Consider the following 46195-nt stretch of genomic DNA (forward strand, 5'->3'; position numbering starts at 1 on the left):
CCGGCACGGCCGAACCGTTGGTGCGGTACCTCGACTCGATGCGGTTCTGGTCACAGGTCGAGGTAGAAGACGTCACGGCCGACTTCGCCATCGTGTGGGAGCCGGTCAGCGAGCCGGCGGAGCACCTGAGCCGGATCACCAGCCGGGGCCGCGACGTGTTCGTGCCGCGAACCGAGGTAGCCGGCTACGTGAACCACGACACGTTGGCAGGTACGTGGGCCCACGAGGCGCTTCGGATCGAAGCTCACGAGGCGCGGTTGGGGTTCGATACCGATGAGCGCACCATCCCGCACGAGGTTGGCTGGATCGGGTCGGCCGTTCACCTCGACAAGGGCTGCTATCGCGGTCAGGAGACCGTGGCCCGGGTGCACACCCTGGGCCGCCCTCCACGCCGGTTGGTGTTGCTGCATCTCGATGGGTCGGTCGATCACCTGCCGGAGCATGGCGACGACGTACGAGCCGGTGAGCGGACCGTTGGCTACGTGGGTTCGGCGGCCCGCCATCACGAGCTGGGTCCGATCGCGCTGGCGGTAGTGAAGCGGAACGTGCCGGTCGACGCCGCGCTGGAAGCGGGTGGTGTCGCCGCAGCGCAGGAGACGGTTGTGGATCCTGAGATCGGGCTGCACGTGCGCCCACAGCTGCGCTGACCACACACTGTTGCCACGTCAGTTGTCAGGCCGGACAGGTTGGTGACCTGGGGGCGGAACCCGGTTGGCCAGCGGCGGGTCACATGTCGATGATCAGCGTGACCGGGCCGTCGTTGACCAGGCTCACCTTCATGTCGGCACCGAACACACCCGTCTCGACGCGGGCTCCGACGTCCCGCAACGCCGCCGCGAACGCCTCGAGCAAGGGCTCCGAGACCGGTCCAGGTGCGGCCGCGCCCCACGACGGGCGGCGGCCTTTGCGGGTATCGGCGTAGAGGGTGAACTGGCTGACCACCAGGATCGGCGCACCGATGTCGGACGCGGACTTCTCGTCGGCGAGAATCCGCAGCCCCCAGATCTTGCTGGCCAGTTTGCGCGCCGTACTGTCGTCGTCGTCGTGAGCGACACCGACCAGAACAAGAAGACCTTGCCGGCGTGCTGGATCGTCGACGTCGGCCGGGAGGCTGCTGGCCGGATCGATGGAACCGACCACCTGTCCGTTGACCTGAACCGATGCTGACGTCACACGTTGGATTACCGCTCGCACGCGGTCGATCCTGCCATCCCGTGGACCGCTCGCGTCACGGTGGGCTCGGTGCGTTTCACGGTGCGACGAGCCATGGGGACGCGACGTCCGTAATCCGCCGGATCGACCGCCCCGGTGTTGTCAGGATCGAGGTATGGAAACTGTTATCGCTGGAAAGCTCACGGATCTCACAGCCTTCGTCACTGGTGGAGGCCGGGGCATCGGCGCGGCCATCGCACGACGTCTCGCCACCGAGGGGGCCAACGTCGCGTTCACCTATCACCAGGACGACGCTAGCGCTGCCCGAACGGTGCAGGAAATCGAAGCCCACGGCACCAAGGCCCTGGCTATTCGGGTTGACAGCGCTGACGCCGCGGCCCTTGTAGCGGCGATCAAGCGAACGGCCGCCGCCTTCGGCCGGTTGGATGTCCTCGTCAACAACGCGGCTGTGTACCCGGTCATGCCGGCCGCCGACGCTGAGCTGGCCGATGTTGACCGTACCCTTGCGGTCAACGTGCGTGCTCCGTATATGGCGGCGGCCGCCGCGGCCGAACTCATGGGCGACGGCGGGCGGATCGTGAACATCGGCAGCCTTGTCGCCGAGTTCACGCCGTTCCCCGGCCATGGACTCTACTCGATGAGCAAGACCGCACTGGTCGGGTTGACCAAGGGGTTGGCCCGGGAGTTGGGTCCGCGCGGGATCACCGTCAACATCGTGCATCCCGGTCCGACCGACACCGAACTCAATCCCGCCGACGGGCCGCACGCCGAGACGATCCGGGGTTTCAGTGCACTTGGCCGGTACGGCGAGCCTGCGGAGGTGGCGTCGATGGTGGCGCATCTCGCAAGCGACGAGGCGGCTTATGTGACCGGGGCGTCGATCGTCGTCGACGGCGGGTTCACCGCGTAGCTGAAACCGGGTGGGCGCTGCCCGGATGGGGGCGCCCGCCGGCTCACGTCACGCCGGGCAGTGTGCGACCATCGTCGGCGTGACAGCGGACCCAGTGGTGTTGGCCGAGGTAGTCAGGTCGGGCATGGTCGAGTCGCGGCATCGTGGCTCGGTGGTGGCTCTCGACGTCGATGGATCGATCGCCTACGAACTAGGCGACCCAGCAGCCCCCATGTTTCCCCGTTCGGCCAGCAAACCGGTTCAGGCCGCCGCCATGGTCGGGTGCGGACTGGTGGTGGACGAGGATTTGCTGGCCTTGGCCGCGGCGAGCCACTCGGGGGAGGAGTTCCACCTGACTGGCGTCCGCCGGATCCTGGGCGAGGCCGGACTCGACGAGTCCGCGTTGCGGAACACACCCGACTGGCCCTTGGGTGTCGCCGCCCGGGAGGCCGCCATTCTCCGTGGTGAACGGCCATCGTCTCTCGCGCAGAACTGCTCCGGAAAGCACGGCGCCATGGTGGCTACCTGTGTGGCCCGAGGATGGCCTATCGAGAGCTACCTCGACCCCGAACACCCACTGCAGCGGGCCATCGCGGATACGCTGGCCGGCTTCGCTGGCGAGTCCCCGGCCGGCATGGCGGTCGACGGCTGTGGAGCACCGCTGATCGCCTTCACCCTGACGGGCGTCGCCCGGATGTTCAGGGCGCTGGTGCTCGCGGCTCCCGGCACACCGGGACGGCAGGTGGTCGACGCCATGCAGGCTCACCCGGAGACGGTCAGCGGTACCGACCGCGACGAAGCACGGCTCCTGCGTGGGATACCTGGCCTGGTCGCGAAGTCCGGGGCGGAGGCAGTATTTGCGACGGCACTCGACGACGGCCGCGCGATCGCGGTGAAGATCGATGACGGCGGATCGCGGGCCAGCGTAGTGGTGGCGGCGACGGCGCTGCGCCGACTGGGGCTGCGGGCGCCGGTTCTGGACGAGCTGGCCACCATTCCCGTGCTCGGCGGTGGCCGCCCGGTTGGTGAGATCCGCGCGTCGGCAGGGTGGAGCACGTCGTGATCATCAGCGTCGCACGTTGAGCACCACCGAACGCAGCAGCAGCATCATTCCCAGGGCGAGTGCCCCGAGCGCCACCAGCCGTGGTGGTAGCGACAACGCCAGGCCCACACACATGACCAGGCCGAGTCCGGACAGCCAGCGCGGCCAACGCCGTTCGTTCGGTGCCAGCCGCCACGCGGCGAGGTTGGCGACGGCGTAGTACACAAGGATCGCGAACGCGCTGATGGACAGCGTTTGGACGAGATCGCCCGACAGTACGGCGATCGCCGTCACGATCCCGGCGCCCAACTCTGCCACGTATGGGACCTTGCGGACCGGATGCACCGCCGCCAGCGGCCGCGGCAGGTCGCCTTCGGCCGCCATGGCGAACGACGTGCGGCCGACCCCGGCGAGTAACGACAACAACGCGCCCAGGGCGGCTACGCCGGCCGCCGCGGTGACCACCGGCACCAGCCAGCCGGCGTCGACGGTGTCAGCGACGGCCCGCAGCGGCTGCTCCGTAGCGGCCGTTCCCTCGGCCCCGAGGACGGCGAGGACGACGGCTCCGATGGCGAAGTACAGGACGAGGACGAGGGCCAGGCCGATCGTTACGGCCCGGGGGATGGATCGGGCGGGGTCCCGGACTTCTTCGCCGAGGACGGTGATGCGCGCATATCCGGCGAAGGCGTAGAAGAGCACGGCTGCCGAGCCGAGGACGCCGAGCGGGGTGACGGCGTCGAGTGGGGTGGTGGTGACCAACGGCTCGTTCTCCGCGCCGGCTAAGCCCGTAACAGCCACGACCACCAGGACCGCGACGACGCCGATCAGGATGACCCGGGCGGTGCGGACGGTCTTTTGTACCCCGGCGAGGTTGATGGCGGTGAGCAGAGTTACCGCCGCCAGGGCGACGACGACGGCGTGCCGCGGCCACAAGTAGGTCCCGACCGCCAGAGCCGCCGTGGCGCACGAGGCGATCTTGCCGACGACGAAGGCGTAGCCCGCCAACGCACCCCAACGCGGGCCGAGGCGTTCGCGGCCATAGTGGTAGGCGCCGCCGGCCCTGGGGTGAACGGCGGCCAACTGGGCCGTCGACGTGGCATTGCAGAAGGCGGCGACGGCAGCGATGCCGAGCCCGAGCAGCAGCCAGGAACCCGCCTTCTCGGCCGCGGGCTGCCAGACGACGAACACGCCGGTACCGATCATGGCGCCGAGGCCGATGACGACCGCGTCGGCCGTGCCGAGTTGTCGCGAGAGCCTGGACTCCGGTGGGGTCACGTACCCATTCTTTCCCACGTCCTGATCGCCTCCGAGGTGGCACGGTGTATTCGTCGTCATGTCGCCGGACAGTCACCGGGGTGTTTCTTCTACCCTGGTCGGATGGTGTTGCCGAGCCGCTTCCGTGTGGGAGTCCTAGTGCTCACTTTCGCCGCCGCATTCGTGTCGCTCGCGGCCGCACCATTTCATGGAACGGTGCTGCCGCTGCGGGCCGACGGACTGGCCCTGAATTCGGCGGGCGAGGTCGTCGTGGTCGAAGCCGGCACCGAAGCGACCTACCATCCGGGTACAAGTGTGTTGTCCTCCGTGGGGGACGACTCGCCGGCGTGGGCTGCCGCGGCGGCCAAACGCGTCTGGTTCGGGTCCGGAGACCCACCTCTGGGTGCTTATCCGGAGATGGCCGAGCGGGCGCTCCGGGATATTCGCCTGCTGACCAATAGTGCTACCGGAGCGTCGATGGCTGCGCCGGTCACCGCGTGGCGGTATGTGTGGCCGCGTGACGCCGCTTTCGTCGCCGCCGCGTTGGCCACGAGTGGCTACCATGCCGAGGCTGCCTTGGTCCTGGAATTCCTGGCCGGAGTGGCGCCGGAGGACGGACTGTGGGAAGCCCGGTATCGCGTGGACGGTTCGGGTCCGGTGGCGGATGGCCGGGCGCCGCAGATGGATGGGGCCGGTTGGGTGGCGTGGGCTACCTGGCTCGCGGTGGAAACCGCGCCCGGTCCGGCCCACGCGGAGTTGGTGGTCGAGATGATGGGCCCCGCCGTGGTGGCCTCGGCGGACGCGATGGTGGCATCCGTGGGGGACGACGGGCTACCTGCGCCGTCGTCCGATTACTGGGAGCGACCCGAGAGCGAGGTGACCATTGGCACGGTCGGGCCGATGTCATTGGGGTTGAGATCAGCGATTGCGCTGGCACCGAGTCTTGACGTGGATCCGGAGCCGTGGCGTGATGCGGCTACGCGCCTTGATGCGGCCATCGACCGGGAGTTTCGCCCGCATGGATATCCGCGGACGGTGCCCCGTGGTGGGCTCGACGCCGCGGTGAGCTTCCTCGCACCACCGTTCGCACCGCCGTCGCCGTCCGTGCGAGCGGCGGTGCTGGAGACCGAGCGAGCCCTGCTAGTCCCCAACGGTGGGCATCGGCCGGGAGAAAAATGGCGGAACGATGCGAACGTCGCTTGGACACCCGAGACGGCGATGTTGGCGTTGGCGCTGGCTGGCCAGGGCGATGTAGCCGAGGCCCAGCGGCTATTGGACTTCCTGGACGCACATCGCACGCCCCTGGGATCGTTGCCGGAGAAGGTGGACGCGAGCGGGCGGCCGGCGTCGGTCGCTCCGTTGGGCCTGACCGGGGCCATCGTCGTGCTGGCGGTCGCTGAGCTGGAGCGTGGACTCCCAGTGGTGCCGGCGGTCACGTGACGTGCTCCTGGGGTGGGCCGGCGCGGTGACGGCGCCACCGACACCTAAGTTTGCATTTCGCTTGCAATTGTTAGCTAGAGTGGAGGTATGGCCCCACCCAACATCGGCGACTTCCTTCGCGAGCAGCGGCGAACAGCCCAGCTCTCGTTGAGGCAGCTCGCCGATCTCACGGGGGTGAGTAACCCGTATCTGAGCCAGATCGAGCGCGGGCTGCGCAAGCCTTCGGCCGAGGTGTTGCAGCAGATCGCCAAAGCGCTGCGGATCTCCTCGGAGGCGCTGTATGTTCGGGCGGGTCTCCTCGATGAGCCAGGTCACGATCGCTCGGTGGAAGCGGCGATCCTCGCCGACCCGGCCATCAGCCAGGCACAGAAACGGGCCATGCTCGAGGTCTACATGTCGTTCCGGTCGGCCAATGGTGCTGGCGGCGACGCCGGTTCCGAGCCGGACGGCTCGGCTCCTGAAGAAGACGATGATCACGAGAGGTGATGATGATGACCAACGATCCCAAGGCCGTCCGGGCGTTGGCCGGTGCCGCTGACCTGGCCGCGACGTCGCTGCGCGAGTTGTCCGAGCGGGTCGCCGACGCCGTTGCCGACGAACGATTCCGCACCGAGGTGCGCCAGCGGTTCAGCCAGCTTTCCGGCCGAGTTAATGCCGTGGTGACCGATGACCAAACACGCGAGGACGTGCGCCGGCGAATGTCCGAACTCCGGGCCGACGCCAAGGCGTTCGGAGACGAGCTGCCGGGTCGAGTCAAAGAACTGCCGGCGAAGGTTGCCGGTTGGCAGGCCCGGGCCCGGGACGCGTTCACGTGGGAGCGCCGGCACGAGCTGATGACCGAGATCCCGGCCAAGATGCGCGACGCCGCGAGCCAAGCCGCGGAACAGGCCGCCCATACCTACGACGAACTCGCCGAGCGTGGCGAGAGCGCGGTGGCCCGTTGGCGGGGTGACTACGACCGCACCCTGGGGCAACACGTCGTCTCCATCCGCGAGCGGGTGGCCGACGCCGCCGATGACGTCGCGGACGCCGCCGACAAGATCGCCGACGACCTCGAGCAGCGAGCCGACGACCTCGAGCAGCGAGCCGATGGCCTTGAGCAGCAAGCGGAGGGGCTTGAGCAGCAAGCGGAGGGGCTTGAGCAGCAAGCGGAGGGGCTTGAGCAGCAAGCGGAGGGGCTTGAGCAGCGAGCCGAGGCGTTCGAGCAGCCGGCCGACGTTGATGGTGGCGGGCCGGAGTCTGCGTCGGACGACGTTCCGGGGCCACGTGATCCTGCCTGAGTCCGTCGTTCGACCCCGAGCATGGCGATCACCGGGGGATGAAGTCAGGTAGCTAATTGGGCCGCTAACTCTGCCGCGGTGGCGAGATCGTTGGCGATCATGTCCCGGTGGACGTCCGGCACGTCCATCGCGCGCACCTCGGCGAGAAGAGCGGCTGCGCTGTCTTGATGGCCGATCCGCATCCGTAGTTCGGCCAGGTAGACGAGGGCGGGGATCCGTTGATGCGGCGGAGCGTCGGCGTGCCGGGCCAGGGCGTTCTCGAGCATCTGTATTCCGGTCGCCTCGTCGCCGTGGGAGTCGGCCTGGCGAGCGGCTGCGGCCACGGAACGGGCCAGGCGGCCCTCCGCGGGTGTGGGTTGGTCCTGTGGTCCGCCGTCGGGGTCGGCATCACCCTCGGTGACCTGGCGACTGATGCGTAGCCAATTCCCGCCCGGATCGACGACCATGAATCCGCCGCGGGTCCCTTGCATGCGGCGTGGGCGGGTCATCCGGGGGATCCCCGCGATAGGAACCTTTCCAAAGCTCTCGCGTAGGCCGGCGCTGAAGGCGGCGTGTAGTGCCCCGGTGTCGGGGACGAGCACCATCACGTTCCCCATCGATTCGTTCGGGTCGAACTCGGGGATGGCGAAGAAGTGCAGCTCGATCCCACCCCGGCGGACAGCGGCATACGGGTTGGGGCGTTCCTGGCGGTAGGTCACATCGAATCCGAGGGCTTCGTAGAACGGCAAAACATCGTTGAGGTCGCGACAGGGCAGGCCGGGGATGACCGTCTCGGCAGACATGCAAAACACTGTACACTGTTCGGACTATTTTCCGTGAGAGAGTTCGCAGGTGGAGTACGCGGGACGGGGCGACCCAGTACGGACGCTGGCCTTGTTGTGGGACGGTCTGCCTCCGCCTAAGCGCGGGCCACGGCATCGGCTGCACCTGTCGCAGATCGTCGACGCGGCGATCGCGGAGGCGGATATGGCGGGGCAGGCGGCACTGTCGATGCGGGCGTTGGCGCAGAGGCTCGGCATCGCCACCGCCACGCTGTACACCTATGTGCCGAGTAAGGCGGAACTGCTGGAACTGATGGTCGAACGGGTAGCGGAGGGGCAGCCCCTACCTCCTCCCGAGACCGGGTGGCGGCGCGGCCTACGCGATCTGGCCGAGTCTGATCTAGTGGCATACCGTAGCCATCCCTGGTTGTTGCAGGTCGCCACCGCGCGAACCGTCTTCGGTCCGCACGTCCTGGCCCGCTACGAGGCGGCGCTCGCCCTGCTGGACGACGCCGGCCTGCCCGCCCGTGATGTCACGGCCTTCGTAGCGGCGGTCGATTCATATACCCGAGGTGCGGCTGCTGCCGTCGTCGAGGCCGAGCAGGCTCCCGGCCAGACCGGAACCACCGACGATGAATGGTGGGAGAGCCTGGCGCCTCTCCTGGAGGAGCGGATGGGGGGCCGTTTTCCGCGGATCGCTGCTCTGGAGACGGCGGGAGCCTTCGTGGTATCGGACTCCACGTTGCCTTACACCCTGCGGCGAGCTTTGGATCGGTTCGAGATAGGGCTCGACCTCGTACTCGACGGCATCGGCGCCCGCGTCGACGGCTGAGACATTCGGGCAGTCCCTCGGAGATCGTTCGCTAGCGGTGACCGATGACGGTGGACGCGTAGAGTGGGGACGTGGACATGTTCGGTGAAATCCGCGAGTTGCTGGTCATCGGATTGGCGATCGGGGCGCTCGGGCTCAAAGGTTATGCGCTGATCGACGCGCTCCGGGTGCCTACGGGCGCGTTCCCGGCTGCCGAGAAATTGACCAAACCGATCTGGCTGTCGTTCCTGGCCGTAGCGGTGGTGACCGAGCTGGCGTTCTTCCCGTTGCGAGTCCCCATTCTGACCATCATCGGCACCGTGGCGGCCGCGGTTTACGTCATCGACGTGCGCCCCGCCGTACGTTCCTACGGTGGTGGACGGCGGGGATCAAGTAGTGACGGCCCCTACGGACCCTGGTGATCCAGACTTCGCCGGCAGCGAACGCGGGGGTCAAACCGGGCCTGGAGTGGAACATCCGAGGCAAGACGTGGTGTTCTTGCTATCAGAGCCGGTGATCTGGTCGGTCGTCGCATTGGTAGGACGGCCCGCTGGGCAGCACACTGGTAGAAGGAGAGTTCGGAACCAGCGTCGGCTTCGCACCTAGCCACATCAGGTGCGGGGTTCGCGGGTAGACGGAGATAACATCGAGGGGTTAGCTGGGGGCCCGCCCTCCACCGCCGACCACTCGGCAAGGGAGCGCCACTGATGTTCGAGAGGTTCACAGACCGCGCACGGCGCGTCGTCGTCCTGGCTCAAGAAGAGGCCAGGATGCTCAACCACAACTACATCGGCACCGAGCACATCCTCTTGGGCCTCATCCATGAGGGCGAGGGTGTGGCGGCCAAGGCGCTCGAGAGCCTCGGTATCTCGCTCGAGGCAGTGCGTCAGCAGGTCGAGGAGATCATCGGCCAGGGACAGCAGGCGCCGAGCGGGCACATCCCGTTCACGCCACGCGCCAAGAAGGTGTTGGAGCTCAGCCTGCGCGAAGCATTGCAGCTGGGCCACAGTTACATCGGCACCGAGCACATCTTGCTCGGACTCATCCGCGAGGGTGAGGGCGTCGCAGCTCAGGTCCTGGTCAAACTCGGAGCGGATCTCAGCCGGGTGCGGCAGCAGGTCATTCAGCTGCTGTCCGGCTACCAGGGCGGCAAGGAAGCCGCGACGGCCGGCGCCGGTCCGCAGGGCGAGGCGCCGTCGAGTTCGCTCGTACTTGACCAGTTCGGCCGTAACCTCACCCAGGCAGCCCGAGAGGGCAAGCTCGATCCGGTGATCATGCGGGAGAAAGAGATCGAGCGCGTCATGCAGGTGTTGTCGCGCCGCACCAAGAACAACCCCGTTCTGATCGGTGAGCCCGGTGTTGGCAAAACCGCGGTGGTCGAAGGGCTGGCCCAGGCTATCGTCAAGGGTGAGGTGCCGGAGACACTTAAGGACCGGCACGTCTACACCTTGGATCTCGGTGCGCTGGTAGCCGGTTCGCGTTACCGCGGTGATTTCGAAGAGCGGCTGAAGAAGGTGCTCAAGGAGATCCGCACCCGCGGCGACATCATCCTGTTCATCGACGAGATCCACACCCTGGTTGGCGCGGGCGCGGCTGAAGGCGCCATCGACGCGGCGAGCATCCTCAAGCCGATGCTGGCCCGCGGTGAGTTGCAGACCATCGGCGCCACCACGCTGGACGAGTACCGCAAGTACGTCGAGAAGGATGCCGCTCTCGAGCGCCGGTTCCAGCCCATCCAGGTGCAGGAGCCCACGCTGGCCCACACCATCGAGATCCTCAAGGGCCTCCGGGACCGCTACGAGGCACACCACCGGGTGTCCATCACCGATGGCGCGCTGGTGGCCGCTGCCCAACTCGCCGATCGTTACATCTCCGACCGTTATCTGCCGGACAAGGCGATCGACCTCATCGACGAGGCCGGTGCCCGGTTGCGGATCCGCCGGATGACCGCGCCGCCGGACCTGCGGGAGTTCGACGACCGCATCGCCGATGTACGGCGAGAGAAGGAAACCGCGATCGACTCGCAGGACTTCGAGAAGGCTGCGTCCTTGCGCGACAAGGAGAAGCAGCTGATCGCGCAGAAGATCGAACGTGAGAAGCAGTGGAAAGCCGGCGATCTCGACGTCGTGGCCGAGGTCGATGACGAGCTGATCGCGGAGGTGTTGGCGTTCGCTACCGGCATCCCGGTCTTCAAGCTGACCGAGGAGGAGACCTCGCGGCTGCTGCACATGGAGGACGAGCTACACAAGCGGATCATCGGCCAGGAGGATGCCATTTCGGCGTTGTCCAAGTCGATCCGTCGTACTCGGGCCGGGCTGAAAGATCCGAAGCGACCCGGTGGTTCGTTCATCTTCGCCGGCCCGTCCGGCGTCGGGAAGACCGAGTTGTCCAAGACGCTGGCGGAGTTCCTCTTCGGCGACGAGGAAGCACTCATCCAGCTGGACATGAGTGAGTTCTCCGAGAAGCACACCGTGTCTCGCCTCTTCGGCTCGCCACCCGGCTATGTCGGGTACGAGGAAGGCGGCCAGCTGACCGAGAAGGTGCGCCGGCGTCCGTTCTCCGTGGTGTTGTTCGACGAAGTCGAGAAGGCGCACCCGGAGATCTTCAACTCCCTGTTGCAGGTGTTGGAGGACGGCCGGCTCACCGATGCCCAAGGCCGGGTGGTGGATTTCAAGAACACCATCATCATCATGACCACCAACTTGGGTACACGGGACATCGCCAAGGGCGTCAACCTCGGGTTCTCCGCGGCCGACGATGAAGAGCACAACTACGAGCGGATGAAGGCCAAGGTCACAGAGGAACTCAAGCAGCACTTCCGGCCAGAGTTCCTCAACCGGGTCGACGACATCATCGTCTTCCACCAGCTCACGCAGAACGAAATCCTCAAGATCGTCGATCTGCGAGTGGACGAGGTGGACGAGCGGCTCAAGGACAAGGACATGGGCCTCGAGTTGACCCAGGCCGCCAAGGAGCTGCTCGCCAAACACGGCTTCGACCCCGTGCTGGGGGCCCGGCCGCTGCGCCGTACCATTCAGCGCGATATCGAGGACACGCTGTCGGAGAAGATCCTCTTCGGTGAGCTCAGGGCTGGGCAGATCGTTGTCGTGGACGTCGAAGGTGACGACCAAGCGGCCCGGTTTACCTTCACTGGTACCACCAAGTCCGATCTCCCCGACCTCGCCCCGGTCGAGGCAGGTGCCGCGACCCCCACGTCGGGTACCGGCAGTCCGACTGAAGGCGACCAAGCCAGCAAGTAGTCCCACCACAGACGACGACGGCTCCCTTTCTGGTGGAAAGGGAGCCGTCTTCGTGTGTAGTGCGCTCGACATGCCAGATAGAGGCACCCGAGCGACAGGCTTAGAGGCGGCCTCTTAGTCGAGTTCGAGGTCGCATTCGTCGCGGACGTTGGCGCGGATATTGTCGAAGGCCGTCTCAGCTTCGGCGAACTGCTGGATGACATCGTTATCGGGGTTCTCGATGTCGTCGACGGAGGCAAGGGCACGCAACGCCTCGACGGCAGTGTTCCAGTCGCCTTCGACGTCGTCTGGTGCCGCGTCGGCGATATCGGCGAACGCGTCGGCGATCGAGTTGACCATGTCATTGTCCGTCGGATCGACGACGCTGAGGCTGGAATAACGATCTTGCACGTCTTGGACGGACTCGCAATAGTCGGAGTCGCTACCACAGGCGGTCAGGGGGACTGCCAGCGCTGTCACCGAAACAAGGGCGGTGAAACGCGTCATGCGGGCCATGGACCATCCTTCACAGATCATCGGTGGGATTAGACCGATGAACTGTACCGGACTCGTCCAGGCCCGCATGAACCCAGGTCATGGAGCGTATCGGAGGCTCAGGTCAAGCCTCCCGACCGGTATCGGTCAGGCGCACTCGCTCTCGATGTGCTGGGTGATCCGCTCCAGGGCACCTTCGAGGTCGTCGAGGTCTTCGAGAGCGGACAGGGAGTCCGGGTCCTCGTAGTCGACGTTCCCCAGGGCCTCCATCACATCGGCGTAGGACTCCCAGTCGGCCTTGATGTCGCCAGGCGCGACCTCCGCGATGCTGCGGAACTCGCCCGCCAGGTCAGGCGCGCTGTCCGGGTCGGGGGCGGCCATGAACGACGTGCCCATCTCCTCGAGACGCTCGCAGTAGGCGCCAGCGTCGCCGCCGTCGCCGCCGTCGTCGGAGGAGTTGTCGCCGTTGCTGCTGGCGGTGGTGTCATCGTCGTCGCCACCACAGGCGGTGAGCGACACCGCGAGTGCGGCGGCGCCGAGCAGCGAGAGTGCGGTCTTGGAAAGAGTCATGTTCGTTGCTCCTGAAAGATGTCGTGAAACAAACCGCGCCGACTTTACCTGACCGCGGAGACAGCCAGGTATACGGGCGGTACATGCGGTGGACAGCTGGCCTGGTGAGCAACCCCGCACCAACTTGTGGTAGCGACTCGAAGCAACTGGTCAGAGTGAGGAATCGGACAATCCGCCACGGCCTAGGCCGGAAGGCTGTCGTGAGGTCCGTCACTCGTCGCCGTGGAGAATCGCGACAAGGTCGGGACCGACGGAGACTGGCGTCGTAGAGTAGGCAGGTGAGCGACCGAGAGATCGAGTGTTGGCTGACCGACATGGACGGCGTGCTCGTCCATGAAGAGAAAGCCATCCCCGGTGCCGCCGAGTTCCTGCAGCGGCTGGCCGACCGAGAGCGGCGCTTCCTGGTGCTCACCAACAACTCGATCTTCACCCCACGTGATCTGGCGGCCCGGCTGGCCGGGTCCGGGCTGGAGATTCCGGAGGAGTCGATCTGGACCTCTGCGCTCGCCACCGGCCAGTTTCTCGCCAACCAGCACCCCGGGGGCAGCGCCTACGTGATCGGAGAGGCGGGGTTGACCACAGCCCTGCATGAGGTCGGCTACGTGCTGACCGACACCAACCCCGACTATGTGGTGTTGGGCGAGACCAGGACGTACTCGTTCGAGGCGATCACCAAGGCGATTCGGTTGGTGGAGGCCGGAGCGCGGTTCATCGCCACCAACCCCGACGCGACCGGCCCGTCGCAGAGCGGTCCGCTGCCCGCCACAGGCGCGGTAGCAGCGCTCATTAGCCGGGCAGCCGGTCGCGATCCGTACTACGTAGGTAAACCCAACCCGATGATGTTCCGGAGCGCGCTGAACCGGATCGAGGCTCACTCGGAGAACACCGCCATGGTCGGCGACCGGATGGATACCGACGTGGTCGCCGGAATGGAGGCTGGGCTGACGACGTGGCTGGTGTTGACCGGTTCCACCCGGCGGGAGGAGATCGAGCGCTACCCCTACCGCCCGAACCATGTGGTGGACTCGGTTGCTGATCTCATCGACGTGATCTGATCCGCACTCTGCTGACGCTGTGCCGTGCAGGTCAGGGATTGCAGCGTGCCAGGACCGTCGCGAAGTAGCCCACGTCGGGCCGCCACAGTTCGAGGTTCCAACTCGGCTTGTCCGGTTCGGAGATACGCGCGAACTCGACGTGGCAGCGGAACTGGTCGCGCATGTGCGGACGGTCGGCATCCGGCTCTAGTTCGATCACCTCGGCCCACGCGTCGGGCCAACGAGACGCGGGTGCGTCGTACCGGGCGTAGCTCGTCGGATAGATGGCCAGCCGGCGGCCCTGTGGGTCGGGTATCCACTCGGTGCGCTCGATGTACTCGCTTCCCGTGGAAGTGTCCGGGTGCCCGGAGGACAGGCCAGCATGGGGCACGACGCTGACGTGGGCCGCGTGGTCGGGCCCAGTCGAACCGGGCCGGGCCGCTGGCCCCTGGGCGGCTTGAGCTACGACCGAGGAGGTCAGGACCACACTAATGAGGACGAGAACCGGCCCGGCCAGAATGGCTGCCACTCGGCGGGCGGTTCGTCGGTGCTTCGGCATGCTGGGCATTAGACCCCCGGAAGGCGGTAGAGCTCGTCGTCGAGTGGCTCCACGAGTCCGTCGGACACTAGCCCATCCAAGGCACGTTCCCGCTGCACGGCGGCGGGCCAGACGGCATCGAGTTGGTGTTTGGGGACGGGATGATCCGTGCCGCGCAACACCGCCATGAGCCGGCCTCGAACCTGGCGATCGGTTCCCTCCCACGCCTGCCCGCGTCTTGGTGGGCCGTCGTGGGGAGGAGCACCGGCCAGCCGCCAGGCGCATGATCCGGCGATTGGACACTCGTCACATCGCGGGTTGCGGGCCGTGCAGACCAGCGCCCCCAATTCCATGACCGCCACCGACCACGTCGGCGCCGAATCGTCGGTCGGGAGTAGACCGTCGGTGAGCCGGTATTCGGCGGCAGTGGTGGTCCGTGCGGGGAACTGCTGCCCACTCGCTGCTCGGGCGAGCACCCGCCGGACGTTGGTGTCGAGAACGACGTGTCGCTGGCCGAAGGCGAACGTCGCTACGGCGGCCGCGGTGTAAGAACCAACCCCGGGGAGAGCGAGGAGGTCGGCATGCGCCGATGGCACCCGACCCCCATGACGGTCGACGATTGCGCCGGCCGCCGCGTGCAACCGCAGCGCCCGGCGCGGATATCCCAGCCGTCCCCACGCGCGGATGGCTGTGCCCGGCTCCTCCCCGGCCAGGTCGGCGGGCTCCGGCCAGCGCTGCATCCAGGAATACCAGACTGGTTCGACGCGGCTTACCGGAGTCTGTTGCAGCATGACCTCACTGACGAGTACTCCCCACGGGGTCCGTTCGGGAGTTCGCCAGGGCAGGTCACGTGCGTGTGTCGCGTACCAGGCCATGACCTCGTCACGCATCGACAACACCGTAGCCGACATCGGTGTCCGAGCCGCGGTCAGGAGGTGGGCCGCTCACCGTTGATCTCTTTGACGAGCTTCTTGACGGTGTCTTTGAGCGCCTTGGCCACGTCTGGGAGGTCGTCGAGGGAGAGCCGCGAGGCCGGTGCGGACACGCTGATGGCCGCGGGCATGCCGGCGTCGGCCAGTGACACCGCGATGCAGCGTCCGTCGGACTCGTTCTCACAGTTGTCGATCGCGTAGCCGCGTTCCCGGGTGGCCTCGAGATCCTGAAGATACTCCGGGAGTTCGGTGATCGTGGCCGGCGTGTGTTGGGGCATACCCTCGGTCTCGAGGATCATGGTGACTCGATCATCGTCGAGTGTGGCGGCGATCGCCTTGCCGAGTGCGGTGCAGTGGAGGTGGTCGCGGTCGCCCTCTCGGGCGGCCAGGCGGACGCTGTGCGGGCTTTCGACGATCTCCACGTAAGACACGCGGTACCCGTTGAGGATGCCGAGGTTGACGGATTCCTCGAACTGGTCGCGTAGCCGGATCAGGTGCGGGCGGACCCGATCTGCGAGGACCGTGACCTGGCGTGACTGCAACGGAAGGAACGCCGGCCCGATGCGGAACAGGCCGGTGATCGGGTCGCGCATGACGTAACGCCGGGACTCCAGCGTGGCGAGGTAGCGGTACGCCGAACTCTTCGGGAACTGGGTCACCTCGGCCACCTGGGTCAACGAGAACCCGTGGGGGTTCTCCTGGATCAGGTCCAGGATGTTGCATACACGCTGCACAGCGCGGATCGAGTACACCGTACCCGGCTGCTCTGGTTGCTCCATCTCACGAGCTCCTCTTCTGGTCGGGCGTGCGCCCGTTGACGGGCGCGGCCGGTGCCCGCGCCGGCCTGTGTCGCCATGATAGGTATCTTTGGCTGGCCTGTTGCACTTGATGAAACCATACAGAGTAGCGCCACAACAGTCCCAGCACACCGAAATTTGTGCTGTTTGTGCAGAATTCTCGCGTACCCGGCCGGCCAGGTGATGCGACACACGCCACGACCCGTGCGGGTTTTCCACAGGCGGCGGCCGGGGTGGAGGTAGGTTATCCACATTCCAGTTGTGGTGGGTGTTCCGGGACGGCCCGCGGTGCCAGTGTCGTCGGTTATGACACCTAATTCGGAGCCCGCCGTCGTGCGGTTGAAATCCCCGGCCGACGTCGTCGGCGCTGTCCCGTTCCTCATTGGTTTCCACCCGGCTGACAGCTTGGTGGTGGTAGGCCTTAGCGGCCCGGGCGGCCGCACCGGGATGAGCTCGCGAGCTGACCTCCCGCCACCGGATGATCACCACAACTACGCTTCCCAATACGCGGCGCAGGTGGCGCAGGCCGAACCTGACTCAGTGATCCTTGTCTGCTACACGGAGCAGCCGGACGATGACGGACGGCTGCCCGCCGCGGACGTGATCGAGTTCATGATCGATGAACTGTCGCTACGCGAGATCGGCTGCACCGAGGCCCTTCTGGTGCGCCATGGCCGCTGGTGGTCGTACACGTGCACCAAGCCGTGCTGCCCCCGGGACGGCACCCCGTTGCCCGCGACCCCCAGTGCCGAGGTGGCCGCCTTGGAGGCCCGACGGGCGCTGGAAGGTGCTGCCGTCCTACCCGACCGCGAGGCGTTGGCCAAGAGCGTCCAGGGGCCGGTGGCGTTGCGCCGGATCGCTTTGGAGCAGCGTTTCGATGAGATCGAAGAGCGTCTCATGGAGGAAGTTATCGAGCGCGGCATCGAGGCGGTGAGCGCCGAGACGCTATCGCTGGCGCAGCGCCTACGCGAGCGGTTCTCCGACGACCCCAACCAGCTCGACGACGCCGACGCCGTGCGGCTGATTCTGGGCTTGGAGGACAAACTCACCCGCGACGTGCTGATCACTTGGGGATTGGACGACCACCGCGAGGAGTTGCTGGCGTTCCTGACTGTGCTGGTGCAGTGTGCCGTGGATCATCACGCACCACCGATCTGCACCGTTCTGGGGGCCGTGGCCTATCAACACGGCAACGGTGCCTTGGCCGGCGTCGCGCTGGCGCGAGCGCTGCGCCTGAACCCGGACTACGAGATGGCGCAGATACTCGACGCGATGCTGGCCAACCACGTTCATCCCCGTGAGATACGGACGATGACCAGGCGGGTCAGACGGCAGCTCGCGGTCCCGCCGGCCCGGGAGGACGGGATGGCCGCCTGAACGCGGGGAGCGGTCGGCCGGGACGCCCGGAGGTGCGAGTATCCCGGCACACCGCGCTGTCGGCGCCGCGATATCGTGAGCGTCACCGGCCGTGCCCACCCAGCACGAGGTCTGAGGAGAGCTGATACATGGCGGTAAATCGACCAGCGGTGCCGGGTGTGGCGGGCACCGAGCCGGCGCCGGCCAGCGTCGCCGAGATCGCGGAGACCGGAGCGGCCGTCCTCAAGGAGGTCGGCGGAGTCGTCGTCGGGATGGAACGTAGCCTCCGACTTGCTCTGGCGGCCATTCTGGCTGGAGGCCACGTCCTCTTCGAGGATGTGCCTGGGCTGGGCAAGACGTTGGCCGCGCGGAGCCTGGCCGGTGCGTTGGGCCTGGAATTCCGGCGCTTGCAGTGCACGCCCGATCTGCTGCCCGGCGACGTCACTGGTTCCTATGTCTGGGACCCGGGGCCGCGCGAGTTCGCTTTCCGGCCCGGTCCGCTTTTCACCGGCCTGCTCCTGGCCGACGAGATCAATCGGACGCCGCCGAAAACACAGTCCGCGTTGTTGGAGGCGATGGCCGAAAAGCAGACCACCGTCGAAGGCACCACCTTCCCGTTGCCGGCACCCTTCCATGTCTTGGCGACGTCCAACCCAGTCGAGTACGAGGGCACCTACCCGCTGCCGGAGGCTCAGCTCGATCGGTTCATGCTGCGGCTGTCGGCGGGATATCTCGAGGCAGAACGGGAGGCCGAGGTGTTGTCCCGGCGGATCGCCCGTCGGCGCGAGGAGACCCGAGTGTCAGCGGTCGTCGATGCGCAAGCACTACGGTCGTTGCAGGCGGGTGTAGAAACCGTCGACGTCGACGAGTCGATCATCACCTACTGCGTCGATCTCGCGGTAGGTACCCGTCGGCACCGTGCTATCGAGGTCGGGGCGTCGCCGCGGGGTTCACAGGCGTTGCTGCTGTCTGCGCGGTCGCTGGCGGTACTGGATGGTCGCGACTACGTGGTGCCAGAGGACGTCAAAGAGGTGGCGATGGCTGCCCTTGCTCATCGTTTGACTCTGACGCCGGAGGCGTGGACCACCCAGGTGCGTACGTCTGCCGTGGTGGCCGAGGTGCTGGATCAGATACCCGGCCCGGCTGTGCACCGATGACGTCCTACGTCGTTACCGGTGGTGGCCGGGGTGTGGGCCGGGCAGTGGTCGAAAGGCTGACCGCGGACCAGCATCACGTGGTAGCCATCGATCTTGATCCCGGCGCATTCCAGTGGACGATGGAACACCCAGCCCGGGACCGGATCTCCACCCTGGTCGGGGATGCTTCCGACGAAGCCGTCGCGGCCCGTGCGGCGGCTTTGGCTCAGCATGCGGATCCATTGGGCGGCTGGGTCAACAACGCCGCTGCCTTTCGCGATGCCTCCCTCCATGCCGCGGGTGCGGCGCAGGTGATCGATTTGATCGGGGTCAATCTCAACGTCGCTGTTGCCGGCTGCGCAGCCGCCGTGCGGGCGTTCCTCGGGGCCGGAACCGGAGGGGCGATCGTTAATGTGTCGTCACATCAGGCCCAGCGGCCGGTTTCCCGGGTGTCTGCCATACGCCACGGCCAAGGCCGCCATCGAAGGCCTGACCCGAGCCGTCGCTGGCGACTATGGCCAGCACGGCATCCGGGCCAATGCGGTGGCGCTCGGCAGCATCGCCGTGGAACGGTTCGAGCAGGATGCGGCCGAACGTGGTGCTGGATGGGTGCACGAGACCGGCATGCTCCATGCCTTGGAGCGAGTCGGGCGTCCGGGTGAAGTCGCCGACACCATCGTGTATCTCCTGTCCGACCAGGCGAGCTTCATCAGCGGAGCGGTGATCCCGGTGGACGGTGGGCGGGCGGCACTGGCCCGGGAGCCAGACGTCTAGTGCCGCGCGACACCCTGTGGTCCGGCGTTCATTCGCTGGGCGTCCGTACTGGTCATGGCTGGGGTTCAGGTGGTGGGCCGCGTCCCGCCGCGGTGCGGCGGTGTGTAGTGCGCCAAGATTAAGTCTAGGGGGGCTTGAACCTATCGTTTCGTTTTTCGCCCTGCCACGCTGTTCTGCGTGAGCACACGTGGAGTGAACCCGACACCGGGTACCGCGGGCCCGGACCGGGCACAGGGTCGGCTGTCCTTGGCCGCCGTAGTCGAGCCGGCACCGGCGCTACTGCCGTGGCCCGAGGTCACTGACATAAGTCGGCGCCGCAACATGTTCAAGCCAGGCGAACTGGTGGTCGCAACCGAGAAGATCCTGGGTGAGACGTGCCTGTATACCCGTTCCGGCACCAGCGACCTCGTCTCCTCGAAGCAGCATGGCCGGTTCGGCCGTGCTATCCGTATGGATGAGCGGGAACTGCACTGGCGGGCAGTGCTGGCGTATCACCTTCCGTGGGTGGCCAATGTGATCGCCAACATGATGAAGGCACACACGGTGGGGATCTTCGGCGAGATCTATGGTGCGGGTTTGCCGGAGCGGGTGGGTGCGTCGCGGGGCGATGTCAGCCGGACCTACAGCTACGGGGCGGACGCCACCGCGGACCGGCCAGGGTTCGCCGTGTTCGACGTCAGGGTCGAGACCGGGCCGCTGGCGTGGTGGCTTGAGCCCGACGAACTGGACGACGTTATGGGGGAGATCGAAGGTGCCCCGCCATTGGCTCCGCGGCTCTACTCGGGGCCCTATGACGAACAGATGTTGATGGTGCTCAGTTGCGGGGCCGAAACCGTTAGCGGGACCGCCCGCCACCCCCGGGCAGGCCTGGTAGTCCGGCCGATCCGGGATAGGCGATGTCCGGGCACCGAGGAGCGAGCTCTGGCTGCGTTCCCGTCGGCACGGTGAGGTTGCTGTCTGGCGATGTCAGCGGACCTCCTATGCTTTCAAGGGATGAACACCCTATTTCCGGCACGCTGATGGCATCGCATTCACGTGCTGGAAGTGCCCAGGGTTGCCGGAGCCACCGACTCCCGGGCAAGAGGAGTGACCACCAGCCTCCTCTTGTCCGGGGCTTGAACGCTCTAGTGAGTGATCCGCGGCCGAATCTGGGGAATGACCCCATGATAGAAACGCTCAGCCGACAGATTCGTTGAGGGAGAATCCAAACACATGATGACGATGTGCGTGGCGCCTTCGTCAACGAACTCCTGGACTCTGGGCGCCACCTGATCGGGTGAACCGATGAAGTGGTCTTGGCTGAGCCCCGGGATTGCCTCCGGCGGGACGCCGATCTTCCCGAGGGTCTGTTCCACGGATTTCGGGTCACCGCTGAGCTCGGCCAGCCGGAACACCGAGGTATCGATCGACGACGGGTTCCGGCCGACCTCGCGGCAAGCTCTGGCCAGCTCCGCTGACAGCCGCCGGAAGTCGCTCAGCCCGACATTCCAGTTGGCGACGTCGGCGTGTTGGGCCGCGATTCGTAGGCCACGTCGGCCGTGGGTTCCCGTCCACACCGGAGGACGGCGGAGCGGCCGTGGATTGCAGCTCGCACCCCGGAGCTGGACGTGGGATCCGTTGAACGTCACTACATCCTCACTCCACAGGAGGGCGACCGCCGCAAGGGTCTCGGCGAACGTGTCCACTCGTTCACCCGGGGTGGGGAAGGGATAACCGTAGGCGAGTGACTCGGTTTCGTCCCAGCCGCCGCCCAGGGCGAAGATCAGCCGCCCATCCGACATGACGTCCACACTCGCCGCTTGTTTCGCCAGCATGCCGGCGTTGCGGTAGTACGCGCAGGTAACGAGTGCGCCCAATCGGGCATGTGTGGTCACTTGGGTAAGCGCGGCCAGCGTCGAATAGCCCTCGAAGAAGGGGCCGGTCCGATCGGTGCCGGAGGCCATGAGGTGATCGCTGACCCATAAATGGTCGAATCCCAGAGCATCGAAGTCCGCGGCGCTTTCCCGCATGCGGGTCCAAGCAGCCGGCCCAGGCCATCCGGTGAACTCTCCGGCGCCTCCATGGGGGACGAAGATCCCCCAGCTGAGTTCGCCTGCTTCGGTGTTGTTGGCCATGGGGGCAGCCTCCCTGTGTCGTGCTTAGTGTGATCCAGCCTGGCCCGGCCCCGGCCGGTTGTCTTGGGAGCATCGGCCAGGTCTTGGCCGGTGATTTCATCGCCCTCTATGACGGTGAGACGCCGTGCGCCGTCGCAGAGGTCAAAGCCTCGACCGTGGCGTTTGCCGGTCAGGGTGGTCGCGACGATTCCGCTCAGCGACGGGGCGGTTGCAGGCGACGATGGTGCAGCACTGGGCGGGTATTCGTGATCAGATGCCCGCGGATACGTAGGCTAACCAGGGTGTGGCCACCGTGAGTGTCGGCACCATGATCAACGCCATTGAAGCCACGTAGACCGCGGCGGCAAAACCCCGGTGGGTGGTGGGAGCCGGCTCGGCCAGCCGCTGGATGCGGACCAGCGGGCTCGTGCCGCTTGAGCCGAGGGTCCCGGCGGGTACCGTCGCATCGGCGAGCCGGACGAGCGCACGTCCGAGCGGAAGGGCGCCCGTGCGGCGGCGGGCCGCGTCGTCGGCGAGCATCTCGACGAGGCCGGAGGCGGCATCGAGCGCGGCTCGGCTCCGCCCGAACCACGGAAACGCGCTGTGTAGCGCCGCGAAACCCTCGACGACGAGGTCGTGCCGGGCGCGGGCATGGGCACGCTCGTGTTCCAGAACGGCACGCAATTCGTCGTCGGCCAGGACATCAACCGCCGATGACGAGATCACCAGCCGAGACGACAGGCCGGGCAGGCAGTAGGCGAACGTTTCACGGGCGTCGAGAATACGTGCGCCTGGTGCACGTTGGTCGATGTGGCTCAGGAGGTCGACCAGCTGTCGGTGGCGACGGCGCCGGGCGCGGAGGCTGGTGCCGAGGGTATGCGCCGCCCACAGCAGGCGGGCCAGCACGGTTAAGGTGAAGACGAAGGCGGCTGCGTGCAGGAGCACCATGCCGAGATTGAGCTGGTCGCCATGGACGGCGAGGGTGGCGACCGATGCGCCGGCGCCGAGCGCTGATAACACGGCGGCCAACGTCAAAGCCTGCCAGAGCACTAGGGCCGCTCGGGGGACCCGGCGCGGCCACTTCGCCCGGGCAAGCCACGCGGGCGCTGGGCCAGCCAGCGCCAGTGCCATGGTGGTGAGAATCAATGGCGTGGCCGTGACGGGCAGGGGTCCGGACAGCATCAGTATTCCCGACGTTCCAGCTTCGCTAGCGCGGCGCGCAATGCGGCGGCGTCGTCGGCGGACGCGGTGTCGACGAAGCGCACCAGGGCGGATGCTCGGCTTTCGGCGTCGACGGTGCCAAGGGCATCATGCATGAGCTCGGCGGTGAGTGCGTCGAGTGTCACCGCGGGCCGGTAGAGGTACGCCCGGCCGTCGCGGATCTGCTCGACCGCACCTTTCTTGGCCAGCCGATCGAGGACCGTCATGACGGTGGTGTAAGCGATGTCTCGGGCCTGTGCCAGCGCGTCGTGCACCTCGCGGACGGTGGCGGCCCGTTGAGGGGGTGTGGGGGCCGGTTCGCCTGGTGGTGCACCGCTGTTGGTTGGTGCCGTCGGGTGGTTGGTGTTGGTGGGCGCGAGTGACCAGAGGTAGTCCATCACGGCCCGTTCCAGCTCGCCGAGGTGCGCGCGTCGTCCTTGTGCCACACCCACAGCATACCTACCTCACGTAGTACGACCTAGCGTCGTAGATAACTACGACGCGATGTAGTATCTACGACGTACTGTAGTAATTGGCCAGGTGCGGATGCACGGTCACCGTCGTCGTGGGAGCGGAGAAGAGCGGGAGATGGACGTTGTCGACCTCGCCAGATGGCAGTTCGGTATCACCACGGTGGTGCACTACTTCTTCGTCCCTTTCACCATCTCGATGGCGTTTCTCGTCGCGATCATGCAGACGATGTGGATGCGGACCCAGGACGAGCGTTGGCTGCGGCTGACGAAGTTCTTCGGGAAGCTGCTACTGATCAACCTCGCCGTCGGAGTGGTCACCGGTCTGGTCCAGGAGTTCCAGTTCGGCCTCAACTGGAGCGACTTCAGCCGCTTCGTTGGAGACATCTTCGGTGCTCCGCTAGCCATGGAGGCGTTGCTGGCCTTCTATCTGGAGTCGGTCTTCGTCGGGGTCTGGATCTTTGGCTGGGGGCGCATCCCGCCGAAGATCCACCTGGCGACGATCTGGGTCACCGCGTTCGCCACCCTGCTATCGGCCTACTTCATCTTGGCCGCCAACTCGTTCATGCAGAATCCCGTCGGCTATGAGATCAACGAGGAAGCCGGCCGGGCCGAACTCACCGACTTCGGGGCGGTGCTCACCAACAAGGTCACCCTCGTCACCTTCCCGCACACCATCTTCGCAGCATTCATGGTGGGCGGCGCGGTGGTAGCCGGAGTGGCGATGTGGCACCTCGTCAAAGGACGCCGGGAACCCACCGCGGCTGAGCCCGGCGCGCCAAGCGATGCCATCACGTTCCGTCATGCCCTGCGGATCGGAGCGGTGGCGGTGCTGATCGGGGGAGTCGGCGCAGCGGTGAGCGGTGACCTGCAAGGAAAGGTCATGACCGAGGTGCAGCCGATGAAGATGGCGGCCGCGGAAGCCCTCTACGACACTCAGCAACCCGCACCGTTCTCGCTGTTCACGGTCGGGAGCCTGGACGGTAGCCAAGCCCTGTACTCGATCGAGATCCCGTATCTGTTGTCGTTCTTGTCCACCGGATCGTTCCAGGGTGAGGTTCAAGGCATCAACGACATCCAACAGGAATACGAACAGCTCTACGGCCCAGGCGACTACACCCCCAACATCCCGGCCACGTATTGGACGTTCCGGCTGATGGTCGGTTTCGGCGGGCTGGCCGCGGCGATCGCGGCATGGCAGTTGTGGTCGACCCGTCGAGGCCGGGTGCCCACCTCGGTGTGGGCATTGAGAGCTACCGTGGTGCTGCCGTTCTTGCCGTTGGCCGCCAACACGTTCGGGTGGGTCTTCACCGAGATGGGCCGGCAACCGTGGCTTGTGTTCGGGCTCATGCCCACCGCGTCCGGGGTGACACCGGGGTCCACCGCCGGCGGTGTGTTCGCCACCCTCGCCTCGTTCACCGTGCTCTATGCCGGTCTGACGGTGCTCTGGGTGTGGTTGCTGGCCAAACACGCCAGACCGGGCCTACCGGACGTGAGTGCTGAGGCTCGCTGGGGCCGCAGCTCAGCCGGCGAGGACGGCTCCAGTGCGGGCGACGCCGCCGCGGGGTCCGGCGATGACGACGCCGCCGACCGGCCCCTCACCTTCGCCTACTGATGAGACACCCGATGGTCACCGCCGTCGTGCCGACAGTCGCCGAACCGACGTGCCCACCCAGCAGGCGCGACCACAACCGACGAGAAGGACGTTGACGATGGACCTGGCAACCGTGTGGTTCGTGCTCGTGGCCGTGTTGTGGGTCGGGTACCTCGCTCTGGAGGGGTTCGACTTCGGGGTCGGCATGTTGACTCGCGGCTTCGCCCGGGGAGATCGCGAGCGGCGGGTGCTCATCAACACCATCGGACCCGTCTGGGATGGCAACGAGGTCTGGATGATCACCGCCGTCGGTGCGACGTTCGCCGCCTTTCCGGAGTGGTATGCCACCGCGTGGGCCGCATACTACGCACCCCTCGTGGTGATCTTGATGTCCTTGATCGTCCGGGGTTTGGCGTTCGAGTACCGGGCGAAACACGACACCGAACGGTGGCGTCGGTGGTGGGACCGGGCGATCTTCTGGGGATCGGCGGTCCCCGCCTTCACCTGGGGTGTGTTGCTGGCCGGGTTCGTGCAGGGCCTGCCCTTGGATGGCCGGCACGACTTCACCGGAGGACTGGCCGACATCGTCACTCCCTACACGATGCTCGGTGGCGCCGTCACGGTTGTGCTGTCTCTGTTGCACGGCGCCCATTACGTCGCACTGAAGACGGTGGGGGATATCCGGCTACGTGCCCGGGCCCTGGCCGGCCGGCTGGCCGCACCCGTGGCCCTATTGGCGGCCGGTTTCGCGGGCTGGACGCTGCTCGACCGAGACGGCGGGCCGATGAGCTGGTTAGCGTGGCTCGGCGGAGTGGGGTTGGTAGTGGCCCTGATCGCCGGACGGGCCGCCATCGTGCAGCGGTCGGAAGGATGGGCGTTTACCGCGAGTTTCACGGCGATGGTGTTCTTCGGTGTCGTGCTGTTCGCCTCGCTGTACCCGAACGTGCTGCCATCGACGACGGACGTGGGTGGACTCACCATCGCCAACGCCGCATCCAGCGACTACACGTTGACCGTCATCACCTGGGTGGCGGTGCCATTCGTCCCCTTGGTGGTGGCGTACCAGACGTGGGTCTACTGGATGTTCCGCCGGCGGATCGGCGTGCAACATATTCCGTCCCCCTAACGGCAGGGGTCATGGGCTGAGCCGCGCATGATCAGTGCGGCGCGGTGAACATCGACGTGCCGGGGTGCGCCGTCCAATGGGTCCATAGCGGCCGATAACCCGCGGCATGCCAGAACGGAGCGGACAGCGGACTCGTCACCGCGTGGTGGAGCAGCATGACGTCGACCGCGGCGTCCCGGAACCGCTCATGTGCCACTGCCACGAGCGCCCGGCCGATGCCGCGTCCCCGGTGACCGGCCCGGACCGACAGGCACTCTAGGTACCCGGCACGGCTAACCCCAACTCGGCTGGTGATCCACTCGGTGCGCGGCGGAAGGTCGATGATGACCAGACCCACCGGTTCGTCGTTGTGGTCGGCGAGCAAGATCGTGCCGTCCCGGCGGTCGAGCGCGCTCGTCAGCCTGGTTCGTAGGGCAGCCGCGGTACCCGGACGGATGGTGCAGGTGCCGAGCTGCGCGTCGTATCGCAACTCCTCCAACTGAAGGTCGACGACGTCCTCCACGTCCGATGGTCCGGCCTCGCGGATCTGCGTGCCCGGGGTTACCTCGGCCGACAGCGGGACGACACGTCCACGGACGGCGATGTCGGCCATCGGGGCGAACCCATACCGCACCAGTGTCTCGACGGCTGCCACGTCCCGGCTCGGCCAGGTGATCGTGGCCGATGTCTCGATTTCCCACGGGTCGATACCGGCGAGAGAGGCACGCCACGCGGTCAGGAGGGCGCTCAATGTGTCGGCGAGATCGGGTCCGTCCAGCCGGACGTCGAGAGAGAACGTCCGTAACGTTTGGAAGCACGATGCGAAGTCGTCCGGAGAGACGTGGTGTTCGCGGCTGACGCCGGCCGCGTATGAGGTGCCCGCTGACCCGGTCAGCAAGATGGCGCCCTGATCGGGGGTGAGCGCGGGTGGCGCCGGCAACACCGGATCGAGCCGCCGCAACCGCGCGGCGTGAGCCGCCGCTAGTTGCTCAGGCGAAGGTGTGGTCACCGCGGCACGGTAACAGGAGCGGGGACGGGGCGCCGCAACGATTGGGCAACGGCTCACCTACCGGCGGGAGTGTGGCAACGATCGTCGGAGTTGAAGGCAGAGATCCGGCGATGATCCCGGGCTGGACGAGGCTAAACGACCAGTTCAGAGCAGGGTGAAGTCGGCGAAGTCGAAGCCGGGTGAGACAACGCAAGAGACGAGGACTGGCTGGTCGGTGGCTGGCTGCGCGGCCTGCCAGTGCCCGGCTGGGACGATCACCTGGGGTGACTCGCCAGCTGCTATCCGGGGACCGAGCAAGACGGTACTGGGGTTCAGATCAGGTGTCTCGCCGTCGCCACCCACTTTGATCCGCAGCGGGCCACCGGAGTGCCAGAACCACAGCTCGGCTGACTTGACCACGTGCCACCTGGACTCCTCTCCGGGGGCGAGCAGAAAGTAAATACACGTGGCAGTAGCTCGTTTGCCGTTGTATCCCTCTGGCCACAGAGTGGTATCGGATCGCCATGTCTCGCGATACCAGCCGCCTTCGGGATGTGGCTCCAGCCCGAGTTGCTCGGCCAGGAGCGGGCGGGTGCTGTCGGCAGGCATGGGCGTCAGGGTAGTGCACCTTCGTCAGCGGGCGCAGACGATCGGAGGATACCCCGCAAGAGTTGGTCGAGGCCGGTCTTGATCCGCTCCGGAGCCATGCCCTCGTCGGCGACCTGATGCAGGTGGAGCCGGCCGGACAACACGGCGATGAGGGCTTCGGCGAGATACGCGGCATCTAGCTCGGGGTCGATCTCCTGAAGCAGCATCATCAGATGATGTCGCTGGACCCGGTAGGCGCCGGTACGGTAGCGCTGCGAACCCGTCTCGGCTTTGGCGAGGATCTCGGCCTGCTCGGTGAGACGATCGACACAGCGGCACAGGTAGGCGCGCAGCCGGGCTGAGGCTGGTGCGCCTGGTCCGAGGGGCGGCGGACCAAACATGAACTCGGACTGGAACTGTTGCTCGCGTTCGTCCAGTAGTGCGTAGGCCAGGCCGGACAGGTCACCGAAGCGTCGGTAGACGGTCCCGATACCGACGCCGGCGGCGGTAGCCACCGCCTCCATCGACAACCCCGCGATGCCCTCGTCTCGAAGAATGCTGGCGGCCGACTCCAGAAGCAGCCGGCGGTTGCGGGCAGCGTCGGCACGTTCGGCCCGAGGCCGGTCGGGCATCGACAGCATCACGCTCATCCGCGGCGGCGGGCAATCGATGTCGGCCATGTCTACCTCCACCTGGTTAACCCTAGTGTCACGGGCTCGCCGTTTCCCATGATCACAACGGCGCGCGTGGTGACCGCGGCCGCACGGATGTGCGTCGTCGTGGGAGTTGGCCACGGCATCCAAACCCAGGTGATACGTGACACCGTGGAGGACTACGATCGAGGCCATGCCCGAGCCTGACGACAACGCGTTCTACGTCACCACGCCGATTTACTATGTCAACGACGCGCCTCATATCGGGCACGCGTACACCACCGTGGTGACCGATTTCATCGCCCGGTGGCATCGGCAGCGACAGGAAGACGTCTGGTTTCTGACCGGCACCGACGAGCACGGCGAGAAGGTGCTGCGGACCGCCGAAGCCAACGGTGTCGACGCGCGGAGCTGGGCTGATCGCTTGGTCGAAACCGCCTGGCGGCCAGTCCTGGAGACCATCGACGCCTCGAATGACGATTTCATCCGGACCACCGAACAGCGCCACGTCGACCGGGTGAAGGAGTTCATGCAAACTCTGCACGAAGCGGGTGAGATCTTCGAAGGCACCTACGAGGGGGCCTACTGCGTCGCCTGCGAGGAGTACAAGCAGCCCGCCGACCTCGTCGACGGCACCGGCGAGTATGCGGGCCGGCAGTTGTGCTCGATTCACGGGCGCCCGGTCGAGATGCTGGCCGAGAAGAACTACTTCTTTCGGATGTCGGCCTATGCGGATCGTTTGTTAGCGCACTACGCGGAGAACCCAGACTTCGTCCAGCCGGAAAGCGCCAGGAACGAGGTTGTCAGCTTCGTCAAACAGGGCCTGCAAGACCTGTCCATCTCCCGATCTACGTTCGACTGGGGCATTACGGTGCCGTGGGACGAGTCGCACGTGATCTATGTGTGGATCGACGCTCTGCTCAACTACGCCACGGCGGTCGGTTACGGCTCCGATGAGGAGAGATTCAAACGGACCTGGCCGGCTGATATCCACTTCGTGGGTAAGGACATCCTGCGCTTTCACGCCGTTATCTGGCCCGCGATGCTGATGGCGGCTGGGGTCCCGCTGCCCAAGCAGGTATTCGCACACGGCTGGTTGCTGGTTGGCGGTGAGAAGATGAGCAAATCCAGGCTCACGGGTATCGCGCCCGCCGAGATCATCGACACGTTCGGTTCCGATGCCTTCCGGTACTACTTCTTGCGTTCGATCGCCTTCGGCCAGGATGGCTCGTTCTCGTGGGAGGACATCGCGGCCCGGTACCAGGCCGAGCTGGCGAACGGGTTGGGGAACCTTGCTTCACGGGTGTCGGCGATGGTCGGGAAGTATTTCGACGGAGTGCTCCCTGCTCAGGGAGAGCCGACGGATGCCGAAGTGGCGTTGGCCAATGTCGCCGCGCGGGCCGTCGCCGATGCCGACGCCGCTGTGGACCGGGTCGCTCCGCATGAGGCGCTGGGCGCGGCATGGACGTTGGTCGATGCCGTCAACGGCTATATCACCGAGCAGCAGCCATGGGCGGTCGCCAAGGACGAGGCGCAACGCGAACGGTTGTCGACGATCCTGTACTCCTCGGCTGAAGCGCTGCGTGTCCTCGCGGTCCTCCTGAACCCGGCCATGCCCAAGGCGTGTGCGCGGATCTGGGCCGCTTTGGGGGCCGAGCCGGCGTTGGGGGAGTTAGCGCGGCAGCCGGTCGCTGAGGCCGGGCAGTGGGGACAACTCGCCGCTGGAGCGTCGGTGACCAAGGGGGAAGCGCTGTTTCCTCGCCTTGACGTTTCGTGATGAGAATCGTGCAGGATCTGGTGGATGTCGTCCGCACCGAGTACGGCTGGCTGGTCGGAAGGTGATGAGCCGGATGCAACGTTCCGCCACGACAGACGATGGTCGGCGCCGAGACCTGGTACGTCCGCCGGCTCCGGAGCCGCTGCCGCTGCCGGTCACGGACACCCACTGCCACCTGGACATCGGGGACGGCGGGGACGACGACACCTTCGGTCCCGACCAGGCCATCGCCGCGGCGGCCGACGTAGGCGTCAACCGCATTGTGCAGGTGGGGGTCAGCCTCCCGTCGTCCGTCGTCGCGGTGGACCTCGCCCGGCGTTACTCGAGTGTGGTGGCCGCCGTGGCGTTGCACCCCAACGAGGCGCCGAGGTTGGCCGTCGACGGTGAGCTCGACGACGCCTTGGCCGGCATCGATCGATTGGCCGGCGCCGGCGACATCGTGCGTGGAGTTGGTGAGACCGGTATGGACCGTTTCCGCACCGGACCGGACGGCATCCCAGCCCAGGAGGAGTCGTTTCGGGGCCATATCGAGATCGCCCGGCGGCGAGAGTTGGCTCTGGTGATCCATGACCGGGACGCGCACGGCGACATTCTGCGCGTGCTCGAGGACGCGGACCTGCCGGAGAGGGTGGTGTTCCACTGTTTTTCCGGCGACGCGGAGATGGCGAGATACTGCGCTCGGCGGGGCTGGTTCCTGTCCTTTGCCGGAACGGTGACGTTCAAGAACGCCGGCTCGTTGCGGGAGGCGCTAGCGGCGGTCCCATTGGAGCACGTCTTGGTAGAGACCGATGCGCCCTTCCTGACGCCCCACCCGCACCGGGGGCGGCCGAACGCGTCGTACTTGGTACCACTAACCGTTCGAGCCATTGCTGAGGTGGTAGGACGTGATCTCGAAGCCGTGTGTTCCACGATCCAGCACAACACCGAGATGGCCTTCGGAACATGGTGATCCTCGTCACGCAAACCGGGGCAAATCGGCTAACGTGCGGGGTTCTCGGCCGGGTCATGAGGTGTTGGGCTTGACTTTTGCGCCAGGTACGTTACCGTTCCGTGACTGTTAGCCGGAGTCGGGGAAGCTCCGGGTGGCGACCAAAGCGGCCAAGCGTCGCGCCCGCTGTCGTGCCGCACCTGTGCACGGCAAAAGGCGAGGCGAGTAGGCTGTGCCACCTGCCCCGTGCCCGGGAAGCTCAACCGCAGGAGCATCGTGCGTCCGTCCGTCAAGACGATCGCGATCAACGCGAGCGTTGTCGCTGCCCTCGTTGGTGGTGGCGTCGCCTACATGACGTTCAACAACGCCGTCGTCCTCACCGTCGACGGCGAGTCCGAGACCGTACACACGTTCGCCAATAGCGTTGGGTCCGTGCTGGACGGTCAGGGCATCGAGGTCGGGGCCCGTGATGAGGTCATCCCGTCGCTGGACAGCAAGATCGAGGACGGTACCGAGATCACTGTCCGTTACGCCCGTGAGATCACCGTCAATGTCGACGGCGAAGACCAGTCCTTCTGGACCACCGCACTCTCTGTCGACGAAGCACTGTCCGAGCTCGACATCCGGCACGAGGGCGCCGACCTGTCGGTGGCGCGATCGCTGGACATCGGTCGGGGCGGACTGAACTTCGAGGTTCGTACCCCCAAAGACATCACGCTGATCGCCGACGGCGACGAAGGCGAGATGATCACCACCGCGTTGACGGTCCGAGAGGCGCTCTCGGACTTCGACATCGAGCTTGGTGACCTCGACATCGTCGAACCCACCCTGGACACGAAACTCGGCGACGAGGACACCGTGGTGGTCAAACGAGTGTCGGTCGAAACCGACACGGTCGAGATCGACATCGACTTCGAGACCACGCGCAAGAACGACGACTCCCTGGACAAGGGCAAGACCTCGGTTGACACCGAGGGGAAGCAGGGCCGCCTGGTCCGCGAGGTCGAGAAGACCTACATCGACGGCGAACTCGAGTCGGAAGAGACGATCTCCGAAGAGGTCCTCGCCGAGCCGGTCAACGAGGTCATCCTCGTGGGTACCAAGGAGCCCCCGCCCCCGCCTCCCGAGGAGGAGAAGGACGACGACAACGGCGGTGGCGGCGGTGGCGGCGGCGGCGGTGACAACGTCGACGGCGGCGTCTGGGACCGGCTGGCGCAGTGCGAGTCCGGCGGCAACTGGTCGATCAACACCGGCAACGGCTACTACGGTGGCCTGCAGTTCTCGCTGCAGACCTGGCGCGCCTACGGTGGCAGCGGCTACCCGCACGAGAACAGCAAGGGCGAGCAGATCCGGATCGCCGAGAAGGTCCGGGCCGCCAGGGGCCACTACGGCGACTGGCCGGCTTGCTCGCGCAAGCTGGGGCTGCCCACGGGTTAGGCTCCATCCACTCGGGCCTATGCTCGAGGCATGACGACCCACGACACGTCCGCTGAGCCCAGATTGCTGGGTTCAGCGGACGTTCGTCGTCTGGCCGCGGATCTCGGTTTGCGCCCCACGAAGACTCTGGGCCAGAACTTCGTGATCGACCCGAACACCGTACGCCGGATCGTGCGGACCGCCGGGGTAGACACGGACGACGTCGTCGTGGAGGTTGGGCCAGGGCTGGGCTCCCTCACCCTGGCGCTGCTGCCGCAGGTCGCGCGGGTCGTCGCGGTGGAGATCGACGCCAATCTGGCCGCGGCGCTGCCGGGCACCGTCGCCGATTACGCACCTGGGCTGCACCATCGGCTGGACGTGGTGCACGCCGATGCGCTGCGGGTGCTGGAGTTGCCCGGCCCGCCACCGTCGGCCCTGGTGGCCAACCTGCCGTACAACGTCGCCGTGCCCGTGCTGCTGCACCTGTTGGAGATTCTGCCGAACCTGCGCCACGCCCTGGTCATGGTGCAGAAGGAGGTTGCCGATCGGCTGGCCGCCGGCCCTGGTTCGCGCACCTACGGGGTGCCGTCGGTGAAGGCAGCCTGGTACGCCGACGTACGTCCGGCCGGTGCGGTGGGGCGTACGGTGTTCTGGCCGGTGCCCAACGTCGATTCGGGGCTGGTGTTGCTCAAGCGGCGCGAGGCGCCCGTGGGCGCCGCGCGTGCGGATGTGTTCGCCGTGGTCGACGCCGCCTTCGCGCAACGTCGCAAGACACTTCGCGGGGCCCTGAGCGGCTGGGCGGGCTCCGCGGCCGAGGCGGAGCGGATCCTCCGAGCGGCGCAGGTCGACCCGGCCGCCCGCGGAGAACAGCTGGCCGTCGGCGACTTCGTCCGCATCGCCGCCGCGCGCCAGCGTGACCGGTGAGGGCCCCGGTTTCACGTCGCCTCACCCGTGATCGTCGGCAAGACTCGGTCGCTATGGCGACACGATGACGGCAATGATCACCGAGCCGGGGTGCTTATACCCGTCAGCGACCACCACGCCGAGCTTCCTTGAGGCTGCCTTTGACCAGACGACCGTAATGAGAAGCGGACGACGATCGGTCGGGTTGATCGATTGGTGTACCCAACCCCCGCTTCGTCGGGCCACACTCCGCTCGTGATCCGGGCAACGGGGTAGATCGTCGCTCGCGCTACTGTCTCTTGTTGTGCAGGTCATCGTCCGGGTCCCCGCAAAAATCAACATCGTGCTTCGGGTCGGCCCCTTGCGGTCTGATGGATTCCACGGCCTGGCCTCGCTGTTCCACGCGGTCTCCTTGTTCGACGAGGTCCAGGCCCGGCCAGCTACTGGAGGTGTCACCCTGGAGCTGACCGGCGGGTACACAGCTGGTGTTCCGCTGGACCACTCGAACCTCGCTGTGCGGGCCGCCCATATGCTGGCCGAGGCGGCTGGCGTCTCAGCCGATGTGCGGTTGAAGGTCCGCAAGGACATTCCGGTGGCGGCCGGGCTGGCTGGTGGCAGCGCGGACGCGGCCGGCACGCTACTGGCGTGCAACCAGCTCTGGAGCTTGTCGTGGCCACGGAGCGCCCTGGCGGAATTGGCCGCGTCCCTGGGCAGCGACGTGCCGTTCGCGCTCCTGGGCGGTACCGCCGTTGGAACTGGCCGAGGTGAACAACTTCAGCCGCTCGACGTGCCTGGCGAGCTGCATTGGGTCCTGGCGGTGGCTGACGGGCAGTTGTCGACACCGACGGTGTTCCGACGGCTGGACGCGCTCCGGCAGGTGGGTGCGGTGCCGGAGGCGCCCGTGGTTGATCCTGCGGCCGTCGCGGCCGTGGCGGCAGGAGATGCCGCCGCATTGGCTCCGCTGCTCGCCAACGACATGCAGGAGGCCGCGATGGATCTGTACCCTGCGTTGACCGAAACGTTGGACGTGGGTCGACGGGCGGGAGCCCTGGGCGGCATCGTCTCCGGCTCCGGGCCAACATGTGTGTTCCTGGCCCGCGACGCGGAGCGGGCGCGGGCCATCGCCGAGACCTTGAGCCAGCTCGATGGATGTACCGCCGCGGTACCGGTTGCCGGTCCGGCCGCCCCGACTCAGCTGCCGGCATAGCGGCTGGGCCCGGCACCTGGCAGTGCGCTGACGGCGCCGATGTGACCAGCTACGGTGGCGGGCTGACGATGTGATTGTCAGTCAGGCGTGAGACACTCTCTGCTGTCATGGCGCCACGCAACCTGGTCAATCTAGAGCCCGTCTCTCTCGCCGAGGGGCATCCCGACGGTCGCCGACCTGATGATCCGGTGGAGGTGCGCTGATGGCGGTGCATCTGCTGGGAGCCGAAGGACTCAGGCTGGAGTACCCGACGCGGGTGGTGTTCGAGTCGGTGACACTCGGCATCGACGAGGGCGACCGCATCGGGATCGTCGGTCGCAACGGCGACGGTAAGTCGAGCCTGATGGGCATGTTGTCGGGGCGCGTCGAGCCGAACGCCGGTCGGGTGACCCGGCGCAGCGGAGTGCGGTTCGGTGTGCTGGATCAGCGGGACGACCTCAACCCGGAGGAGACCGTCGGCCGCGCGATCGTCGGCGATGGCCCGGAGCACGAGTGGGCTCGTGATGCGCGCATCCGCGACGTCATCGGCGGTCTTGCCTCGGACATCCCGTGGGACGCGAAGATCGGCGAGCTGAGCGGTGGGCAGCGCCGTCGGGTGGCGCTCGCTGCGCTTCTGGTCGGCGAGTGGGACCTGATAGCCCTGGACGAGCCGACCAACCACCTGGACGTCGAAGGCGTCGCCTGGCTGGCCGAGCACCTCCGCGGCCGGTGGGCGAAGAACTCCGGCGGGCTGTTGGTCATTACCCACGACCGGTGGTTCCTCGACGAGGTGTGCACCGAGACGTGGGAGGTCCACGACGGGATCGTGGAGCCGTTCGAGGGCGGGTACGCCTCCTATGTGCTCCAGCGGGTCGAACGAGACCGGATGGCGGCCGTGGCCGAGGCGAAGCGGCAGAACCTCATGCGCAAGGAGCTGGCCTGGCTGCGCCGCGGAGCGCCGGCCCGCACGAGCAAGCCCAAGTTTCGCATCGATGCCGCCAACCAGCTCATCGAGGACGTACCTCCGGTACGAAACCCGATCGAGCTGCAACGTCTGGCGGTGGCCCGCCTGGGCAAGGACGTGGTGGACCTCGAGGGCGCGTCGGTGAGCTTTGGGGACCGCGAGGTGCTGCGGGACGTGACGTGGCGGCTAGCGCCCGGTGAGCGCACCGGCATCCTCGGCGCCAACGGTGCTGGTAAGTCGACCCTGCTTGGGCTGATCTGCGGCACCGTCCAGCCCACCTCAGGGAGGGTCAAGCGGGGCAAGACGGTGCGGATCGGGGTGCTGGATCAGCAGTTCGCCCAACTCGCCGAGATCCAAGGTGACCGGGTGCGGGAGGTGCTGGCCCGCACCAAGACCACATTCGCGGTCGACGGCAAAGACCTGACGCCGGCCCAGTTGCTCGAACGCCTCGGGTTCGCCCGCGAACACCTCTCCGCGCGAGTTAACGACCTCTCCGGGGGCCAGAAGCGCCGTCTGCAACTTCTTCTGCTGCTGCTGAGTGAACCTAACCTCATCGCCCTCGATGAGCCTACGAATGACGTGGATGCTGAGATGCTCACCGCGATGGAGGACTTGCTGGATTCCTGGCCGGGAACGCTGATCGTGGTCTCCCATGACCGATACCTGTTGGAGCGGGTCACCGATCAGCAATATGCCATCCTCGACGGTCGGTTGCGCCATGTGCCGGGAGGTGTTGAGGAATACCTCCGACTCCGTCAGCAGGAACCTGCCTCGGGGTCCAGGACGGTCTCGTCCAGCGCGGAATCGCCGATGGCGTCAACTCAAGGAGAGCCTGGTGTTTCGGGCGCGGAGCGGCGTGCCGCGCAGAAGGAGGTCAGCGCCATCGAACGTCGGTTGGAGAAGCTGACGGGCAGCATCCAGACGGTGCATCAGCGCCTTGCCGAGCACGATCACAGCGACTACGAGGGTCTGCAACGCCACACCGACGAACTACGGCGGTTGGAGACCGAAGTCGCGCAGCTGGAAGAGCGGTGGCTGGAGCTGTCGGAACTCGTCGGCTGACGTTCGCTGCCTACTCACCTTCCGGCGATGGTTGCGCTCCGCCTGAAGAAGCCGCCTGAAGCTCATCCTCGTCGTATGTGCGACGGTCGCGCGGCGGGCTCGGCCGCGGGTGGCGCGTTGGTGTGACGTGTTTCACCACGCCGGAATGTATTAGCTCGGGCTGTGGTGGCTCTTCTTATAGGAGGGGGAATAGTGGATGACGCAACGGGGTACGCAGAACGGGGTGAATGGCCGGCGAGGGGCAGCTGTATGCCAGGAGGGTGTGCCAAGAGAACGAGCAGTCGAACAACCACCGGCGAGGTGGGTCCAGAGGCCGAGGCGGGCTCAGAGGTTAGAGATTAAGACCTTGCTCGGCCAACCAGGCCCGCGGGTTGACTGGAGTGTCGCCACCGTTCTGGCGGATCTCTAGGTGCAGGTGAGGGCCCGTGCTGTTGCCGGTCGAGCCGACTCGGCCGATGACGGTGCCGGGCTCGACGGCGCCAGACTCCTGAACGATGCGGGAGAGGTGGGCGTACCAGCTGACGGTGCCGTCCCAATGCCGAATGGCAACTCGTTGCCCATATGGTCCGTCCCAGCCGGCGAAGATGATCTCACCACGGGACAACGCTCGAACCTCCGAGCCTTGGGGCGCAGCGAGGTCGAGACCTTCGTGCCCGGCGGACCACATTCGGCCGGTGGAGCCAAAGCCTGCGGTGATCCGATAGTTGGCCGTCAAGGGGCTGACCCAGCGTTTTGCTTCGCGTTCGGCTCGGGCGGCGGCCTCGGCCGCATCCAGACGTTGTTGCTCCACGATGCCGCTGTGGGCCCGGTTGGCGGTCTGGCTGGCCTCGGACGTCAGCGACTGGCCAGCGTCGGAGATGGTGTCGAGGGCGCCGGCGTCGGTCACTGAGGTGAGCGGCCGCTCGGGGACCGCGTCGAGAGGCTGGGCGAAGTTGTCAGAGCCCGATGCCGGGGACATGGCCAATGCGCCAGATGCCGCGGCAGCGACCGTGACCGAACCCACGACGGAGGGGACGGTGAAGTGCCTGCGGCGACGGTGACGACCGTTACCGGAGCGTCGCGACACGCCTCTGAACCTTCCGACGGGGACTACGGACCTGGGGACCATAGCGGGTCTGTGGCCGTCATCTCAAATGACTCCACGGACTTCGGTCGCCGTCTGTGCTGCGTAGTTGACTGTTGCGGCCGCCGAGTTCGATCGTGACCTGCCTGTGACCTGCGGCGACGCGCTTGCGGCTGTGAGCTATGACACATTTGTCTGGTTGCCGTTATGACGTGTGACCTTCGTCACATTGTTGGATAGCTCTCGTAGCTGCGATGTAGTGCTCCTGGTCACGCCTCGGATAGCCTGCACACGTGGAGGAATCGATAACGGCTGGATCCGGCCGCCCGCTGCGTGTCATCGTCGCCAAGCCCGGGTTGGATGGACACGATCGCGGGGCCAAGGTCGTCGCGCGTGCGTTACGCGACGCTGGTGTCGAGGTCGTGTACACGGGGCTACATCAGACACCCGAGCAGGTGGTGGAAGCTGCCATTCAGGAGGACGCACAGGCTATTGGTCTGTCGATTCTCTCGGGTGCACACATGACCCTGTTCAAACGGGTCATGGAGCTGCTCAACGAGCGAGACGCCACGGACATCGTCGTGTTCGGTGGCGGCATCATCCCGGATGCCGACATTCCGCTGCTTGCGGAGATCGGGGTGGCGAAGATCTTCACTCCGGGCGCCAGCACGCAGGAGATCATCGACTGGGTCAACACCCTGCGGTCTCCGCAACCCAGCTGACCGATACATCGACCCCGGGTGCCGGTGCCCGGGGTCGATGCTGTCCTGCCTGGCCAACTGGTCGCTTTTTTGGCGGCCAGGGCGGTTGTCTGGCTTGCCAGACCCTCCATTACTCCCCATTTGTGCGTTGTTCATCGTTGCGCACCTGTAGGTCTATCAAAGGTCTAGACCTGTCCGATGTAATGGCCTCACCGTCTACACGAGTGGGGTGACTCGGTGTCTCGACAACCGTTACCAGGACAGACCAGTTCCGGCCCGCCTACCGGCCGTCCCGTCTCCAATCGAACACACCGCCCGGCATCACTATCCCGCCGCTCCCGCGGCTGGCAGCTGGTTATGGCCGGCGCGCTGGTCGGTGCGGTTCTCGTCGCGCCACCGCTGGCCGGGGCGGAACCCAGCGGACCACCACACACCACGCCGGTCCCTGGCCCATCCGTCCCATACCTCGACGACGAGCTCACGATCGCTCCCGGACTCGAGCTGTCCACGTTTCAGAGCCTGGAAGCCGACGGCTGGACCTCAGGCTCGGTGCTCACCGTCGACGTCGACGCCGACCTGAGCTTCGACTACCAATACTCGGGTGCCGTCACCGAACTCGAGACCATCCGTGCCGGAGCCGAGCGGACCGGAGCCACCGCGGCCATCAACGCGGACTTCTTCGACATCAACAACTCCAACGCCCCGTTGGGGCCGGGTATCAGCCGCGATGGCGGCCTCGTCAACGCGCCCGTGGCCGGCCGACACCAGGCCGTCGCGGTGACCGAAGCAGGTGCGGTCCAGCTTGCCCAGATCTTCCTCGAAGGCCGGCTCACCATCGCCGGCGGGCCGACGCTTGAGCTCGACGGCGTCAACACCTACCGCCTCCCTGCCGATGGCATCGGGCTGTTCACCCCGCTCTGGGGTGAATACACCCGTGCCGATTCGGTGGCGGGTGCCGCGGACGTCGCCGAGGTCACCGTCGTCGACGGTGTGGTGGCCGACGTCAACGACGAGGCCGGAGCGGGCCGTATAGACGCCGATACCGTGGTCGTCGTCGGGGCCGGTGCTGGGGCTCGAGCCCTACTGGAGCTTGACGCTGGCGACCAGGTAGAGATCACCTACGCGCCGCGCTCGGACCTCGACGACATCGCCGTCGCCGTCGGCGGTAGCCATGTGCTGGTCCGCGACGGAGTGCCGCAGACGTTCAGCGATACCGCTGTGCACCCGCGTACCGCCGTGGGCGTCAGCGAAGATGGCACCGAGGTGTTCCTCGTCGTCATCGATGGAAGGCAAGCACACGCCCGCGGCATGAGCCTCACCGAGCTGGGGGAGTTCATGCACGGGCTCGGGGCCCACGACGCCCTCAACGTCGACGGTGGCGGATCCTCCACCATGGTCGTCCGCGAACCCGGTACCGCCGACCACGACGTCGTGAATAGCCCCTCCGACGGCGAAGAGCGGTCGGTGGCCAACGGCTTGGCGGTCTTCGCCGGTGCCGGCTCGGGAGAGTTGGCCGGATTCCGATTGCTGCCGGCCGCCAACAGCACACGAGTGTTCCCCGGCCTCACCCGGACCGTCACCGCGCTCGGACACGACGAGGCACGTGAGCCAGTGGACGCGAACCCGGAATGGACCGTCGACGCAACCGCGGCAAGCGTGGAGAGCGCCGGCCCAGTAGCTACCATCACCGGGGTGGAGCCTGGTCTTGCCACGGTCACGGCGACCGACGGCGACGTTCGAGAGGAGATCGACATCACCGTCCTGGACGATCTTGCCTGGATGGCGCCGAGCGCCACGCTCGTGCCCCTGGCTGACGAGGACAGCACCGGTCGAATCGAGCTGACCGGCTACGACGCCACTGGCTACCGGGCAGCCCTGGAACCAGCCGACGTCAGCATCTCCGGTGGCGACGGTGTCGTGGAACTGGTGGCCGATGACACCGGGTTCACCGTCGAACCGCTCACCAGCGACGCCTCGGCCCTGCTGACGTTCGAGGCAGCCGGCGCGCGTGCGCAGGTCGCCGTCACGATCGGGCTCGTGTCCGAGACCGTCGCCGACTTCGATGACGCCGGAGACTGGACCATCAGTTTCGCGCGCGCCACCGGCGCTATCGAACCCACCGACGGCCCTGACGGCCAGTCCGGTATCCGCCTGACCTACGACTTCAGTGGAGCCAACACCCGCGCGGCCTATGCCGCCCCGCCACAGCCCTTCGAACTGCCCGGCCAGCCGCAGGCGGTTAAGGCCTGGGTTCATGGCGACGGCAACGGATCGTGGATCCGGATGCGTCTGTACGACGCGCAGGGCACCCTGATGACACTCAATGGCGGGTACACGACCTACACCGGCTGGGAGCAACTGACGTTCGAGGTCCCACCGGGTACGGAGTATCCGCTTGAGTTCCGCGACATCTACTCGGTCGAGCCACGTGGTGACGCGCGCTACCACGGCGAGACATCGTTCAGCGACATCACCGTGGAGGTGGCACCAGACGTCGAGCTGCCCGTGCGCCAGCGCTACCAGGACCCGGTGATCGTCGCCAACGGAACAGCCGACGGTGCCAGCCAGCTGATCGCGGTGATGAACGACTCTCAGTTCGTCGGCCGCGACCCGGACAGCGACATCGTCCAGGCCGCGCGTCGCACCCTCCAGGAGATCGTCGCCGCGGGCCCGGACGTGCTCATCATCAACGGCGACTTCGTCGACGAAGCGGCCCCGGAAGACTTCGCCTTGGCCCGGCGGATCCTCGACGAGGAACTCGGCGAAGCCGACTTTCCCTGGTACTACGTCCCTGGCAACCACGAGATCCAGGGTGGACCGATCGACAACTTCATCGCGGAGTTCGGTGACACGCAGCACGTGTTCGATCTCGACGGCACCCGGATCATCACCATGAACACCGCGTACGGCACGCTGCGTGCGGGTGGGCGGGAGTTCGATCAGATCGCCGTCTTGCGCCAGGCACTCGACGACGCCGCCGCCGACCCGTCGATCACCGGGGTCGTGGTCGCCGGGCACCACCCGCCCAACGATCCGCAGCCGACGGCCAACAGCCAGCTGGCCGACCGTCGCGAAGCCGCGATGCTGGAAACGTGGCTGGCCGACTTCTCTGCCGAGTCGGGTAAACCCGCGGCGTACGTCGCCGGACACGCGGGTGTGTTCCACGCCTCGTCGGTGGATGGCGTCCCTTATCTCGTCGTGGGCAACTCCGGCAAGGGGCCGGCCGGTACTGCCTCCGACGGCGGGTTCACCGGATGGGCCATGCTGGGTGTCGAGCCACGGTTCGCCGACGAAACGCCGAGCCGGCCGGGGCGTGGTTCCGAGCGGGCCCGTGGTGGGCCACATGCCGCGTCGGACGCGGCTCGCTGGCTGACGGTCGAGGTGAAGCCCCGAGTGGACGAGGTGACGCTGGACGCGCCGGAGCGCCTGCCGATCGGCCGTCCGGCGCCGGTAGCGGCGACGTTCCAGCAGGACGACGGGCGGACCGTCCCAGTGGCGTGGCCGGCCAGTGCGCAATGGTCCGGGCGGGGCGTCCATGTCGGTGACCCCGAGAGCGCCGACCCTCGCGATGTTGTTGCCCTCGACCCGCAGGCGGGTACGGTAACGGCCCTGCGCAATGGGATCGCTCGGTTGACTGTGACCGTCAACGGCGAGACAGCGACGCAGACCATCGTCGCCGGCCGGGACTAACCCACCCGTCACCCGCCCGTCCCCTCCCGGTGATCGTTGCCGGTTTCCCGCCCTTCTCCCCAGTGATCGTTGCCGGTTTCCCGCCCTTCTCCCCAGTGATCGACATCAAGAATAGGTCGCTATGACGACGCGAATCCGGCGACGATCACCGGGGGTGGGTGGCGGAAATGCGGCGACGATCACCGGGGGTGGGTGGCGGAAATGCGGCGACGATCACCGGCGGGTGGGGACGGGACGGCGACGGTGATCGCAGCGCAGGACAGGGGTCGAATGCTCCCGGTTCGCCGAACGACGCTAGTCTGCACTAGGCCCCGGAGGTCGCGCGAGCGGAGGCGCACTCCCGTCGCACACCTTTCGACGGGCCGGTATGACGGCCAACGGACCGCGACACGGCAAAGGATGTAGACGCGTGGACCTGATGGAGTATCAGGCGAAGGAACTCTTCGCCAAACATGGCGTCCCGGTACTGCCCGGCGCTGTCGCCGAGACCAGCGAGCAGGCCAGCCAGGTGGCAGAACGCATCGGCGGGCAGGTAGTAGTCAAGGCGCAGGTGAAAACTGGCGGGCGAGGCAAGGCCGGCGGGGTCAAGCTGGCCGAAGACCCCGCGCAGGCGCAGGAGAAGGCGGCCGCGATCCTCGGCATGGACATCAAGGGGCACACGGTTCACCGGGTGCTCGTCACCGAGGCCAGCGACATCGCGGAGGAGTACTACGTCTCCTACTTGCTCGACCGAGCCAACCGCACCTTCCTCGCGATGGCTAGCGTCGAGGGCGGCGTAGAGATCGAGCAACTCGCGGTCGAGCGCCCAGAGGCCCTGGCCAAGATCCCCGTCGACCCGCTGGCCGGTGTCGACGCCGCCAAAGCGGCCGAGATCGCCGACGCCGCCGGGTTCGAGGGTGACGTCCGCGACGAGGTCATCGGTGTACTCCAGACATTGTGGACCGTATTCACGGCCGAGGACGCGACCCTCGTCGAGGTCAACCCGCTGGTGAAGACCCCGGACGGGAAGATCGTCGCGCTCGACGGGAAGGTCACTCTCGACGAGAACGCCGAATACCGGCAGCCCGAGCACGCCGCGTTCGAGGACAAATCCGCGGCCGACCCGCTCGAGGCGCGGGCCAAGGAGAAGAATCTGAACTACGTCAAGCTGGAAGGCGAGGTCGGCGTCATCGGCAACGGCGCGGGTCTGGTGATGTCCACGCTCGACGTGGTCGCCTATGCCGGCGAGGAGTTCAACGGTGTAAAACCAGCCAACTTCCTCGACATCGGGGGCGGTGCCTCGGCCGAGGTCATGGCCAACGGGTTGGAGATCATCCTGTCCGACCCCGATGTCAAGAGCGTCTTCGTCAACGTCTTCGGTGGCATCACCGCGTGTGACGCCGTCGCCAACGGCATCGTGCACGCCTTCGAGCTGCTGGAGAGCCGGGGCGACGACATCACCAAGCCGCTGGTGGTCCGGCTGGACGGCAACAACGCCGACGAGGGGCGGCGGATCCTCGACGAAGCAGCGCTCCCGCTCCTGGAGCGGGTCGACACCATGGACGGTGCCGCGCGCCGCGCGGCCGAGCTCGCGGCGGCGAAGTAAAGGACGGGCGACGACAATGGCCATCTTCCTCAACGAGAACAGCAAGATCATCGTTCAGGGCATCACCGGTGCCGAAGGCACCAAACACACCCAGCGCATGCTCAAGGCCGGCGCGAAGGTCGTGGGTGGCGTCAACGCCCGCAAGGCTGGTCAGGAACTGGACTTCACCGAGTTCGACCCCGACGCCATGCTCACCGTATACGGCTCGGTCGCCGAAGCGATGGAGAAGACCGGCGCCAACGTCTCGGTCGCCTTCGTGCCGCCGAAGTTCACCAAGGACGCGGTGAACGAGGCCGTCGACGCCGGCATCGAACTGCTGGTGGTCATCACCGAGGGCATCCCGGTGCACGACACCGCGGAATTCTGGGCCTACGCGCAGAGCAACGGCAACAAGACCCGCATCGTCGGACCGAACTGCCCCGGCGTGATCAGCCCCGGCAAGTCCAACGCCGGCATCATCCCGGCCGACATCACCGATAGCGGGCCGATCGGCCTGGTCAGCAAGTCGGGCACACTCACCTACCAGATGATGTACGAGCTGCGCGACATCGGCTTCTCCACCTGTGTCGGCATCGGTGGTGACCCGGTGATCGGTACTACACACATCGACGCTCTCGAGGCGTTCGAGGCGGACCCGGACACCAAGGCGATCGTCATGATCGGCGAGATCGGCGGCGACGCCGAGGAGCGGGCAGCCGAGTACATCAAGGCCAACGTCACCAAGCCGGTGGTCGGCTACGTCGCCGGGTTCACCGCCCCGGAAGGCAAAACCATGGGGCACGCCGGTGCCATCGTCTCCGGCTCGTCCGGAACCGCCCAGGCCAAGCAGGAGGCGTTGGAAGCGGCCGGGGTACGTGTTGGCAAGACGCCCAGCGAGACCGCCCGCCTCATGCGGGAGATCGCCGCGTCCTTCTGACCTTGTCGACACCCCGTGGGTGCATCCGATCGACAGGCCGCCCGCCCGTTCGCCCAGAGGGCGCGACGTACGTGGCGGTCAGCGACGAACCGGTACACCCACGGGGTCAGTTGGTGGCAAGCCGGGCTGCTGCCCGCGTGAGCAGGTCGAGCACCAGGGTGGCTAGCTCCTCGTCGGTGATCGTGTCGGCCGTCGCATCCGCGGCCGGAAGATAGTTGAGCAAAGCGACCGCGTTGCCGCGCGTCACCAGCCCGAACGTCGCGGTGAAGTCGGTATCGGCATGCTCGGTCAGCCACACCGAAGCGACGTGGTCGGCGTCCTCCGAGGATTCCACGAGCCCGATCTCGACGCCGTCCTCGGTGTACCCGCTGAGTCCGTCGACAAGAGCGGCGTAATGTTGCCTGGCCTCGTCGTCGGAGGCGAAACGGGCCAGCTCCTGATAGACGGAAGGCCCGTCGACGTCCATATAGCGGCCGTAGTGTCGTCGGTCGAACGCCACGGCACCCTCATCCGCCGGGTCGATGGCCAGATAGGCCAACCCCCACCCGGGCGGCGTGGCGTCGTCGTTGCCCGGCTGGATCTCCCAGCCTTCGAGCTCGAGGTCGGCACCCAACACCTCGGCAAGGTCGGAGTCGGCGAGCCAGCCGGGAATGTCACCCACCGGATCCTGTGCCGCCCGCCGCGCCACCACCTGCCCGACACAGTCCTGCTCCAGCGCGGCACACAACCGCCGCGCTGCCTGCTCCGAATCGTCGGTTGACATCGCGAGATTGTCCTCCGGGCTTGGTCCTCCGCGGGCCACCATCGTCACGAACCCACCCACTCGCATCAGGCGAACGGAGACGAGATGGTGGGTCAGGAACTCATCCGGGTCGTCCCTCGGAGCGAAGTAGTTGGCCATCCATGCCTCGTCGCCCACCTCATTCACCGTCCATGCCTGGGTGAACGGTTCACCGTCGGAGGCCTCCCGTTCTTCGCTGAGCCCCTGCGCACACGATTCGACCTCGGCACGGAGCTGGGAGAACCGGCTCACCGGGTCAGCGGTCGCCTCGATGAACTGAAGGAAGTGCCCGGCGTCGGGGTTGGCGAAATGAACCGACGAGGCACTCTCCGGAACCATCGGCACACACTGGAACGGTGTCTCACGGCCATCCGCCTCAGCCCAGACCGGTGCGTCCGGGCCCAGGTCGGAATCAGCGGCGACATCCTCCAGAGTCATGAGTGCATCGTCGGGAACAGGAGCGACGTCCGGCGGTGCGGTCTCGTCCGATCCGTCCGGCGACGTCGGCACCGCCGTCGGTGACGCGGTGTCGGTCGGGGCCGCCGGGTCCGGGGCGGTGAACAGCTGATCCTGGGTCACACCGAGAATCCCGAGTCCGGCCAGTACTGCGCTCGCGAGCACCACACCCGTGATCTGGTTGCGGGTGCGTTGGGTGGCGCGGTGGCGGGCGGCCGCCGGGCCGGGCAGGTGGATGTCGGTGAGGTCGGCGTTGAGGTCGTGTAGCCGGTCGTGGAACTGGTCGTCGGAGCTGGTGCTCATGGCCGTTCCCCTTCCATGGCTACGGTGGTGTCGGTGAGGAGTTGGGCGAGGGTGGTTCGTCCGCGGGAGAGGCGGGCTTTGATGGTTCCGGTGGGGGTGTTGGTTTCGGTGGCTATTTCGTCGACGCTCATGCCGACGAGGTGGTGGAGGACGATGGCTTGTCGTTGTGGTTCGGGGATTTGGCGTAGGGCGGTGACGAGTGCGACGTGGTCTGGGTTGGGGGGTGGGGTGTTGTCTGGTGCGCCGTGGCGG

General features: G+C 66.7%; 42 protein-coding genes and 3 pseudogenes (1 of these 45 running past the window's edge). 28 read left to right on the plus strand and 17 right to left on the minus strand.

Annotated features, from left to right (window positions below):
- A protein-coding gene (ygfZ, locus tag G8760_RS26455; protein WP_211199017.1) for a CAF17-like 4Fe-4S cluster assembly/insertion protein YgfZ crosses the window boundary here: on the plus strand, window positions 1-647 show its 3' portion. Its footprint begins 334 nt before the window's first position; the window shows 647 of its 981 coding nt (coding positions 335-981); its start codon lies beyond the left edge, outside the window; its stop codon occupies window positions 645-647.
- Window positions 648-726: 79 nt separating this feature from the next.
- Here ygfZ and dtd read toward each other — a convergent pair whose 3' ends face one another.
- Window positions 727-1194 carry a D-aminoacyl-tRNA deacylase gene (dtd, locus tag G8760_RS26460; RefSeq protein ID WP_166355842.1) on the minus strand — a complete coding sequence of 156 codons (468 nt, stop codon included), beginning with the start codon at window positions 1192-1194 and terminating at the stop codon, window positions 727-729.
- Window positions 1195-1327: 133 nt separating this feature from the next.
- On the opposite strand from dtd, the gene G8760_RS26465 reads away from it, so the two are divergent.
- Together G8760_RS26465 and G8760_RS26470 are read left to right on the plus strand one after the other, a co-directional pair.
- Window positions 1328-2083 (plus strand): SDR family NAD(P)-dependent oxidoreductase, encoded by a 756-nt coding sequence (locus G8760_RS26465; protein ID WP_166355843.1) that lies wholly within the window; start codon window positions 1328-1330, stop codon window positions 2081-2083.
- A 79-nt stretch (window positions 2084-2162) separates the two neighbouring features.
- Entirely contained in the window at window positions 2163-3125 is a 963-nt protein-coding gene (locus tag G8760_RS26470; protein WP_211199018.1) for an asparaginase, read from the plus strand.
- Window positions 3126-3128: 3 nt separating this feature from the next.
- On the opposite strand, the gene G8760_RS26475 is transcribed toward G8760_RS26470, so the two are convergent.
- Window positions 3129-4379: an APC family permease gene (locus tag G8760_RS26475; RefSeq protein ID WP_166355844.1), complete on the minus strand. Its 1251-nt coding sequence runs from the start codon at window positions 4377-4379 to the stop codon at window positions 3129-3131.
- Between the two features lie 102 nt (window positions 4380-4481).
- Between G8760_RS26475 and G8760_RS26480 the strand changes: the two genes are divergently transcribed.
- From G8760_RS26480 to G8760_RS26490, 3 genes are all read left to right on the plus strand, one after another.
- On the plus strand, window positions 4482-5798 hold the full coding sequence (locus G8760_RS26480) for a glycoside hydrolase family 15 protein (protein ID WP_166355845.1): 1317 nt from the start codon (window positions 4482-4484) through the stop codon (window positions 5796-5798).
- A gap of 87 nt (window positions 5799-5885) precedes the next feature.
- Entirely contained in the window at window positions 5886-6284 is a 399-nt protein-coding gene (locus tag G8760_RS26485) for a helix-turn-helix domain-containing protein (protein ID WP_166355846.1), read from the plus strand.
- 5 nt (window positions 6285-6289) lie between these two features.
- Window positions 6290-7078: a hypothetical protein gene (locus G8760_RS26490; protein ID WP_166355847.1), complete on the plus strand. Its 789-nt coding sequence runs from the start codon at window positions 6290-6292 to the stop codon at window positions 7076-7078.
- Window positions 7079-7122: 44 nt separating this feature from the next.
- Here G8760_RS26490 and G8760_RS26495 read toward each other — a convergent pair whose 3' ends face one another.
- Window positions 7123-7860, minus strand: coding sequence for a bleomycin resistance protein (locus G8760_RS26495; RefSeq protein WP_166355848.1), 738 nt, complete (start codon window positions 7858-7860; stop codon window positions 7123-7125).
- Between the two features lie 49 nt (window positions 7861-7909).
- Between G8760_RS26495 and G8760_RS26500 the strand changes: the two genes are divergently transcribed.
- The 3 genes from G8760_RS26500 to G8760_RS26510 all read left to right on the plus strand — a co-directional run bounded on the left by G8760_RS26500 (window position 7910) and on the right by G8760_RS26510 (window position 11910).
- Window positions 7910-8671 carry a TetR/AcrR family transcriptional regulator gene (locus G8760_RS26500; RefSeq protein ID WP_166355849.1) on the plus strand — a complete coding sequence of 254 codons (762 nt, stop codon included), beginning with the start codon at window positions 7910-7912 and terminating at the stop codon, window positions 8669-8671.
- Between the two features lie 77 nt (window positions 8672-8748).
- Complete coding sequence (locus G8760_RS26505; RefSeq protein WP_166355884.1) at window positions 8749-9072, plus strand: DUF2516 family protein; 324 nt, start codon at window positions 8749-8751, stop codon at window positions 9070-9072.
- A gap of 285 nt (window positions 9073-9357) precedes the next feature.
- Window positions 9358-11910, plus strand: coding sequence for an ATP-dependent Clp protease ATP-binding subunit (locus G8760_RS26510; protein ID WP_166355850.1), 2553 nt, complete (start codon window positions 9358-9360; stop codon window positions 11908-11910).
- Window positions 11911-12024: 114 nt separating this feature from the next.
- Here the strand turns inward: G8760_RS26510 and G8760_RS26515 are convergent, their stop codons facing one another.
- Entirely contained in the window at window positions 12025-12405 is a 381-nt protein-coding gene (locus G8760_RS26515) for a hypothetical protein (RefSeq protein ID WP_166355851.1), read from the minus strand.
- Between the two features lie 126 nt (window positions 12406-12531).
- The gene (locus G8760_RS26520) at window positions 12532-12954 is read right to left on the minus strand and encodes a hypothetical protein (RefSeq protein ID WP_166355852.1); all 423 of its coding nucleotides are present in this window, start codon (window positions 12952-12954) and stop codon (window positions 12532-12534) included.
- Between the two features lie 314 nt (window positions 12955-13268).
- Here G8760_RS26520 and G8760_RS26525 point away from each other — a divergent pair, with 314 nt between their 5' ends.
- Window positions 13269-14009, plus strand: a complete 741-nt coding sequence (locus G8760_RS26525; protein ID WP_166355885.1) for an HAD-IIA family hydrolase — start codon at window positions 13269-13271, stop codon at window positions 14007-14009.
- A gap of 31 nt (window positions 14010-14040) precedes the next feature.
- Here G8760_RS26525 and G8760_RS26530 read toward each other — a convergent pair whose 3' ends face one another.
- From G8760_RS26530 to G8760_RS26540, 3 genes are read right to left on the minus strand one after another with little or no spacing between them, the layout of a single operon-like run.
- Window positions 14041-14547: a DUF2599 domain-containing protein gene (locus G8760_RS26530; protein WP_207782757.1), complete on the minus strand. Its 507-nt coding sequence runs from the start codon at window positions 14545-14547 to the stop codon at window positions 14041-14043.
- 8 nt (window positions 14548-14555) lie between these two features.
- Window positions 14556-15416, minus strand: a complete 861-nt coding sequence (locus G8760_RS26535; protein ID WP_166355854.1) for an A/G-specific adenine glycosylase — start codon at window positions 15414-15416, stop codon at window positions 14556-14558.
- A gap of 38 nt (window positions 15417-15454) precedes the next feature.
- Window positions 15455-16237, minus strand: coding sequence for an IclR family transcriptional regulator (locus G8760_RS26540; RefSeq protein ID WP_207782758.1), 783 nt, complete (start codon window positions 16235-16237; stop codon window positions 15455-15457).
- A 324-nt stretch (window positions 16238-16561) separates the two neighbouring features.
- Here G8760_RS26540 and G8760_RS26545 point away from each other — a divergent pair, with 324 nt between their 5' ends.
- The 5 genes and pseudogenes from G8760_RS26545 to G8760_RS26560 all read left to right on the plus strand — a co-directional run bounded on the left by G8760_RS26545 (window position 16562) and on the right by G8760_RS26560 (window position 20469).
- Complete coding sequence (locus G8760_RS26545) at window positions 16562-17632, plus strand: DUF4192 domain-containing protein (protein WP_166355855.1); 1071 nt, start codon at window positions 16562-16564, stop codon at window positions 17630-17632.
- Between the two features lie 128 nt (window positions 17633-17760).
- Window positions 17761-18768, plus strand: a complete 1008-nt coding sequence (locus G8760_RS26550) for an AAA family ATPase (RefSeq protein ID WP_166355856.1) — start codon at window positions 17761-17763, stop codon at window positions 18766-18768.
- Window positions 18765-19127: pseudogene (locus tag G8760_RS31030) on the plus strand (SDR family NAD(P)-dependent oxidoreductase); the annotation flags it as partial. The gene G8760_RS26550 and the pseudogene G8760_RS31030, both read left to right, overlap by 4 nt.
- Window positions 19128-19158: 31 nt before the next feature.
- On the plus strand, window positions 19159-19521 hold the full coding sequence (locus G8760_RS30440; protein WP_246222697.1) for an SDR family NAD(P)-dependent oxidoreductase: 363 nt from the start codon (window positions 19159-19161) through the stop codon (window positions 19519-19521).
- A 177-nt stretch (window positions 19522-19698) separates the two neighbouring features.
- Window positions 19699-20469 carry an RNA ligase family protein gene (locus tag G8760_RS26560; RefSeq protein WP_166355857.1) on the plus strand — a complete coding sequence of 257 codons (771 nt, stop codon included), beginning with the start codon at window positions 19699-19701 and terminating at the stop codon, window positions 20467-20469.
- 176 nt (window positions 20470-20645) lie between these two features.
- On the opposite strand, the gene G8760_RS26565 is transcribed toward G8760_RS26560, so the two are convergent.
- The 3 genes from G8760_RS26565 to G8760_RS26575 all read right to left on the minus strand — a co-directional run bounded on the left by G8760_RS26565 (window position 20646) and on the right by G8760_RS26575 (window position 23212).
- Window positions 20646-21635, minus strand: coding sequence for an LLM class flavin-dependent oxidoreductase (locus G8760_RS26565; RefSeq protein WP_166355858.1), 990 nt, complete (start codon window positions 21633-21635; stop codon window positions 20646-20648).
- A 249-nt stretch (window positions 21636-21884) separates the two neighbouring features.
- Window positions 21885-22796 carry a M56 family metallopeptidase gene (locus G8760_RS26570; RefSeq protein WP_207782761.1) on the minus strand — a complete coding sequence of 304 codons (912 nt, stop codon included), beginning with the start codon at window positions 22794-22796 and terminating at the stop codon, window positions 21885-21887.
- Window positions 22796-23212, minus strand: coding sequence for a BlaI/MecI/CopY family transcriptional regulator (locus G8760_RS26575; RefSeq protein ID WP_166355888.1), 417 nt, complete (start codon window positions 23210-23212; stop codon window positions 22796-22798). The genes G8760_RS26570 and G8760_RS26575 overlap by 1 nt, the downstream gene beginning before the upstream one ends.
- A gap of 190 nt (window positions 23213-23402) precedes the next feature.
- Here G8760_RS26575 and G8760_RS26580 point away from each other — a divergent pair, with 190 nt between their 5' ends.
- Entirely contained in the window at window positions 23403-24899 is a 1497-nt protein-coding gene (locus G8760_RS26580) for a cytochrome ubiquinol oxidase subunit I (RefSeq protein WP_166355859.1), read from the plus strand.
- A 97-nt stretch (window positions 24900-24996) separates the two neighbouring features.
- Window positions 24997-26004, plus strand: coding sequence for a cytochrome d ubiquinol oxidase subunit II (gene cydB / locus G8760_RS26585; protein WP_166355860.1), 1008 nt, complete (start codon window positions 24997-24999; stop codon window positions 26002-26004).
- Between the two features lie 31 nt (window positions 26005-26035).
- On the opposite strand, the gene G8760_RS26590 is transcribed toward cydB, so the two are convergent.
- From G8760_RS26590 to G8760_RS26600, 3 genes are all read right to left on the minus strand, one after another.
- Window positions 26036-26992, minus strand: coding sequence for a GNAT family N-acetyltransferase (locus tag G8760_RS26590; RefSeq protein WP_166355861.1), 957 nt, complete (start codon window positions 26990-26992; stop codon window positions 26036-26038).
- A 144-nt stretch (window positions 26993-27136) separates the two neighbouring features.
- Entirely contained in the window at window positions 27137-27580 is a 444-nt protein-coding gene (locus G8760_RS26595) for a cupin domain-containing protein (protein ID WP_166355862.1), read from the minus strand.
- 5 nt (window positions 27581-27585) lie between these two features.
- Window positions 27586-28239 carry a TetR/AcrR family transcriptional regulator gene (locus tag G8760_RS26600; RefSeq protein ID WP_166355863.1) on the minus strand — a complete coding sequence of 218 codons (654 nt, stop codon included), beginning with the start codon at window positions 28237-28239 and terminating at the stop codon, window positions 27586-27588.
- 166 nt (window positions 28240-28405) lie between these two features.
- On the opposite strand from G8760_RS26600, the gene metG reads away from it, so the two are divergent.
- The 7 genes and pseudogenes from metG to G8760_RS26630 all read left to right on the plus strand — a co-directional run bounded on the left by metG (window position 28406) and on the right by G8760_RS26630 (window position 36448).
- Window positions 28406-29989 (plus strand): methionine--tRNA ligase, encoded by a 1584-nt coding sequence (gene metG, locus G8760_RS26605; RefSeq protein WP_166355864.1) that lies wholly within the window; start codon window positions 28406-28408, stop codon window positions 29987-29989.
- A 64-nt stretch (window positions 29990-30053) separates the two neighbouring features.
- Entirely contained in the window at window positions 30054-30938 is an 885-nt protein-coding gene (locus G8760_RS26610; RefSeq protein ID WP_166355865.1) for a TatD family hydrolase, read from the plus strand.
- A gap of 330 nt (window positions 30939-31268) precedes the next feature.
- Window positions 31269-32009: pseudogene (locus tag G8760_RS31250) on the plus strand (resuscitation-promoting factor); the annotation flags it as partial.
- A 108-nt stretch (window positions 32010-32117) separates the two neighbouring features.
- Window positions 32118-32354: pseudogene (locus G8760_RS31255) on the plus strand (transglycosylase family protein); the annotation flags it as partial.
- Window positions 32355-32384: 30 nt separating this feature from the next.
- Window positions 32385-33257, plus strand: a complete 873-nt coding sequence (gene rsmA, locus G8760_RS26620) for a 16S rRNA (adenine(1518)-N(6)/adenine(1519)-N(6))-dimethyltransferase RsmA (protein WP_166355867.1) — start codon at window positions 32385-32387, stop codon at window positions 33255-33257.
- A gap of 283 nt (window positions 33258-33540) precedes the next feature.
- Entirely contained in the window at window positions 33541-34443 is a 903-nt protein-coding gene (locus G8760_RS26625; protein ID WP_207782763.1) for a 4-(cytidine 5'-diphospho)-2-C-methyl-D-erythritol kinase, read from the plus strand.
- A gap of 202 nt (window positions 34444-34645) precedes the next feature.
- The gene (locus G8760_RS26630) at window positions 34646-36448 is read left to right on the plus strand and encodes an ABC-F family ATP-binding cassette domain-containing protein (RefSeq protein WP_166355868.1); all 1803 of its coding nucleotides are present in this window, start codon (window positions 34646-34648) and stop codon (window positions 36446-36448) included.
- A gap of 331 nt (window positions 36449-36779) precedes the next feature.
- Here G8760_RS26630 and G8760_RS26635 read toward each other — a convergent pair whose 3' ends face one another.
- Window positions 36780-37451, minus strand: coding sequence for a M23 family metallopeptidase (locus tag G8760_RS26635; protein ID WP_166355869.1), 672 nt, complete (start codon window positions 37449-37451; stop codon window positions 36780-36782).
- A gap of 389 nt (window positions 37452-37840) precedes the next feature.
- Here G8760_RS26635 and G8760_RS26640 point away from each other — a divergent pair, with 389 nt between their 5' ends.
- The 4 genes from G8760_RS26640 (at window position 37841) to sucD (ending at window position 44403) form a co-directional block, all read left to right on the plus strand.
- Window positions 37841-38233: a cobalamin-dependent protein gene (locus tag G8760_RS26640; protein WP_166355890.1), complete on the plus strand. Its 393-nt coding sequence runs from the start codon at window positions 37841-37843 to the stop codon at window positions 38231-38233.
- A gap of 336 nt (window positions 38234-38569) precedes the next feature.
- The gene (locus G8760_RS26645) at window positions 38570-41902 is read left to right on the plus strand and encodes a phosphodiester glycosidase family protein (RefSeq protein WP_166355870.1); all 3333 of its coding nucleotides are present in this window, start codon (window positions 38570-38572) and stop codon (window positions 41900-41902) included.
- Window positions 41903-42311: 409 nt separating this feature from the next.
- Window positions 42312-43487 (plus strand): ADP-forming succinate--CoA ligase subunit beta, encoded by a 1176-nt coding sequence (gene sucC, locus G8760_RS26650; RefSeq protein ID WP_166355871.1) that lies wholly within the window; start codon window positions 42312-42314, stop codon window positions 43485-43487.
- Between the two features lie 16 nt (window positions 43488-43503).
- The gene (sucD, locus tag G8760_RS26655; protein WP_166355872.1) at window positions 43504-44403 is read left to right on the plus strand and encodes a succinate--CoA ligase subunit alpha; all 900 of its coding nucleotides are present in this window, start codon (window positions 43504-43506) and stop codon (window positions 44401-44403) included.
- Between the two features lie 106 nt (window positions 44404-44509).
- Here the strand turns inward: sucD and G8760_RS26660 are convergent, their stop codons facing one another.
- On the minus strand, window positions 44510-45943 hold the full coding sequence (locus tag G8760_RS26660; RefSeq protein WP_166355873.1) for a hypothetical protein: 1434 nt from the start codon (window positions 45941-45943) through the stop codon (window positions 44510-44512).
- A partial coding sequence (locus G8760_RS26665; protein ID WP_166355874.1) for an RNA polymerase sigma factor occupies window positions 45940-46195 on the minus strand: 256 nt, incomplete at its 5' end. The genes G8760_RS26665 and G8760_RS26660, both read right to left, overlap by 4 nt.

Origin of the sequence: Phytoactinopolyspora limicola (genome assembly GCF_011320225.1) — a bacterium.
GTDB classification, from domain to species: Bacteria; Actinomycetota; Actinomycetes; order Jiangellales; family Jiangellaceae; genus Phytoactinopolyspora; species Phytoactinopolyspora limicola.

What these genes read in the sequence shown, in the direction of transcription:
- G8760_RS26465 (WP_166355843.1), top strand. Translation starts at nt 1,328, where the DNA reads ATGGAAACTGTTATCGCTGGAAAGCTCACGGATCTCACAGCCTTCGTC.
- G8760_RS26480 (WP_166355845.1), top strand. Translation starts at nt 4,482, where the DNA reads ATGGTGTTGCCGAGCCGCTTCCGTGTGGGAGTCCTAGTGCTCACTTTC.
- G8760_RS26485 (WP_166355846.1), top strand. Translation starts at nt 5,886, where the DNA reads ATGGCCCCACCCAACATCGGCGACTTCCTTCGCGAGCAGCGGCGAACA.
- G8760_RS26490 (WP_166355847.1), top strand. Translation starts at nt 6,290, where the DNA reads ATGACCAACGATCCCAAGGCCGTCCGGGCGTTGGCCGGTGCCGCTGAC.
- G8760_RS26495 (WP_166355848.1), bottom strand. Translation starts at nt 7,860, where the DNA reads ATGTCTGCCGAGACGGTCATCCCCGGCCTGCCCTGTCGCGACCTCAAC.
- G8760_RS26505 (WP_166355884.1), top strand. Translation starts at nt 8,749, where the DNA reads ATGTTCGGTGAAATCCGCGAGTTGCTGGTCATCGGATTGGCGATCGGG.
- G8760_RS26510 (WP_166355850.1), top strand. Translation starts at nt 9,358, where the DNA reads ATGTTCGAGAGGTTCACAGACCGCGCACGGCGCGTCGTCGTCCTGGCT.
- G8760_RS26515 (WP_166355851.1), bottom strand. Translation starts at nt 12,405, where the DNA reads ATGGCCCGCATGACGCGTTTCACCGCCCTTGTTTCGGTGACAGCGCTG.
- G8760_RS26520 (WP_166355852.1), bottom strand. Translation starts at nt 12,954, where the DNA reads ATGACTCTTTCCAAGACCGCACTCTCGCTGCTCGGCGCCGCCGCACTC.
- G8760_RS26525 (WP_166355885.1), top strand. Translation starts at nt 13,269, where the DNA reads ATGGACGGCGTGCTCGTCCATGAAGAGAAAGCCATCCCCGGTGCCGCC.
- G8760_RS26530 (WP_207782757.1), bottom strand. Translation starts at nt 14,547, where the DNA reads ATGCCGAAGCACCGACGAACCGCCCGCCGAGTGGCAGCCATTCTGGCC.
- G8760_RS26535 (WP_166355854.1), bottom strand. Translation starts at nt 15,416, where the DNA reads ATGCGTGACGAGGTCATGGCCTGGTACGCGACACACGCACGTGACCTG.
- G8760_RS26540 (WP_207782758.1), bottom strand. Translation starts at nt 16,237, where the DNA reads ATGGAGCAACCAGAGCAGCCGGGTACGGTGTACTCGATCCGCGCTGTG.
- G8760_RS26545 (WP_166355855.1), top strand. Translation starts at nt 16,562, where the DNA reads ATGACACCTAATTCGGAGCCCGCCGTCGTGCGGTTGAAATCCCCGGCC.
- G8760_RS26550 (WP_166355856.1), top strand. Translation starts at nt 17,761, where the DNA reads ATGGCGGTAAATCGACCAGCGGTGCCGGGTGTGGCGGGCACCGAGCCG.
- G8760_RS30440 (WP_246222697.1), top strand. Translation starts at nt 19,159, where the DNA reads ATGTGTCGTCACATCAGGCCCAGCGGCCGGTTTCCCGGGTGTCTGCCA.
- G8760_RS26565 (WP_166355858.1), bottom strand. Translation starts at nt 21,635, where the DNA reads ATGGCCAACAACACCGAAGCAGGCGAACTCAGCTGGGGGATCTTCGTC.
- G8760_RS26570 (WP_207782761.1), bottom strand. Translation starts at nt 22,796, where the DNA reads ATGCTGTCCGGACCCCTGCCCGTCACGGCCACGCCATTGATTCTCACC.
- G8760_RS26575 (WP_166355888.1), bottom strand. Translation starts at nt 23,212, where the DNA reads ATGGACTACCTCTGGTCACTCGCGCCCACCAACACCAACCACCCGACG.
- G8760_RS26580 (WP_166355859.1), top strand. Translation starts at nt 23,403, where the DNA reads ATGGACGTTGTCGACCTCGCCAGATGGCAGTTCGGTATCACCACGGTG.
- cydB (WP_166355860.1), top strand. Translation starts at nt 24,997, where the DNA reads ATGGACCTGGCAACCGTGTGGTTCGTGCTCGTGGCCGTGTTGTGGGTC.
- G8760_RS26595 (WP_166355862.1), bottom strand. Translation starts at nt 27,580, where the DNA reads ATGCCTGCCGACAGCACCCGCCCGCTCCTGGCCGAGCAACTCGGGCTG.
- G8760_RS26600 (WP_166355863.1), bottom strand. Translation starts at nt 28,239, where the DNA reads ATGGCCGACATCGATTGCCCGCCGCCGCGGATGAGCGTGATGCTGTCG.
- metG (WP_166355864.1), top strand. Translation starts at nt 28,406, where the DNA reads ATGCCCGAGCCTGACGACAACGCGTTCTACGTCACCACGCCGATTTAC.
- G8760_RS26610 (WP_166355865.1), top strand. Translation starts at nt 30,054, where the DNA reads ATGAGCCGGATGCAACGTTCCGCCACGACAGACGATGGTCGGCGCCGA.
- rsmA (WP_166355867.1), top strand. Translation starts at nt 32,385, where the DNA reads ATGACGACCCACGACACGTCCGCTGAGCCCAGATTGCTGGGTTCAGCG.
- G8760_RS26630 (WP_166355868.1), top strand. Translation starts at nt 34,646, where the DNA reads ATGGCGGTGCATCTGCTGGGAGCCGAAGGACTCAGGCTGGAGTACCCG.
- G8760_RS26645 (WP_166355870.1), top strand. Translation starts at nt 38,570, where the DNA reads ATGGCCGGCGCGCTGGTCGGTGCGGTTCTCGTCGCGCCACCGCTGGCC.
- sucD (WP_166355872.1), top strand. Translation starts at nt 43,504, where the DNA reads ATGGCCATCTTCCTCAACGAGAACAGCAAGATCATCGTTCAGGGCATC.
- G8760_RS26660 (WP_166355873.1), bottom strand. Translation starts at nt 45,943, where the DNA reads ATGAGCACCAGCTCCGACGACCAGTTCCACGACCGGCTACACGACCTC.